Source organism: Micrococcus flavus (genome assembly GCF_014204815.1).
Classification (GTDB): domain Bacteria; phylum Actinomycetota; class Actinomycetes; order Actinomycetales; family Micrococcaceae; genus Micrococcus; species Micrococcus flavus.
Window position 1 is genome coordinate 1,643,646 of sequence record NZ_JACHMC010000001.1, and the last position, 55,785, is coordinate 1,699,430.

General features: G+C 71.8%; 56 protein-coding genes, 2 tRNA genes and 3 pseudogenes (1 of these 61 cut by a window edge). 19 read left to right on the forward strand and 42 right to left on the reverse strand.

From position 1 onward, the window contains the following. The 5 genes in view from BJ976_RS07630 to BJ976_RS07650 are tightly spaced (at most 8 nt apart) and all read right to left on the reverse strand, a layout consistent with a single transcriptional unit that may run on beyond the window. A protein-coding gene (locus BJ976_RS07630; RefSeq protein ID WP_135028431.1) for an HpcH/HpaI aldolase/citrate lyase family protein crosses the window boundary here: on the reverse strand, window positions 1-821 show its 5' portion. Its footprint begins 55 nt before the window's first position; the window shows 821 of its 876 coding nt (coding positions 1-821); it begins with the start codon at window positions 819-821; its stop codon lies off the left edge, out of view. Continuing rightward, window positions 818-1,306 (reverse strand): MaoC family dehydratase, encoded by a 489-nt coding sequence (locus BJ976_RS07635; RefSeq protein WP_135028433.1) that lies wholly within the window; start codon window positions 1,304-1,306, stop codon window positions 818-820. The genes BJ976_RS07630 and BJ976_RS07635 overlap by 4 nt, the downstream gene beginning before the upstream one ends. A 4-nt stretch (window positions 1,307-1,310) precedes the next feature. Next, window positions 1,311-2,498, reverse strand: coding sequence for an acyl-CoA dehydrogenase family protein (locus BJ976_RS07640; RefSeq protein WP_135028435.1), 1,188 nt, complete (start codon window positions 2,496-2,498; stop codon window positions 1,311-1,313). Then, complete coding sequence (locus BJ976_RS07645; RefSeq protein WP_229667136.1) at window positions 2,495-4,612, reverse strand: acetyl/propionyl/methylcrotonyl-CoA carboxylase subunit alpha; 2,118 nt, start codon at window positions 4,610-4,612, stop codon at window positions 2,495-2,497. The genes BJ976_RS07640 and BJ976_RS07645 overlap by 4 nt, the downstream gene beginning before the upstream one ends. Before the next feature lie 8 nt (window positions 4,613-4,620). Next, entirely contained in the window at window positions 4,621-6,243 is a 1,623-nt protein-coding gene (locus tag BJ976_RS07650) for a carboxyl transferase domain-containing protein (protein ID WP_135028437.1), read from the reverse strand. Window positions 6,244-6,363: 120 nt separating this feature from the next. Here BJ976_RS07650 and BJ976_RS07655 point away from each other — a divergent pair, with 120 nt between their 5' ends. Together BJ976_RS07655 and BJ976_RS07660 are read left to right on the forward strand one after the other, a co-directional pair. Next, window positions 6,364-7,020, forward strand: coding sequence for a TetR/AcrR family transcriptional regulator (locus tag BJ976_RS07655; RefSeq protein WP_135028439.1), 657 nt, complete (start codon window positions 6,364-6,366; stop codon window positions 7,018-7,020). Between the two features lie 60 nt (window positions 7,021-7,080). Then, window positions 7,081-7,551: a GNAT family N-acetyltransferase gene (locus tag BJ976_RS07660; protein ID WP_135028441.1), complete on the forward strand. Its 471-nt coding sequence runs from the start codon at window positions 7,081-7,083 to the stop codon at window positions 7,549-7,551. Window positions 7,552-7,630: 79 nt separating this feature from the next. Here BJ976_RS07660 and BJ976_RS07665 read toward each other — a convergent pair whose 3' ends face one another. The 9 genes from BJ976_RS07665 to rpsB form a co-directional block, all read right to left on the reverse strand. Next, window positions 7,631-9,046 carry a dihydrolipoamide acetyltransferase family protein gene (locus BJ976_RS07665; protein ID WP_135028443.1) on the reverse strand — a complete coding sequence of 472 codons (1,416 nt, stop codon included), beginning with the start codon at window positions 9,044-9,046 and terminating at the stop codon, window positions 7,631-7,633. Then, entirely contained in the window at window positions 9,046-10,101 is a 1,056-nt protein-coding gene (locus tag BJ976_RS07670) for an alpha-ketoacid dehydrogenase subunit beta (RefSeq protein ID WP_167736896.1), read from the reverse strand. Before BJ976_RS07670 ends, BJ976_RS07665 begins: the two co-directional genes overlap by 1 nt. Before the next feature lie 8 nt (window positions 10,102-10,109). Further along, window positions 10,110-11,237 carry a pyruvate dehydrogenase (acetyl-transferring) E1 component subunit alpha gene (gene pdhA / locus BJ976_RS07675; protein WP_135028447.1) on the reverse strand — a complete coding sequence of 376 codons (1,128 nt, stop codon included), beginning with the start codon at window positions 11,235-11,237 and terminating at the stop codon, window positions 10,110-10,112. Between the two features lie 159 nt (window positions 11,238-11,396). Further along, window positions 11,397-11,951 carry a DivIVA domain-containing protein gene (locus BJ976_RS07680; RefSeq protein WP_135028449.1) on the reverse strand — a complete coding sequence of 185 codons (555 nt, stop codon included), beginning with the start codon at window positions 11,949-11,951 and terminating at the stop codon, window positions 11,397-11,399. Between the two features lie 50 nt (window positions 11,952-12,001). Then, a complete protein-coding gene (locus BJ976_RS07685) occupies window positions 12,002-12,835 on the reverse strand; it encodes a phosphatidate cytidylyltransferase (RefSeq protein ID WP_135028451.1) in 834 nt (277 codons plus the stop codon). A gap of 28 nt (window positions 12,836-12,863) precedes the next feature. Then, window positions 12,864-13,421: a ribosome recycling factor gene (frr, locus tag BJ976_RS07690; protein ID WP_135028454.1), complete on the reverse strand. Its 558-nt coding sequence runs from the start codon at window positions 13,419-13,421 to the stop codon at window positions 12,864-12,866. A gap of 85 nt (window positions 13,422-13,506) precedes the next feature. Next, complete coding sequence (pyrH, locus tag BJ976_RS07695; protein WP_135028456.1) at window positions 13,507-14,259, reverse strand: UMP kinase; 753 nt, start codon at window positions 14,257-14,259, stop codon at window positions 13,507-13,509. 179 nt (window positions 14,260-14,438) lie between these two features. Next, a complete protein-coding gene (gene tsf / locus BJ976_RS07700; RefSeq protein WP_135028458.1) occupies window positions 14,439-15,275 on the reverse strand; it encodes a translation elongation factor Ts in 837 nt (278 codons plus the stop codon). 80 nt (window positions 15,276-15,355) lie between these two features. Beyond that, window positions 15,356-16,273, reverse strand: a complete 918-nt coding sequence (gene rpsB / locus BJ976_RS07705) for a 30S ribosomal protein S2 (protein WP_135028460.1) — start codon at window positions 16,271-16,273, stop codon at window positions 15,356-15,358. Window positions 16,274-16,882: 609 nt separating this feature from the next. On the opposite strand from rpsB, the gene BJ976_RS07710 reads away from it, so the two are divergent. After that, on the forward strand, window positions 16,883-17,377 hold the full coding sequence (locus BJ976_RS07710) for a M23 family metallopeptidase (protein ID WP_239286755.1): 495 nt from the start codon (window positions 16,883-16,885) through the stop codon (window positions 17,375-17,377). Here BJ976_RS07710 and BJ976_RS07715 read toward each other — a convergent pair. Then, entirely contained in the window at window positions 17,374-18,495 is a 1,122-nt protein-coding gene (locus BJ976_RS07715) for a glycosyltransferase (RefSeq protein ID WP_135028562.1), read from the reverse strand. The two genes, BJ976_RS07710 and BJ976_RS07715, sit on opposite strands and share 4 nt — an antisense overlap. A gap of 350 nt (window positions 18,496-18,845) precedes the next feature. Between BJ976_RS07715 and BJ976_RS07720 the strand changes: the two genes are divergently transcribed. Next, window positions 18,846-19,715, forward strand: a complete 870-nt coding sequence (locus tag BJ976_RS07720; RefSeq protein ID WP_229667138.1) for a C40 family peptidase — start codon at window positions 18,846-18,848, stop codon at window positions 19,713-19,715. Between the two features lie 263 nt (window positions 19,716-19,978). On the opposite strand, the gene BJ976_RS07725 is transcribed toward BJ976_RS07720, so the two are convergent. Next, the gene (locus tag BJ976_RS07725; protein ID WP_135028464.1) at window positions 19,979-20,389 is read right to left on the reverse strand and encodes a hypothetical protein; all 411 of its coding nucleotides are present in this window, start codon (window positions 20,387-20,389) and stop codon (window positions 19,979-19,981) included. 535 nt (window positions 20,390-20,924) lie between these two features. Between BJ976_RS07725 and BJ976_RS07730 the strand changes: the two genes are divergently transcribed. From BJ976_RS07730 to BJ976_RS07745, 4 genes and pseudogenes are all read left to right on the forward strand, one after another. Next, a complete protein-coding gene (locus tag BJ976_RS07730) occupies window positions 20,925-21,380 on the forward strand; it encodes a DUF488 domain-containing protein (RefSeq protein ID WP_135028466.1) in 456 nt (151 codons plus the stop codon). Window positions 21,381-21,484: 104 nt separating this feature from the next. After that, entirely contained in the window at window positions 21,485-22,480 is a 996-nt protein-coding gene (locus BJ976_RS07735) for an IS481 family transposase (protein WP_184231838.1), read from the forward strand. 106 nt (window positions 22,481-22,586) lie between these two features. After that, window positions 22,587-23,561 (forward strand): annotated as a pseudogene (locus BJ976_RS07740) (IS481 family transposase). Window positions 23,562-23,622: 61 nt separating this feature from the next. Continuing rightward, window positions 23,623-24,518: pseudogene (locus tag BJ976_RS07745) on the forward strand (IS5 family transposase). Between the two features lie 319 nt (window positions 24,519-24,837). Here the strand turns inward: BJ976_RS07745 and BJ976_RS07750 are convergent. From BJ976_RS07750 to glsA, 13 genes are all read right to left on the reverse strand, one after another. Then, a complete protein-coding gene (locus BJ976_RS07750; RefSeq protein WP_135029197.1) occupies window positions 24,838-25,311 on the reverse strand; it encodes a hypothetical protein in 474 nt (157 codons plus the stop codon). Continuing rightward, a complete protein-coding gene (locus tag BJ976_RS07755) occupies window positions 25,277-25,624 on the reverse strand; it encodes a hypothetical protein (protein WP_135029195.1) in 348 nt (115 codons plus the stop codon). The genes BJ976_RS07750 and BJ976_RS07755 overlap by 35 nt, the downstream gene beginning before the upstream one ends. A gap of 86 nt (window positions 25,625-25,710) precedes the next feature. Next, window positions 25,711-25,911 (reverse strand): DUF8758 domain-containing protein, encoded by a 201-nt coding sequence (locus BJ976_RS07760; RefSeq protein WP_135029193.1) that lies wholly within the window; start codon window positions 25,909-25,911, stop codon window positions 25,711-25,713. Continuing rightward, window positions 25,908-27,365 (reverse strand): HIRAN domain-containing protein, encoded by a 1,458-nt coding sequence (locus BJ976_RS07765; RefSeq protein WP_135029191.1) that lies wholly within the window; start codon window positions 27,363-27,365, stop codon window positions 25,908-25,910. Before BJ976_RS07765 ends, BJ976_RS07760 begins: the two co-directional genes overlap by 4 nt. 183 nt (window positions 27,366-27,548) lie before the next feature. After that, the gene (locus tag BJ976_RS07770) at window positions 27,549-27,701 is read right to left on the reverse strand and encodes a hypothetical protein (RefSeq protein ID WP_167736918.1); all 153 of its coding nucleotides are present in this window, start codon (window positions 27,699-27,701) and stop codon (window positions 27,549-27,551) included. 15 nt (window positions 27,702-27,716) lie between these two features. Then, on the reverse strand, window positions 27,717-28,340 hold the full coding sequence (locus tag BJ976_RS07775) for a phage minor head protein (RefSeq protein ID WP_135029189.1): 624 nt from the start codon (window positions 28,338-28,340) through the stop codon (window positions 27,717-27,719). 544 nt (window positions 28,341-28,884) lie between these two features. Further along, window positions 28,885-28,958: transfer RNA gene (locus BJ976_RS07780), tRNA-Ile, on the reverse strand. 60 nt (window positions 28,959-29,018) lie between these two features. Beyond that, entirely contained in the window at window positions 29,019-30,194 is a 1,176-nt protein-coding gene (locus tag BJ976_RS07785) for a glycosyltransferase (protein WP_135029224.1), read from the reverse strand. Window positions 30,195-30,235: 41 nt separating this feature from the next. Further along, window positions 30,236-31,135, reverse strand: a complete 900-nt coding sequence (locus tag BJ976_RS07790) for a DMT family transporter (RefSeq protein WP_135029187.1) — start codon at window positions 31,133-31,135, stop codon at window positions 30,236-30,238. Between the two features lie 185 nt (window positions 31,136-31,320). After that, on the reverse strand, window positions 31,321-32,304 hold the full coding sequence (locus BJ976_RS07795; RefSeq protein WP_135029185.1) for a phage holin family protein: 984 nt from the start codon (window positions 32,302-32,304) through the stop codon (window positions 31,321-31,323). 126 nt (window positions 32,305-32,430) lie between these two features. Further along, window positions 32,431-33,267: an aldo/keto reductase gene (locus BJ976_RS07800; RefSeq protein WP_135029183.1), complete on the reverse strand. Its 837-nt coding sequence runs from the start codon at window positions 33,265-33,267 to the stop codon at window positions 32,431-32,433. 88 nt (window positions 33,268-33,355) lie between these two features. After that, complete coding sequence (locus tag BJ976_RS07805) at window positions 33,356-34,306, reverse strand: SDR family oxidoreductase (RefSeq protein WP_135029181.1); 951 nt, start codon at window positions 34,304-34,306, stop codon at window positions 33,356-33,358. Window positions 34,307-34,365: 59 nt separating this feature from the next. Next, entirely contained in the window at window positions 34,366-35,364 is a 999-nt protein-coding gene (glsA, locus tag BJ976_RS07810; RefSeq protein ID WP_135029179.1) for a glutaminase A, read from the reverse strand. A 124-nt stretch (window positions 35,365-35,488) separates the two neighbouring features. On the opposite strand from glsA, the gene BJ976_RS07815 reads away from it, so the two are divergent. The 3 genes from BJ976_RS07815 (at window position 35,489) to BJ976_RS07825 (ending at window position 38,465) form a co-directional block, all read left to right on the forward strand. Next, window positions 35,489-36,178, forward strand: coding sequence for a CueP family metal-binding protein (locus BJ976_RS07815; RefSeq protein ID WP_167736917.1), 690 nt, complete (start codon window positions 35,489-35,491; stop codon window positions 36,176-36,178). Window positions 36,179-36,255: 77 nt separating this feature from the next. Next, window positions 36,256-37,617 (forward strand): GmrSD restriction endonuclease domain-containing protein, encoded by a 1,362-nt coding sequence (locus BJ976_RS07820; RefSeq protein ID WP_135029177.1) that lies wholly within the window; start codon window positions 36,256-36,258, stop codon window positions 37,615-37,617. Window positions 37,618-37,691: 74 nt separating this feature from the next. Then, the gene (locus BJ976_RS07825; RefSeq protein WP_135029175.1) at window positions 37,692-38,465 is read left to right on the forward strand and encodes a queuosine precursor transporter; all 774 of its coding nucleotides are present in this window, start codon (window positions 37,692-37,694) and stop codon (window positions 38,463-38,465) included. On the opposite strand, the gene BJ976_RS07830 is transcribed toward BJ976_RS07825, so the two are convergent. The 7 genes from BJ976_RS07830 to BJ976_RS07860 all read right to left on the reverse strand — a co-directional run bounded on the left by BJ976_RS07830 (window position 38,411) and on the right by BJ976_RS07860 (window position 43,612). Then, the gene (locus BJ976_RS07830) at window positions 38,411-39,487 is read right to left on the reverse strand and encodes a nucleoside hydrolase (RefSeq protein ID WP_135029173.1); all 1,077 of its coding nucleotides are present in this window, start codon (window positions 39,485-39,487) and stop codon (window positions 38,411-38,413) included. The two genes, BJ976_RS07825 and BJ976_RS07830, sit on opposite strands and share 55 nt — an antisense overlap. A gap of 210 nt (window positions 39,488-39,697) precedes the next feature. After that, window positions 39,698-40,636, reverse strand: coding sequence for a DUF1963 domain-containing protein (locus tag BJ976_RS07835; RefSeq protein ID WP_135029171.1), 939 nt, complete (start codon window positions 40,634-40,636; stop codon window positions 39,698-39,700). Between the two features lie 221 nt (window positions 40,637-40,857). Continuing rightward, window positions 40,858-41,043 carry a hypothetical protein gene (locus BJ976_RS07840; protein ID WP_221419411.1) on the reverse strand — a complete coding sequence of 62 codons (186 nt, stop codon included), beginning with the start codon at window positions 41,041-41,043 and terminating at the stop codon, window positions 40,858-40,860. Between the two features lie 71 nt (window positions 41,044-41,114). Further along, window positions 41,115-41,345 carry a hypothetical protein gene (locus BJ976_RS07845; RefSeq protein ID WP_167736916.1) on the reverse strand — a complete coding sequence of 77 codons (231 nt, stop codon included), beginning with the start codon at window positions 41,343-41,345 and terminating at the stop codon, window positions 41,115-41,117. Further along, window positions 41,342-41,668: a GNAT family N-acetyltransferase gene (locus BJ976_RS07850; protein ID WP_135029169.1), complete on the reverse strand. Its 327-nt coding sequence runs from the start codon at window positions 41,666-41,668 to the stop codon at window positions 41,342-41,344. The genes BJ976_RS07845 and BJ976_RS07850 overlap by 4 nt, the downstream gene beginning before the upstream one ends. A 2-nt stretch (window positions 41,669-41,670) precedes the next feature. Beyond that, window positions 41,671-42,327, reverse strand: a complete 657-nt coding sequence (locus BJ976_RS07855) for a hypothetical protein (RefSeq protein ID WP_135029167.1) — start codon at window positions 42,325-42,327, stop codon at window positions 41,671-41,673. A 64-nt stretch (window positions 42,328-42,391) separates the two neighbouring features. Next, window positions 42,392-43,612 (reverse strand): PucR family transcriptional regulator, encoded by a 1,221-nt coding sequence (locus BJ976_RS07860; protein ID WP_229667201.1) that lies wholly within the window; start codon window positions 43,610-43,612, stop codon window positions 42,392-42,394. A 144-nt stretch (window positions 43,613-43,756) separates the two neighbouring features. On the opposite strand from BJ976_RS07860, the gene BJ976_RS07865 reads away from it, so the two are divergent. From BJ976_RS07865 to BJ976_RS12290, 6 genes and pseudogenes are all read left to right on the forward strand, one after another. Then, window positions 43,757-45,271 carry a flavin-containing monooxygenase gene (locus tag BJ976_RS07865; protein ID WP_135029163.1) on the forward strand — a complete coding sequence of 505 codons (1,515 nt, stop codon included), beginning with the start codon at window positions 43,757-43,759 and terminating at the stop codon, window positions 45,269-45,271. After that, entirely contained in the window at window positions 45,268-46,269 is a 1,002-nt protein-coding gene (locus BJ976_RS07870) for an alpha/beta hydrolase (RefSeq protein ID WP_135029161.1), read from the forward strand. Before BJ976_RS07865 ends, BJ976_RS07870 begins: the two co-directional genes overlap by 4 nt. Before the next feature lie 67 nt (window positions 46,270-46,336). Next, window positions 46,337-47,050, forward strand: a pseudogene (locus BJ976_RS07875) (formate/nitrite transporter family protein); the annotation flags it as partial. Between the two features lie 229 nt (window positions 47,051-47,279). Then, on the forward strand, window positions 47,280-47,600 hold the full coding sequence (locus BJ976_RS12280) for a transposase (protein ID WP_415783629.1): 321 nt from the start codon (window positions 47,280-47,282) through the stop codon (window positions 47,598-47,600). A gap of 136 nt (window positions 47,601-47,736) precedes the next feature. Further along, the gene (locus BJ976_RS12285; RefSeq protein WP_415783626.1) at window positions 47,737-48,312 is read left to right on the forward strand and encodes an IS3 family transposase; all 576 of its coding nucleotides are present in this window, start codon (window positions 47,737-47,739) and stop codon (window positions 48,310-48,312) included. A gap of 4 nt (window positions 48,313-48,316) precedes the next feature. Beyond that, window positions 48,317-48,514, forward strand: a complete 198-nt coding sequence (locus BJ976_RS12290; protein WP_415783625.1) for an integrase core domain-containing protein — start codon at window positions 48,317-48,319, stop codon at window positions 48,512-48,514. 180 nt (window positions 48,515-48,694) lie between these two features. Here the strand turns inward: BJ976_RS12290 and BJ976_RS07885 are convergent, their stop codons facing one another. The 5 genes from BJ976_RS07885 to BJ976_RS07905 form a co-directional block, all read right to left on the reverse strand. Beyond that, the gene (locus tag BJ976_RS07885) at window positions 48,695-49,405 is read right to left on the reverse strand and encodes a DUF305 domain-containing protein (RefSeq protein ID WP_135029158.1); all 711 of its coding nucleotides are present in this window, start codon (window positions 49,403-49,405) and stop codon (window positions 48,695-48,697) included. Between the two features lie 47 nt (window positions 49,406-49,452). Then, the gene (locus BJ976_RS07890) at window positions 49,453-51,693 is read right to left on the reverse strand and encodes a copper-translocating P-type ATPase (protein WP_135029156.1); all 2,241 of its coding nucleotides are present in this window, start codon (window positions 51,691-51,693) and stop codon (window positions 49,453-49,455) included. 75 nt (window positions 51,694-51,768) lie between these two features. Next, window positions 51,769-52,092 (reverse strand): heavy-metal-associated domain-containing protein, encoded by a 324-nt coding sequence (locus BJ976_RS07895; protein ID WP_135029154.1) that lies wholly within the window; start codon window positions 52,090-52,092, stop codon window positions 51,769-51,771. Window positions 52,093-52,163: 71 nt separating this feature from the next. Further along, window positions 52,164-53,333 (reverse strand): HAMP domain-containing sensor histidine kinase, encoded by a 1,170-nt coding sequence (locus BJ976_RS07900; protein ID WP_135029152.1) that lies wholly within the window; start codon window positions 53,331-53,333, stop codon window positions 52,164-52,166. Beyond that, entirely contained in the window at window positions 53,330-54,049 is a 720-nt protein-coding gene (locus BJ976_RS07905; protein WP_135029150.1) for a response regulator, read from the reverse strand. The genes BJ976_RS07900 and BJ976_RS07905 overlap by 4 nt, the downstream gene beginning before the upstream one ends. Before the next feature lie 156 nt (window positions 54,050-54,205). Between BJ976_RS07905 and BJ976_RS07910 the strand changes: the two genes are divergently transcribed. Next, the gene (locus BJ976_RS07910; RefSeq protein ID WP_135029148.1) at window positions 54,206-55,072 is read left to right on the forward strand and encodes a F510_1955 family glycosylhydrolase; all 867 of its coding nucleotides are present in this window, start codon (window positions 54,206-54,208) and stop codon (window positions 55,070-55,072) included. Between the two features lie 301 nt (window positions 55,073-55,373). Beyond that, a complete protein-coding gene (locus tag BJ976_RS12250; protein WP_368856540.1) occupies window positions 55,374-55,694 on the forward strand; it encodes a helix-turn-helix transcriptional regulator in 321 nt (106 codons plus the stop codon). Here the strand turns inward: BJ976_RS12250 and BJ976_RS07920 are convergent. Further along, window positions 55,656-55,728: transfer RNA gene (locus BJ976_RS07920), tRNA-Asn, on the reverse strand. The two genes, BJ976_RS12250 and BJ976_RS07920, sit on opposite strands and share 39 nt — an antisense overlap. Between the last annotated feature and the right edge of the window lie 57 nt (window positions 55,729-55,785).

Sequence of the window (55,785 nt, forward strand, 5' to 3'; positions counted from 1 at the left end):
TGCGCGAGCACCACTTCATCCACCATCGCACCGTCCAGCGCGAAGGCGCCGTGCCGACCCCGCGCTGCCGCCAGGATCCGGCGGGCACGCGCGACCGTCTCCGGCGCCGGCATGTATGCAGACCGCACCACCGATACCTGCTGCGGATGCAGGCACACGGTGGCGGTGCACCCGAGGGCGGCGGCGTCCTCGGCCTCGGCCGCGAGGCCGTCGCGGTCCGCGAGATCCAGGAAGACCGCGTCCCAGGCGGCCACGCCGTGGGCCGCCGCGGCGAGCAGGACGGCCGAGCGCGCGTGGCGCACCGGTTCCCGATAGCCGCCGTCGGCGTGCCGCGAGGACGTCCCGCCCATCGAGGCGACGAGGTCCTCCGCCCCCCACATCAGCGCGCCGACGTGCGGGTGCGCCGCGAGCGCGGGCGCCGCGAGGACCCCCGCGGCGGTCTCGCACAGGGCGGCCACGCGCACGTCCTCCCCCAGGGCCGCGACGATCCCGTCCACCTGGGCGGGGTCCTCCGCCTTGGCGAGCATGAGGGTGCGCCAGCCGGTCTCGACGAGCGCGGCCAGGTCCGCCTCGTGGTCGGCGGTGCCCGCGGGGTTCACGCGCACGAGCACGCGTTCCGGGTCCAGCCCGGTGACCTCACGCGTGGCCCAGGCCTCGGCCACGGCGCGGCGGGCGGCCGGCCGCGCGTCGGGGGTGACGGCGTCCTCGAGGTCGAGGATGACGGCGTCGGCCTTCGCCAGCCCGCCGGCGAACCGCTCCGGCCGGTCCGCGGGCGTGAACATCACGGCCGGCCCGTGCGCCAGGCGCGCCCCGGCGCTCATGCGCCCGCCTCCCGGTGGGCGGCGGCGGTCCACATCAGGCACGTGCGCTGCGCGCGGGCCACCACCGTGCCGTCCTGGTTGGTCCCGGTGTGGGCGAACACCACGATCCGCTGACCCGGCCGCGAGGAGGACTCCCGGATCGAGACGACCTCGGTGGAGGTGGTGAGCGTGTCGCCGTGGAACACGGGCGCGGGGAAGGCGATCTCCCCCAGACCCAGCTGGGCCACGAGCGTGCCCTGGGTCAGCTGCCCCACGGACTGGCCCACCATGGTGGACAGGGTGAGCATGGAGTTCATCAACGGGCGCCCGAAGGTCTGCGTCGCGGCGAACGCGTGGTCCAGGTGGAGCGCCTGGGTGTTCATGGTGAGCGTGGTGAACGCGACGTTGTCCGCCTCGGTGAGCGTGCGCCCCGGGCGGTGGACGTACACCTGCCCGACCTCGAGCTCGTCGGCGTAGCGGCCGCGCTGGACGATCGGCTCTACCATCGGCTCAGAGCCCCAGCTCGCGCGCGATCAGCATGAGCTGCACCTCGGTGGTGCCCTCGCCGACCTCGAGGATCTTGGAGTCGCGGTAGTGGCGGGCCACGAGGGACTCGTTCACGAACCCGTAGCCGCCGAACACCTGCGTGGCGTCGCGGGCGTTGTCCATGGCGGCCTCGCCGGAGATGAGCTTGGCCAGGGCGGCCTCGGTCTTGAACGGCTTGCCGGCGAGCATCTTCTGCGCCGCCTCGTAGTAGGCCAGGCGCGCGGCGTGCGCGCGGGCCTGCATGCGGGCGATCTTGAAGGACACGGCCTGGAAGCTCGCGATCGGGGAGCCGAAGGAGGTGCGCTGCTTCGCGTAGGCGATGCACGCGTCCACGCAGCCCTGGGCGGCGCCGGTGGCCAGGGCCGCGATGGCGATGCGCCCCTCGTCCAGGATGGACAGGAAGTTCGCGTAGCCGAGGCCGCGGGTGCCGAGCAGGTTCTCCTCGGGGACCATCGCGTCCTTGAAGTGCAGCGGGTGGGTGTCCGACGAGTTCCAGCCGACCTTGTCGTAGGCCTTGCCCACCGTGAAACCGGGGGTGTCCGAGGGGACGATGATCGTGGAGATCTCCTTGGCGGGGCGGCCGTCCGGGCCGGTCTTCCCCTCCACCTGGCCGGTGACCGCGGTGACGGTGACGAACCGCGTGATGTCCGTGCCGGAGTTGGTGATGAACTCCTTGGCGCCGTTGACCCGCCAGGACCCGTCCTCGAGGCGCGCGGTGGTCTGGGTGCTGCCGGCGTCGGAGCCGGCGCCCGGCTCGGTGAGGCCGAAGCCGGCCAGGGCCTCCCCCGCGGCCAGGGAGGGCAGCCAGCGCTCCTTCTGCTCCTGGGTGCCGAACTTGAGGATCGGCATGGCGCCGAGGGAGACGCCGGCCTCGAGGGTGATGGCCACGGACTGGTTCACGCGGGCCAGCTGCTCGAGCGCGAGGGACAGGGCGAAGTAGTCCCCGCCCATGCCGCCGAACTCCTCCGGGAAGGGCAGGCCGAACAGGCCCATCTCCCCCATCTGGGCCACGATCTCGTACGGGAACTCGTGCTTCGCGTCCAGCTCGGCCGAGACGGGGGCGACGACCTCGTCGGCGAACTCGCGGACGGTGTCCGAGAGCAGCTGGTAGTCCTCCTCGAGGACGGGCAGGGTGCGGTGGGCGATGCTCATGCGAGGTCTCCTTCAGTGGCATGCTCGGGGGCGTCGTCGGGGTCGACGACGGCGATCAGGGAGCGGGCGGCGACGGCGTCGCCGACGCCCACGTGGACGGTGACGGTGCCGGCGACGCCAGCGGTGACGGGGTGCTCCATCTTCATGGCCTCGACGACGGCGAGCTCGGCGCCGGCCTCGACGTGCTCCCCGGTGGCCACGGACACGGCCACGACCGTGCCAGGCATGGGCGCGCGGGCCTCGGGGGAGCCGCCGCCGGCCGGGGCTCGACGCGCGGCGGCCGCGGCGCGGGACGCCGCCACGCGCTCGGCACGGGACAGGCGCTCGACGCGACAGGTGGCGCCGTCGTGGTGGATCCAGACGGCGTCCGGGTCCGAGGGGTGGCGGAGCCACCGGCCGCCCACGTCTGCGGGCTCCGCCTCGTCCAGCGTGGTCGGCGAGCCCTCCGGGCCCACCGACCCGGACCCGCGCCACAGCACGGAGAGGTCCTCCCAGCGCAGCGGCAGCGCGGGGGCGGGGGCGCCGGCGGCGCGCCAGGCGTCCTGGCGGTGCCACGCACCGGCGGGCCGCGCCTGGAGGCCGGCCGCGGCCGCAGCCGCCTCGTCGATCCCGTGGATCGTGAGCGAGGAGGTGAAGGGGCCCGGAGCGAAGGCGCGGCCGGCGGCGTCCCACACCTCCACGCCGGGGGCCGGGGCCTCCCACGCGGGCGCCTCGTCGATCAGGGAGGTCGTCAGGTGGCCGGCCCGGACGTCGTCGCGGGCGGCGAGGTGCCGCAGCCAGCCGAGGTTGGAGCGGACGCCGAACAGGACGGTCTCCGCGAGCGCGGCGTCGAGGCGGTCGAGGGCCTGCGCGCGATCCTCACCGCGGGCGATGACCTTGGCGATCATGGGGTCGTAGTGGCCGGTGACCGCGGGCTGGGCGGGGGCGTCGCCGTCGGGGGCGGGCGGGAACAGCAGGGTGTCCACCCGCACGCCCTCCCCCTGGGGCGGCTCCCACAGCAGCACGGGCCCGGCGTCGGGCAGGAAGCCGTTCGCCGGGTCCTCGGCGTACACGCGGGCCTCGACGGCGGCACCCTCCAGGGTCACGTCCTGCTGCGCGAAACCGAGCGCCTGGCCGGCGGCGATCCGCAGCTGCAGCTCGACGAAGTCCAGGTCCTCGCCGCGCACGCGCACGACCTCCTCGGAGACGGGGTGCTCCACCTGCAGGCGGGTGTTCATCTCTATGAAGAAGAACTCGTCCGGGTTCTCGTCCGAGACGAGGAACTCCACGGTGCCGGCACCCACGTAGCCCACGGACTCTGCGGCGTCCACCGCGGCCTTCCCGAGCCGCTCGCGCAGCTCCGCACCGTGCGCCAGTCCGGTGAGCAGGGGCGCGGGGGCCTCCTCGATCACCTTCTGGTGGCGGCGCTGCAGGGAGCACTCCCGCTCCCCCAGGTGCACGGTGTGCCCGTGGGTGTCCGCGAAGACCTGCACCTCGATGTGGCGCGGGGCCGTGATGAGCCGCTCGAGCAGGAGCGTGTCGTCCCCGAACGCGGAGCGGGCGGTGCGGCGGGCCGAGGCCAGCGCGGCCGGGAGCTCGTCCGCGGCGTGCACGGCCACCATGCCCTTGCCGCCGCCGCCCGCGGAGGGCTTGATCAGCAGCGGGAAGCCCACGCGCTCGGCCTCGGCCAGGATCTGCTCGTCGGTCAGCGTGGGATCGGCGATGCCCGGCACCACCGGCACGCCCCGGGCGGACACGGTCTCCTTCGCGCGGATCTTGTCCGCCATCGCGTCCAGGGACGCCACGGACGGGCCCACGAACACGACGCCGGCCGCCTCGAGAGCGCGCGCGAAGTCCGCGTTCTCGGAGAGGAACCCGTAGCCGGGGTGCACGGCCTGGGCGCCGGTGTCGACGGCGGCGCGCACCACCGCGTCGATGTCCAGGTAGGACTCGCGGGCGGGGGCGGGGCCGAGACGCACGGCGAGGTCGGCCTCGCGCACGTGGCGGGCGTCGTCGTCGGCGTCGGAGTACACGGCCACCGAGCGGATGCCGAGGCGGCGCAGGGTGCAGATGACCCGCACGGCGATCTCGCCGCGGTTGGCCACGAGGACGGTGTCGAAGAGGGGTGCGATCACGGCGGGGCTCACATCCGGAACAGGCCGAAGCGGGGCTCCGGCAGCGGGGCTCGGGAGACGACGTCGAGCGCGAGGGCGAGCACGCGGCGGGTGTCCCCCGGCGTGATGATCCCGTCGTCCCAGAGGCGGGCGGTGGAGTACAGGGGGTTGCCCTGGTCCTCGTACTGGGCGCGGATGGGCGCGGCGGCCTCCTCGACCTGCTCGGGGGTCAGGGGGGTGCCTCCGCCGGCGACGATCTGGTCCTGCTTGATCTGGGTGAGGACGGAGGCCGCCTGCGGGCCGCCCATGACGGAGATGCGGGCGTGCGGCCACATCCACAGGAAGCGCGGGGAGTACGCGCGGCCGCACATGGCGTAGTTGCCGGCGCCGAAGGAGCCGCCGACCACCACGGTCAGCTTGGGCACGCGCGTGGTGGCCACGGCGGTGACCATCTTGGCCCCGTCCCGGGCGATGCCGCCGGACTCGGCGTCCCGGCCCACCATGAACCCGGAGATGTTCTGCAGGAACAGCAGCGGGATCCCCCGCTGGTCGCACAGCTCGATGAAGTGGGCGCCCTTGCGTGCGGAGTCGCCGAACAGGATGCCGTTGTTCGCCAGGATCCCCACGGGGTGCCCGTCGACCCGCGCGAACGCGGTGACCAGCGTGGTCCCGTAGCGGGCCTTGAACTCGTGCACGGAGCCGCCGTCCACGATCCGGTCGATCACCTCGCGCACGTCGTACGGGGTGGCGACGTCGGCCGGCACCACCTCGGTCAGCGTCGCCGGGTCCACGGCGGGCTCCACGGCCGGCGCCACCGTCCAGGCCGGGCCCTGCGGGGCGGGCAGGGTCGCCACGATGTCCCGGAGGATCTGCATGGCGTGGACGTCGTCGTCGGCCAGGTGGTCCGCCACGCCCGACTGCTCGGTGTGCAGGACGCCGCCGCCGAGGTCCTCGGGGGTGACGTCCTCGCCGATCGCGGCCTTCACCAGGGGCGGGCCGCCGAGGAAGATGGTGCCCTGCTCGCGCACGATCACGGTCTCGTCGCACATGGCGGGCACGTAGGCGCCGCCCGCGGTGGAGGAGCCGCACACGGCGGCGATCTGCGGGATGCCGAGGGCGGAGAGCTGGGCCTGGTTGCGGAAGATCCGGCCGAAGTGCTCGCGGTCCGGGAAGACCTCGTCCTGCTTCGGCAGGAACGCGCCGCCGGAGTCCACGAGGTAGAGGCAGGGCAGGCGGTTCTCGAGGGCGATCTCCTGCGCACGCAGGTGCTTCTTGACGGTCATCGGGTAGTAGGTGCCGCCCTTGACGGTGGCGTCGTTGCCCACGACCATCACGTGCCGCCCGTGCACCAGGCCGATCCCGGCGACGACGCCGGCGGCGGGGCTGTCCCCGTCGTACAGGCCGTGTGCGGCCAGCGCCCCGACCTCGAGGAAGGGTGAGCCCTCGTCCAGGAGCGCGTCGATCCGGTCCCGCACGAGCAGCTTGCCGCGGGCGACGTGGCGCTCGCGGGAGCGCTCGGGGCCGCCCCGGGCCGTGCGGGCGAGGAGCTCGGCGAGCTCGGCCTCCAGACGGGCGTGCTCGGCGGCGTGACCGCCCGGACGGGCGTCGTCGGCCGCCGCCGCGGCGGCGCTGTCCTGCGATGCGAGCGTCACGCGGACCTCCCTTTCAGTGAATGGCGATTCACCGGAATCGTCAGGCGCCACAATAGGGGTCCACGTCACAGGTGTCCATGCGCGGGTCGGCTCCGCCGGTGGCTCACTACAGTGGGGCCCATGTCCGAGGCCCCCGTCACCTCCGCCGCGCCCGGCCGCGCGCCCGCGCGCACGGCCCGGGAGCGTGCCAAGGCCCGCCGCCGGGCGGACCTCCTGGCGGCCGCCGCCCGGCTGTTCGCCGCCGGGGGGTACGACGCGGCCCGACTCGAGGACATCGGGGCCGCCGCCGGAGTGAGCGGTCCGGCCGTGTACCGCCACTTCGCCGGCAAGGCCGCCGTGCTCGTGGAGATCCTGGAGACCGCCAGCACGGGCCTGCTCGAGGGCGGGCACGACGCCGTCCGGGACCTCGCTCCCGGCGCCGAGTCCCTGCGCGCATTGATCGCGTTCCACACGGACTTCGCGGTGGACAACCGGGACGTCATCCGCGTGCAGGACCGGGACATGTCCTCCCTGCCCGACGCCGACCGCACCGCCATCGCGCGGGTGCAGCGCCGGTACATCGAGCTGTGGGCGGCCCAGCTGCGCCACATGCACCCGCACGAGGACCACGCCACCGCCGTGTTCCGCGTGCAGGCCGTGCTGGGACTGCTCAACTCCACCCCGCACTCGGTCCGCCGCGCCCCGTCGGACCGCAGCGCGCGCCGTCAGACCCTGGTCTCGATGGCCTGGGCGGCGGCCTCCGCCCCGCTGCGGCCGGCGGCCCCGGTGGTAGCCTGACCGACACATCCGGGCGCCCCCACGGGAGCGCGCCCGCCCACCGACGAGAGGTCCATCGACGTGCCCCTCCGCGACGTCCGCAGCGCGGACCTGGACGAGTTCTTCCTGCACCAGCAGGACGAGCGCGCCAACCTCATGTCCGCGTTCGCGCCCCGCAACCCCGCCGACCGCGGCGTGTTCGACTACCACTGGGCGCACCTGCTGGGCGACCCGGACACCACCGTGCAGACCATCGAGCACGAGGGCCGGGCCGCCGGCGCGCTCGTGTGCTCGCGTGTGGACGGGGTGGACGAGCTCTCCTTCTGGACCGCCCGCGAGTTCTGGGGCCGCGGCCTGACCACCGCCGCCGTGGACGAGTTCCTGGCCTCCCACACCCGCCGGCCGATCCGCGCCCACGTCCCCGAGGACAACGCCGGGTCCATCAAGGTCCTCACCCGCCGCGGCTTCGAGAAGGTCGGCGAGGAGAAGGTGTTCTCCAACGCCCGCGCGGCGGTCGTCGTCGAGCACGTCCTCGAGCTCGACGGGGACTGACCCCTCCCCCGCACGACGACGGCGGCCCCTCACCCGGTCGGGGTGAGGGGCCGCCGTCGTCCTGCGCCGCGGGCGCCGGTCAGACCAGGGCGAGCGTCATGCCCGGCCGGCGCAGCAGCGCCCCGACGTCCGCGAGGAAGCGGGAGCCCTGCTCGCCGTCGACGAGCCGGTGGTCGAAGGACAGGGACAGCGTCACCATGTCCCGCAGGGCGATCTCACCGCGGTGCTCCCACGGCTGACGACGCACGGCGCCGAGGCAGAGGATGGCCGCCTCCCCCGGGTTGATGATCGGGGTGCCCGTGTCCACGCCGAACACGCCCACGTTGGTCAGCGTGAACGTGCCACCGGTGAGCTCGCCCGGGGTCAGGGCGCCCTCGCGGGCCCGGCCGGTGAGCGCGGCGATCTCCTGCGCGAGGGCGCGCAGGTCCATGCCCTGGGCGTCCTTGACGTTGGGCACCATGAGCCCGCGCGGCGTGGCCGCGGCGAACCCGAGGTTCACGAAGTTCTGCCGGTGGATGCTGCCGGAGGCCTCGTCCCAGCGGGCGTTGACCTCCGGGGTGCGCTCCATCGCCAGCACGCACGCGCGGGCCGCCAGCGTCATGGGGGTCAGCTTCAGGTCCCGGAACGCCCGGTCCCGCTTCAGCTCGTCGATGAGCTCGAGGGACTCCGTGACGTCCACCGTGAGGAACTCGGTGACGTGCGGCGCCGTGAACGCCGACTGCACCATGGCCGCCGCGGTGGCCTTCCGGACGCCGCGGACCGGCTCCACCTCGACGCGCGGGCGCCCGCCGAGCGTGCGCCCGCCTGCGGCTCCCGCGGCCTCGCCGGCGCCGGGGGCGTCATCCGGAGAGGTCCCGGCGACCACGGCGGGCGACGCCGCGGCTCCGCCCTGCGCGGCGCGCTCGACGTCCTCGCGCAGGATGACCCCGTGGGCGCCGGAGCCGGTGACCGTCTCCAGGTCCACGCCGAGCCGGCGGGCCAGCAGGCGCACCGGCGGGGTGGAGCGCGGACGCTCGCCGACGGGACTGTCCGAGGTCGGCGCGGCGGTGGGCGTCTCGACGGACGCGGCCTCCGGGGCCGCGGGGGCCGGCTCGCCGGCGGTCGACTCCGGGGCGGACGGGGCGGTCTCGCCCGTGGCGGGGGCGACCCCACGGCCGGCGCGTCGGCGCCGGGCGGGGGCGCCGGAGTCCGGCGCGGCGCCGTAGCCCACGAGGGTGGGCACGCGACCGGCGGCCTCGTCCTCCCCCTCGGCGGCGGCGACCTCGAAGGTCACCAGGGGCGCGCCGACGTCGAGCGTGGTGCCCTCGTCCGCGTGCAGTTCGGCGACCGTGCCCTCGAACGGGCTGGACACCTCGACGACGGCCTTGGCCGTCTCCACCTCCGCGAGGATCTGGTTCACCGCGACGGCGTCGCCCGCGCTCACGCGCCAGGCCACCACCTCGGACTCGGTGAGGCCCTCGCCCAGGTCGGGCAGTCGGAAGACCTTCGTGGCCATCAGCGGGCCCCCTTCCCTGCGGCGTGCTCGGCGAGGAACTGCTCGGCGGTCTGCGGCGCCGCGAAGGCGTCCACGGAGTCCAGCGCGTTCGGCCGGCCCATCACGCGGTCGATGCCGTCCAGGACGCGGTCCAGGTCCGGCAGGTGGACGTGCTCGAGCTTGGCGGGCGGGTACGGGATGTCCAGGCCGGTCACCCGGACGGGCGGGGCCTCGAGCCAGTGGAAGGCCCGTTCGGCCACCGTGGCCACGACCTCGGCGCCGAGGCCGCCGGTGCGGGAGGCCTCGTGGGCCACCACCAGGCGGCCCGTGCGGCGCACGGAGGACTCGACCAGGCCGATGTCCAGCGGGGAGAGGCTGCGCAGGTCGATCAGCTCGACCTCCACGCCCTCCTCCGCCGCCACCTCGGCCGCCTGCAGCGCCGTGCGGACCATCGGCCCGTAGGCGACGAGCGTCACGTGCGCCCCGGGGCGCAGCACCGCCGCGGTGGCCAGCGGCCGCGGGGCCGCCTCCAGGTCGACCTCGCCCTTGTCGTGGTAGCGGCGCTTGGGCTCGAGGTAGATCACGGGGTCGTCCGAGGCGATGGCGGCGCGGATCATGTCGTGGCCCTCCTGCGGGGAGGACGGGGAGACCACGCGCAGGCCCGGGGTGTGGAGGAAGTAGGCCTCCGGCGACTCCGAGTGGTGCTCCGGCGAGCCGATGCCGCCGCCGAACGGGATGCGGATCGTGACCGGCATGGCCACCCGGCCCTGGGTGCGGGCCCGCAGCTTGGCGAGGTTCGCCACGATCTGGTCGAAGGCCGGGTAGACGAAGCCGTCGAACTGGATCTCCACGACGGGCCGGTAGCCGCGCATGGCCAGGCCCACGGCCGTGCCCACGATCCCGGACTCCGCGAGCGGGGTGTCCACCACGCGCTCAGGGCCGAACTCCTCCTGCAGCCCGTCCGTGATGCGGAAGACGCCGCCCAGGGCGCCGATGTCCTCGCCCATGAGCAGGACCTTGGGGTCATCCGTCAGGGCCCGGTGCAGGCCGCGGTTGATCGCGCGGCCGAACGTCATGCGCTCGCTCACGCCTGATCACCGCCCTCGAACTGGGCCAGGTGCAGGGCCAGCTCGCGCCGCTGGCGCTCGAGCTCCTGGTGCGGCTCGGCGTACACGTGCTCGAAGAGCGAGTCCGGCGCCGCCTCGGTCAGCCGGGCCAGGGCCGCCCGGACGTCCGCGGCCAGGGCGTCGGCCGCCGTCGCCGACTCCGCGCGCACCGCCTCGACGTCCGCGCCGAGGGACGACAGATGCGCCTCCAGGCGGTCGATCGGGTCGCGGCGCCGCCAGGCCTCGAGCTCCTCGGGCGCCTGGTAGCGGGTGGGGTCGTCCGCCGTGGTGTGCGGACCCATGCGGTAGGTGACCGTCTCGATGAAGGTCGGCCCGCCACCGGCGGCCGCGCGCTCGACGGCGCGCCGGGTGGCGGCGAGCACGGCCAGGACGTCGTTGCCGTCCACGCGCAGCGACGGGATGCCGAAGCCCCACGGGCGGTCCGCGATGTGCCGACGGCTCTGCAGCCGCACCGGCTCGGAGATGGCCCAGTGGTTGTTCTGACAGAGGAAGACCACGGGCGCCTGATAGGAGGCCGCGAAGATCATGGCCTCGTTGACGTCTCCCTGGCTCGTGGCGCCGTCGCCGAAGTAGACGATCGTGGCGGCGTCGGAGCGGTCACGGGTGACGCCCATGGCGTACCCCACGGCATGCAGCGCCTGCGCGCCGATGATGATCTGCTGGGTGGCCACGCCGGTGGTGGCCGGGTCCCAGCCGGAGAACGTGGAGCCGCGCCACACGCGCAGCAGGTCCAGCGCCTCCACGCCGCGCAGCAGGGCCACGCCGTTCTCCCGGTACGAGGGGAACACGAAGTCATCCCCGCGCAGGGCCACCGCCGAGCCGACCTGGGAGGCCTCCTGGCCCAGCAGCGGGGGCCACAGGGCCAGCTCGCCCTGGCGCTGCAGGTGAGTGGCCTCGGTGTCCAGGCGACGGATCACCGTCATGTCCCGGTGCAGACGGGCCAGCATGGCCTCGTCCACGTCGTCCAGCCACGGGTCCAGCTCCGGCTCGGGCCGGCGGACGCCCTCGGCGTCCAGCACCTGGAGCTGGTCCGGCGGGGAGGTCGGCGGCGAGGCGGCCTCGGCGCTCAGGTCGACGTCGGTCATGCGACGGTCCTTCCGGTGATCGCCCCCGGGTGCGGGGCGAGGCGGTCGCGCACCGACGGGTTGGTGCCGGGCGCACTGGATGTGATTCTAATCACAGCGGAGGGGAGGGTGTGAGCCTGTGCACCCGGCCCGCCCGCCCCGGGCGGGCCGGGCAGGGGGTCAGCCGCGGCGCAGCAGGACGTCGACGGCGGCGTCCAGGTAGGCGTCCACCTGCGCCTCGTCGTAGCCCTCGCGCCCGTCGGCCGAGCCGAACGACGCCCGGCGCACGTCGTCCGCGGTGAGGTCGCCGTCGCCGTCGAGGGCGGCCCGCAGGCGGTCCAGGAGGGCGTCCACCTGGTCCACGTCGTAGCTCTGCGCATCGTCCGAGGAGGGCCGGCGGAACCGCTCGGCCGGGGCGCGGTCGGCCCGTGCCACCAGTTCGGCGCTGTCCTGCGCGAGGGCGGAGGACCAGGCCTCGTCGTCCTGGGAGGACTCGCGCTCACGCGAGGTGAGGGCCTCCTCGAGGCGGTCCAGCTCGTCGTCGACCTGGTCCGCGGCGTAGCCGCCGTTGACGGTGGCGAACCGGGCCTGGCGGACGTCCTCGGCCGTGAGGGAGCCCTCGCCCCGCTCGGCGCGCCGGGCGCGGTCGAGGAAGGCGTCCACATGGCTGGGCTCGTAGCCGATCTCGTCCGACTCGACGTGGTCGAAGCCGGGGGCGTCGTGGGAGGTGGTCATGGGCGTCTCCTGAGCGGATCGGGCCCCGAGCGGGGCGCGGGGTGGTGGGGTCAGAGCAGGGGCAGCGCGAGGACCGTGTAGGCCACGGGCGCCGCGAAGACCAGGGAGTCCAGTCGGTCCATGATGCCGCCGTGCCCGGGCAGGGCGGAGGACATGTCCTTGATGCCGAGCTCGCGCTTGACCATGGACTCGGAGAAGTCGCCGGCGGTGGCGGCGGCCACCGTGGCGGCCCCGAGCAGCGCGCCCGACCACCAGGGCTGGCCGATCAGCAGGGGGACCAGCACGGTGCCGACGGCGACCGAGCCGACGAGGGAGCCCAGGGCCCCCTCCCAGGACTTCTTGGGGCTGATTCGCGGGGCGATCGGGGTGCGCCCCCAGCGGTAGCCCACGATGTAGCCGAAGGTGTCGTTGGAGACGACCATCAGCAGCAGGCAGGCGACCATCAGGTTCCCGCGCGGCTGGTCCAGCAGGGCCACCGCGAAGGACAGCAGGAAGGGCGCCCACAGGAGGACGAACACCCCGGCCAGCATGAACTGGCCGGTGGGGCGCCGGCGCGTGGCCGCCGTCCACGCGCACATGAGCAGGATGGCGGCCATGAGGGCCAGGAAGAGGGCCGGGATGCCCCCCGTCCATGCGGCCAGGGGCATGACGGCCGCGCCGATCCACAGGGGCGGGCGGGGCACGTCCATGCCGATCTGGCGGACGGCCAGGGCGATCTCGCCGACCCCGCCGATCAGCAGGGCCACCACCAGCAGCACCAGCAGCCAGGGCAGCCAGACGAGGCCGACGAGGGCCGTCACCAGCAGACCGACCCCCACGAGGACGGCCGACTTGAGGTCTCGGCCGCCCCGTGGGGGCGCGGTGGTCTGCACGGAGGACGTCATCGTCGAGCGTCTCGGGCGAAGCGGGCGCTCACACCTCGAGGAGCTCGGCCTCCTTCTTCTTGGCCATCTCCTCGATCGTGTCGGTGTGCTTCTTGGTCATGGCGTCGAGCTCCTTCTCGCCGCGCGTGCCCTCGTCCTCGCCGACCTCGCCGTCCTTGACGGCCTTGTCGATGGCCTCCTTGGCCTTGCGTCGGGCGTTGCGCACCGAGACCTTGTGCTCCTCGGCCTTGTTCTTCACCAGCTTCACATACTCCTTGCGGCGCTCCTCGGTGAGCTCCGGCATGACCACGCGGATGACCTTGCCGTCGTTGGACGGGTTGGCGCCGACCTCGGACTCGGAGAGGGCCTTCTCGATGTTGCGCAGGGCGGACACGTCGAAGGGCGTGATGAGCAGGGTGCGGGCGTCCGTGGTGGTGAAGGACGCGAGCTGCTGCAGCGGGGTCATGGCGCCGTAGTAGTCCACCATCACCTTCGAGTACAGGCCCGGGTTCGCGCGACCGGTCCGCACGGACGCGAAGTCCTCACGGGTGGCGTCGATGGTGCGGTCCATCTGCTCCTGGGCGGACTTCAGGGTGTCCTGGATCACGATCTCTCCTCGGTGGGGGTTCAGGTCTGCGCCCATCCTACGTGGCCGGGCGGGCGGGTCCGGGGGCGGCGGCGCCACCCGGGGGTCAGGGGGTGACGGACGTGCCGATCGGCTCGCCGAGCAGGGCGCGGGTGACGTTCCCGGGCCCCTCCATGCCGAAGACGCGCATGCTCAGGCCGTTGTCCTTGCACATGGTCATGGCGGTCAGGTCCATGACGCGCAGGCCGCGGCGCAGGGCGTCGTCGTAGGTCAGGTGGTCGAGGCGCTCCGCCGTGGGGTCCTTCTTGGGGTCGGCGGTGTAGACGCCGTCCACGCCCGACTTGGCCATGAGGACCTCGTCCGCGCCCACCTCGAGGGCCCGCTGGGCCGCCACGGTGTCGGTGGAGAAGTACGGCAGGCCGGTGCCGGCGCCGAACACCACCACGCGCCCCTTCTGCATGTGACGGATGGCGCGCAGCGGGATGTAGGACTCGGCCACCTGCTCCATGTGGATCGCGGACTGCACGCGGGTGGAGACCCCGGCCTGGATGAGGAAGTCCTGCAGGGCCAGGCAGTTCATCACGGTGCCGAGCATGCCCATGTAGTCCGCGCGGCGGCGGTCCATGCCGTTCTCGGAGAGCTCGGCGCCGCGGAAGAAGTTGCCGCCGCCCACCACGATCGCGATCTCCACCTGGTCGGCGGCCGCCGCGATCTGCTCGGCGATGCCGCTGACCGTGTGCGGGTCGACGCCCACGGCGCCGCCGCCGAAGACCTCGCCGGAGAGCTTGAGCAGGACCCGCCGGCGGCCGGTGTCCTCGGAGTCGACGGACGGGGTCGCAGGGTGCGGGGTGACGCTCATGGGTGCTCGTGCTCCTCGGGCTCGCGGACGGCGCGCACCGGGAGGCCGGCGCCGCTGGGGTCGCCGTCGATCCTACCGGCCCCTCCCCCGGCCCACGACGACGCCCCGCCCCCTCCGCACGGGAGGGGACGGGGCATCGGGGTGCGGCCTCGGGGCGGGACCCCGCGGCCGCGGTGGGATCAGTTGCCCACGCGGAAGCGCGCGAAGCCGGTGACCTTGGTGCCGGCGTCGGAGGCGACCTTGCCCACGGTGGTCTTCGGGTCCTTCGCGAACGGCTGGTCCTCGAGGACGATCTCCTTGAAGAAGCCGGTCAGGCGGCCCTCAACGATCTTCGGCAGGGCCTGCTCCGGCTTGCCCTCGGCGCGCGCGGTCTCGTCGGCGATGCGACGCTCGTTCTCCACGGTCTCGGCCGGGACGTCCTCACGGGAGAGGTAGGTCGGCGAGTACGCGGCGGTGTGCACGGCGATGTCGTGCGCGGCGGTCTTGGCCTCGGCGGAGTCGGCGTCGACGGCGAGCAGCACGCCCACCTGGGCCGGCAGGTCCTTGGAGGTCTTGTGCAGGTAGGCGTCCACGGTGGCGCCCTCGACACGGGCCACGCGGCGCACGACCACCTTCTCGCCCAGCAGCGCGCCCTCCTCGGTCACGTGGTCGCCCAGGGTGCGGCCCTCATGCTCGGAGGCCAGCAGGGCGTCGACGTCGGCGGCGCCGGAGGCCACGGCGGCCTTCAGCACCACGTCGCCCAGGGTGATGAACTTCTCGGCCTTGGCCACGAAGTCGGTCTCGCAGTTCAGCTCGACCATCACGCCGACGCCGTTCTCCACGGTCGCGGCGATCAGGCCCTCGGCGGCGGAGCGGCCCTCGCGCTTGGTGGCGCCCTTGAGGCCCTTCACGCGGATGATCTCGATCGCCTTCTCGGCGTCGCCGTTGGCCTCGTCGAGGGCCTTCTTGACGTCCATCATGCCGGCGCCGGTGCGCTCGCGCAGGGCCTTGATGTCAGCAGCGGTGTAGTTCGCCATGCTCGTTCGGTCCTTCCCGATGTCTGGGGTCTAGCGGGGTCTGGGCGGGAGGGGCGGGGCGTGCCGCCCCTCCCGGGGGCTCACTCGGAGGCGGGGGCGGCCTCGTCGGCGGAGACCTCGGCCTGCTCGGCGACCGGGGCCTCGGCGGGCTCGGCGGCCATGGGGGCGGCCGTGGGCGACGCGGCCTCCTGGGCCGGGGTCACCTCCGGCTGCTCGGCCTTCTGGCCCTGCTCGGCCTCGTGCTGCTGCAGGAGCTCGCGCTCCCACTCGGCCATCGGCTCGGCGGCGGCGTCGCCGGACTTGCCGCCCTGGCGGGCGATGAGGCCCTCGGCCACGGCGTCGGCCACGATGCGGGTGAGGACGGCGACGGAGCGGATCGCGTCGTCGTTGCCCGGGATCGGGTAGGTGACCTCGTCCGGGTCGCAGTTGGTGTCGAGGATGGCCACCACGGGGATGCCCAGCTTCTGCGCCTCGTCGACGGCGAGGTGCTCCTTCTTGGTGTCCACGATCCACACGGCGGAGGGGGTCTTGGACATGTCGCGGATGCCGCCCAGGTTGCCCTGGAGCTTCTGCAGCTCGCGGTTCAGGAGCAGGAGCTCCTTCTTGGTGTGGTTCGAGCCCGCCACGTCCTCGAAGTCGATCGCCTCGAGCTCCTTCATGCGCTGCACGCGCTTGGAGACGGTCTGGAAGTTGGTGAGCATGCCGCCCAGCCAGCGGTGGTTCACGTAGGGCATGCCGACGCGGGAGGCCTGCTCGGCGATGGCCTCCTGGGCCTGCTTCTTGGTGCCGACGAACAGGATGGTGCCGCCGTGGGCGACCGTCTGCTTGACGAACTCGTAGGCGCGGTCGATGTGGGTCAGCGACTGCTGCAGGTCGATGATGTAGATGCCGTTGCGCTCGGTAAGGATGAAGCGCTTCATCTTCGGGTTCCAACGGCGGGTCTGGTGGCCGAAGTGGACACCGGAGTCGAGCAGATTGCGCATGGTCACGACGGACATGGCGTTCCCTTCTGTGGCAGCCGTGGGACCCCGCGCGGTGCGCGCGGGCGGTCTGCCGGTCGTTGCGTTTCACGGTTGGCGGCCGCCTCCATGGCGGCCCCTGGCATCACGACGGCGGCTGCCGGGCCCCACGATCACCCCGGCCGACCTTGCGGGCGGACGGGGACCGGACGTGGGGGCTGGACCCGCTCGGGCGGGACCATCGTGGTGCGCGGAGTCGGCGTCATGGCACGGCAGGGCGCCGGTGGCACGACACCGCTCCCGCGATCATACCCCACCGGCCCCCGCCTGCCCCGCCTCCCGGCCGGGTGGGGAGGCCGGGACCGCCGCCGCTCCTGCACAGGCTGCGCGGGGCCCTCGGCCCTCCACCGGCCCGTGCGGTCGGATGGCGGGTGAGGACCGCCGGACCCCACCGTGGAGGCCATGCCCCACCGTCTCGCGCACCGCCCGCACCCCCCGCACCCGTCCGGCCCGTCGGCGCCCCGGGGGACGCGTCCCCGCGGCTCCCGATGGGGGCCGCCGCTCGCGCTCACCGTCGGCCTCGCCCTGGTGGCCGGTGCGACGGGAGGGCCTGCCGGCCCGCCCGCGGCGGGGCCGGCGGAGGAGACCGTGCCGCGCGTCGTCGTCGCCCGCGCAGGGGCCTCGGGACCCGCCGCACCCCTGCTCCCGCCCGTGCCGGGAGCGGGCCCCGAGGACGTCCTCCGGGGCTTCGCCGCCCCCGCGAGGCCCTGGGGTCGGGGACACCGCGGCGTGGACGTGGCCGCCCCGGGCGGGCGGGTGACGGCGCCGGCGCCCGGCACGGTGCGGTTCGTCGGCACCGTGGTGGGACGGGGCGTGGTGACGCTCGAGCATCCGGACGGGACCCTGAGCTCGTTCGAGCCGGTCGACTCGTCCCTCGTGGTCGGCCAGGCCGTGGCCGCGGGGCAGGAGATCGGCACCGCCTCCGCCGCCGTCCACTGCCCCGTGCGGTGCGTGCACTGGGGACTGCGCCGGGAGGATGCGTGGCGGGTGGGTGCGGCGCGCTACGACCGCTACCTCGACCCGCTGATCGCCCTCGGATGGTCCGGCCCCTCGGTGCTGTGGCCACAAGATCCCCCGGCCTAGGCGCTCCGGCGCCGGGCCACCTGCTCCGCGAGGTCCAGCAGCGCGGCGGCCGAGGCGTCCCACGTGAACCGCGCGGCCTGGGCCACGGAGGCCCGCGAGGCCGCGGAGAAGACGTCCGGGTCCTCCAGCTCCCGGACGTGCCGTGCGAGGGCGGCGCCGCGGTCGCCCTGCAGGGGGACGCCACGCCATGCGGCGGTGCCGGCGCCGGCCACCTCGCAGAACACGGGCAGCTCGGAGCACACGACCGGGGTGCCGTGCGCCTGGGCCTCCGCCACGGGGAGGCCGAACCCCTCAGCCCGGGACAGGGTCACGGACGCGGTGGCGCGGCGCAGCAGCCGGACGTACTCCGCCTCCTCGACTCCGTCGTGGAAGACCACCTCCGCCCCGTGCGCGCCGCGCCGGCCACGGGCGGCGGTCAGGTGCGCCTCGAGGGCGCGACGCCGCTCGTCGTCGACCCGCGAGAGCAGGTGCAGCGTGTAGCCGGGCAGGAGAGGGGCGGCATCGAGCACGGACTCGACGTCCTTGTAGGGCATGAACGAGCCCATGTAGAGGATCTCCCGGGCCGGAGGCTGGAGCGGGTCGCGCGGTGCGGCCACCGGCTGCGGGGCGTTCGGCACCACCCGGACGGGGCGCCGAGTCAGGCGGTGCCGGGCGATCAGGTCCGCTGTGGTCTGCGAGACGGTGGCGACGGCGTCGGCGCGGTCCAGGAGCAGCCGCTGCGGCGTGTACGCCAGGTGGTACGCCCGCCACAGCCAGCGCAGCGGCTCGGGGAGGTCCCCGGGCGGGGTGGGGTGCTCGTGGTAGATGAGGTCGTGCAGCGTGAGGATGAGTCCGTGGCATCGGCCCCACGAGCCCATGGTCTGCAGGGGCGAGAACACCACGTCCGGGTCGATCCGGCGGATCTGCCGCGCCACCCACGGCTCGCGGGCGGAGGTCGGCGAGGAGATCCGGTGCCAGGGGACGCCGGCCGGCAGCAGCCGCAGCTGGCGCTCGTCCGAGATCAGCATCTCCACGCGCACGCGGCCCGGGTCCGCGGTGCGGTGGACGGCCTCGACCAGGCTGGCGCCGTAGCGGGAGATGCCGTCGTGGACGTCCACGCGGGTGTAGCGGGCGTCCATGAGCAGCAGCAGGGGGCGGGTCACACCCCCACGCTAACGGCCGCGCACGCCGCCGACGGAGCGAATCCTCCGCAGCGGCGGCCCGGTCCGGCGCATGCCGGAGGGGGCGCGGTTCTGCGCTTCGACATGCGATTTCCTCCGAACGGCGACCGTTCACATTGCGTTTCGGTAACGATCCGGTACGGTAGGTCACGGTTCGGTCACGTGACCGAGACCACTCTTCCCTTCGCCGGACGTCTCCGTCGCCCGGTCAGCCCCGATCACCTCTCGTCCCGGTGGGCCGGCATTCCGTCCCCGTGACCGCTCCCCGAGCGCCGCGTCCGCCCCCCCCCTCACCTCATGGAGCCACCTTGACCGAGCACGCCCTCGCCCCCGCCCGTCGCGTCCGCACCTCCTCGGCCACCCTGGCCTTCGCCTTGGGCGCGAGCGCCCTCGCCACCGCCGGCGCCGCCACCGCCGTGGTCGCCCCCGCCGCCCAGGCCGCGGAGACCACCTACACGGTCCAGGCCGGTGACGGCTGGTGGATCATCAGCCAGCGCACGGGCGTGTCCACGTCCCAGCTGAGGCTCCTCAACGGCATGACGTCCAGCGACCTGCTCCACCCGGGCATGGTCCTGAAGACCTCGGGCGCCGTCTCCTCGACCACGACGTCGGGCACGTACACGGTGCAGCCGGGTGACGGCTGGTGGATCATCAGCCAGCGCACCGGCACCTCGATGTCCACGCTGCAGCAGCGCAATGGCATGACGTCCTCCACCATGCTGCACCCCGGCATGGTCCTGAAGACCACCGGCACCACCACGGCCCCCGCTCCGGCCCCGGACCCGGTCATCCGCCAGTCCTCCGGCAAGCAGGCCGCGATCGACTTCGCGCTCGCCAAGGTCGCCGATCCGAACACCTACTACCTCTGGGGCGGCAACGGCCCGTACGGGTACGACTGCTCCGGGCTGACCAAGGCCGCCTTCGCGCAGGCGGGCATCACGATCCCGCGCACCTCGCACGACCAGTACATGGGCGCCCGCTCCTACCACTCGCTGTCCGACGCGCAGCCCGGTGACCTCGTGTTCTGGTCCAACCAGTCCACCGGCCGCATGTACCACGTGGCCATCTACCTCGGGAACGGCAAGATCGCCCACGCCCTGAACCCCACCGACGACCTCGTGGTCACGAGCATCGACATCATGACCTCCAACCGCATGGCGGTCGTCGGCCGCTACTGAGCCGCCCACCGCGACGATGTCGGCCCCCGCCCTGGACTGTCAGGGCGGGGGCCGACGTCGTGCCGGGGTAGGGCGTGCGGGGCTTGAACCCGCGACCCAGGGATTCAAGAGGCCTGGTGCGCGTCACCATCCGATGGTGTGCGTCAGCCGCACCAGCACGCCGATTCTGGGCCCTGCCCTGCCCTCTCCCCTGCCGTCATTTGCCGTCCCAACGCCTTGAAAGCGGTGGGTAAGCGGTGGGGATGTAGCGGGTCATGCAGTCGTCAGAGTTCCCACTCCCACTTGTTGCCGCTCATCGGCTCCTCGAGGAGCAGCACGCCCGACTCGGCGGGGACGTCCAGGAGGATGACCCCGCTGCTCTTCTCCCCCTCTCCGATGTCGGTCTTGAGCAGGTCCGCGATCGGGATGCAGCTGTAGGTGGCGAGCGTGGCGAGGTCACCGCTGAATGTCTCCCCGTCCTCGCCGATGAAGCGGAAGCGGCCACCGTTGAGGATCTCCCCGTCCACGTACTGATCGTCGGCGCCGGGGAACACCTCGAGCTCGGCCTCGAGAGCGACCAGCGAGCCGTTCTCGGGCGCGGTGGGGTCAGGCTCCGTGCAGGTGACCTCGGTAGAGATGTCGTTGATCGTGAACTCGATGAGGCTCTCACCGTCGGGGGTCGTCAGGCCTGCCATCTCTCCCGGCTGCTTCACGAGTGCACCTCGCGGGCTGATGGATCCCGTTGCGGCGCTAGCGGTGGTGGGCGACGCCGAGGCCGCGGAAGGCGCCGCCGGCTCTGCGGCTGGCGACATTGCCGCCCCCGGTGATGCCGTCACCGTCTGGGTAACCGTGACCGTGGGAGAAGATGTCCCACCGTCGGCGGCACAGCCGGTCAGGAGCGCGGCACCACTCCCGAAGAGGGTGAGTGCGAGGAGGGAGGGGGCTTCGAAGCGCGACATGAGCCCAGCCTAGGTGGTGCACCAACTGGGTGAGCAGTGTGCCGGTCTACGCCGTGCCCACGCTCCCCGGCTGGCCTCGCGCTCTTCCGGTAGCGGTGGAAGTCCGGGCCGGCTCACCTCGGGACGACGTGCGTTATCGCGCGCAGAGACCTCCACGGGTGGAACATGGGCGCACCGTAGCGGTGAGGTGCGACACGTTACGCGGCGCCCGCTTCGCAGATGTTGCCCCGCGTCCCGGGGCCGCCCAGGGGCGTGTGCGACGATGGAACGCATGCGTGAACAGATGTGGATCGTCGGCCACGGGTACGAGGGGCGCACGATCGCCCAGTACGTCGCCGACCTCTCCGCCTGGCGCGCGGACGTCGTCGTGGACGTCCGGCTCAACGCGATCTCCCGGAAGAAGGGCTTCTCCAAGACAGCTCTCCGGGCAGCGCTCACGGACGCCGGCATTCGCTACGAGCATCGCCCGGAGCTGGGCAACCCGAAGGACAACCGGGGCGGCTTCTGGGCCCCGGGCTCGGCCGACCACGCCCAGGCAGTGCATCGGTTCGGCGAGCTGCTCGGGGCGGACGCCGCACTGGAGGCTGTTCAGGAAGTGGCCGACATGGCCAGATCCGAACGCGTCGTGTTGCTGTGCTTCGAGGCCTCTGAGCGGTGCTGCCATCGGCAGGTGGTGCTCGAGCGGGTGAAGGCGGTCGGCGCCGCGCGTGAGCTCGTGACCGCCTAGGTGTGATGTCCAGGGACGTTGTTGCGTGAACAGCTGACAGGCGAAGGCCTCCTGTTGCGAGAGTGGAGTTGTCGAGAAACCGCTCACGCGAACAGAAGGCCTTCATGTCCCACGCTAACGCCGCCCTGACCCCTCGCGCCCGCCTACGCCTGGCCAAGCTCATCGTCGAGGAGCACTGGCCGGTCGCCACCGCGGCCAAGATGTTCATGGTCTCCCCACCCACCGCACGCAAATGGGCCACACGCTTCCGGGCCGAGGGACCTGCAGGGATGGCAGACCGGTCCAGCCGGCCGTCCACGATGCCGACCAGAACACCGCCGGCGGTGGTGAAACAGATCGTGGCCGCCCGATGGCGCCGACGCCTCGGGCCGGCACAGATCGCCGGAGAACTCAGGATGCCGGCCTCCACCGTCCATGCCGTGCTCGTGCGCTGCCGAATCAACCGCCTCGCCCGTCTGGACCGGGTCACCGGCGAGCCGATCCGCCGCTACGAGCACCCCCACCCCGGCTCGCTGATCCACGTCGACGTCACCAAGTTCGGGCGCATCCCCGACGGGGGCGGACACCGATTCGTCGGGCGCCGGCAGGGCCTGAAGCACCGCGCGGCGACCTCGGACCGCGAAGGAACCCGTGATGCCCGATACCAGCCCCGGCTCGGGGTGGGCTTTCTGCACACCGTGATCGATGATCACTCCCGCTTCGCCTATGTGGAGATGCACTCCGATGAACGCAGCCAGACGGCCATCGCGGTGTTGCGCCGCGCGGTCGCCCACTTCGCGCGCCTGGGCGTGGAGGTGGAGCGGGTGCTGACGGACAACGGCTCGGCCTACCGCTCGCATGCCTGGCGTGATGCCTGCACCGAGCTCGGGATCAAGCCCAAGCGGACTCGGCCCTACCGGCCGCAGACGAACGGGAAGATTGAGCGGTTCCATCGCACGCTCGCTGACGGGTGGGCCTACGCCCGGTTCTACAGCTCAGAGACGCAGCGCAGGGCCGCGTTGCCTGGATGGCTGCACTTCTACAATCATCATCGCGTCCACTCCGCGATCGGCGCCGCGCCTGTCACCAGGCTCAATAACCTCCCTGGACATCACACCTAGGTGTACCCGGTCAGGACGTTGGTGGCACGAGGGAGCTTGAACAAAGGAGAACCTCCGGGTGGGATGTGGCTTGTCTAAGGCCCACATCACAAACCCAGAGGTTCTCATGTCCCACGGTAGCGCCCGCCTAACCGTTCACGGTCGTCGACTCATCGTCCAACGCCACCAAGCCGGATGAACTCAAGCCCACATCGCCGCCGCGATGGGGGTCTCACGAAAATGCGTGAAGACCTGGATCGACCGGTACGCGTGCGAGGGCGATGCAGGCCTGGCCACGCGTTCCTCCCGCCCCCACACCAGCCCCACGAGAACTTCTACAGCCACGGAGCAGGCGGTGCTCACCGCTCGCGCCGAGCACCGGTACGGGCAGGACCGTCTTGCCCCGCTCACCGGGGTTCCAGCACGCACGATCGGCAGGATCCTGCATCGTCATCACGTGCCCCGCCTGGCCGCATGCGACCCGATCACCGGGGAGGTGATCCGTTCTTCGAAGACGACCACGCGCCGGTACGAACGAGACCGGCCCGGGGAGCTGGTCCACGTGGACGTGAAGAAGCTGGGCAAGATCCCCGAGGGCGGGGGCTGGAGAGCACGAGGACGCGCGGCGACCGAGGCTGAGAAAGGCCGGCGCCCCAAGATCGGATACGACTACGTGCACGCGATGGTCGATGACCATTCCCGCCTGGCCTACGCCGAGGTCCTGGCCGACGAGACCGGGCAGACGTGCGCGGGATTCCTGCAGCGGGCCGCGGCGTACTTCGCCTCTCGGGGGATCACGAGGATCGAGCGTGTCATCACGGACAACGCGTTCGCGTATCGCCATAGTGCAGCGTTCCGGGCCGCGGTGGCCGGGCTCAGGGCCAAGCAGAAGTTCATCCGCCCGCACTGCCCGTGGCAGAACGGCAAGATCGAGCGGTTCAACCGGACGCTGGCGATCGAGTGGGCCTACCGGCAGGTGTTCACCTCCAGTGCTCGCCGACAGGACGCGCTTGCCCCGTGGTTGGAGTACTACAACACTGAGCGGGGTCACGCCGCGCTCGGAGGACACCCGCCCATGAACCGGGTGCCACCAACCTCATGACCGGGTACACCTAGGGCGTGTCTGAGAATGAATCCAGGGGCCGGATGACACCCTGGAGGACGTGTCTCGTTTCCAGATGCTCTCCGATGCCCAGTGGGAGCTGATCGCCCCGATGCTCCCAGCCAGGACGGGCCGACAGGGGCGGCCGTTCGCCGATGCCCGCACGATGGTCGAGGCGATCATCTACCGGTACAGGTGCTTCGATCCCCTGGCGGGATCTGCCCGAGGTCTACGGGCCCTGGCAGACCGTGTGGACCTGGCATCGGCGCTTGGCCGAAAAAGGCACATGGGACACGGTGCTGGCCACGCTGACCGCCGCAGCTGACGCCGAAGGCCTGATCGATTGGTCGGTCTCGGTGGACTCCACGATCGCCCGCGCCCACCAGCACGCGACGAACATCACCCGCCACACAGGGGGATGGATCGAACTACAAGAATCCGCGTGAGGAGCCGGCCGATCACGGCATCGGGCGCTCCCGTGGCGGGCTGAGCACGAAGATCCATCAGCTCGTCGATGGGACCGGGCGGCCGCTGGTCAGCCTGATCACCCCCGGCCAGGCAGGGGACTCCCCGATGCTGCTTCCTCTTCTGGAGCAGCTGCGCGTGGCCCGGCCGGCAGGCCGGCCCCGGACCCGCCCCGAGGCGGTGCTGGGCGACAAGGCCTACTCCTCCCGGGCGATCCGCACCCACCTACGTGCCCGCGACATCAAGGCGGTCATCCCCGAACCGGCCGACCAGCAGGGCCACCGCAGACGCCGCGGCACCCGCGGCGGCCGACCCGTCGGCCTCGACGCGGACGCCTACCAGGGGCGCAATGTAATCGAGCGCCAGTACGCGCACCTGAAGCAGTGGCGGGGTCTGGCGACCCGGTACGACAAGTACGCGATCGTCTACCGGGCTGCCGTGATCCTGAACGCGGTGATCGCGTGGTCCAAACTATTGTCAGACACGCCCTAGTACTAGTTCCAGTACCGAGACTGATCCGGGTACCGGCCCCCCATCGGCAGCGTGTGCATCCTGTGACACCCCCGCCCCACACAGGCGCCCACCGGCGCCGCGAACGGCCCGCAGGCGGCCACGCAACCCCTCCATCCCCAGCCGGCCCCGACGGGCGGCGGGCCAGGGGGCGGGGCGGCAGCTCCCAGCTCCACACCCCCACGCGCCATAACTCACGCCACGCGTGATGCCATCCCTACGCCACACCCGCAGTCATATTCTTGATTTGCCACAGCATATCTTGGACAGATAAACAGAGATGCACATACCATTCATGCATTCACCTGAATAATGGGCACGCCTCACTTTTAAAAGTGCTTTCGTCAGAATTCTTCGGCACCGTAAAACACGCATTTGCCTTGTATGGTCGATCGTCAATCACGTCATTGTCATATTCGGCATGGATTCGAATACTTATACTATCTTCACCTACATCAACTACTTCCCAGGAGTAACCTGGATCAAATTCGAATGAGGCCCAATCGCCAATACTGAGCTTCTTTACCGAATGGTCGCCACTATCATCGTGAAGCTGGGCCACCAACCTGGGCATCAATTGACCCTCCGAATATGCTGCTACACGCTTGTCGTAATCAGTTTTGTGAAAATATTTGCAATATACAAATCCTAAGACCACGGCGCAGATTACTGCAACGCTATAAGCGACTGGCCTGTAAATAGGCTTTCTCTGCCCACCTAGACTAGTTTTCACGACCGGGTCAGAATGATTCTCCAGAGCCTGGAACCTTGGCACTATCTATCCTATCATTATTGACAATCTTCTGCGCTAATTTCTTCGACGTAACCCCCAAGGCTTTTCTCGTCATAAAGAACAGCGACTCGTCAGGAACCGCCAGGTCACCACCCCAGCTGATCTGCCCTTCCATTTCCCCTAGGATCTCATAAATCGATGCCACTTGAATGGGATCAAAGTTTCCCTTTACGCCATAAGGAAAGTAGTTCGGTGCGACATCAACGGCCGTTGCAGAAAGGCGGTTGGACCGCTCCCTAGAGAGGACCCTTCGATCTACCATATGCGCAACAGACGCACGTTCGTTAATATTCATCACCTCATAATGGAATCTACGTACAACACGCAGTAGAATTGCAGCCGTTTCGTCTCTTCGGAGAACTAGTTTGAGGCCGGTTCCATCTAGGTCGAATCGGGCCCCGTGTCCTCGCGCAAGCGGATCCCGGCGACGCAGACTGTGTCCCCGTACTTCTGGGACGGCTGCGGGGTCGCCTTCACCGTGATCAGCACGCGGGCCGCCTTGGGCCGACGGTCGGTCTCCTTGGGGTAGAGGGCCCGGCCGTCTCCGACCATGAAGAAGAGGGCGCCGCCGAACTCGCTCACGCGCCCTCTCCGTCGCCCGGGTCCTGGTTCTCTTCGCCGACGCCGCCCCACTCCCGGTCCTGCTGGTCACGAGGTGTGAGCGGACCCGCAACGGATCCGCCGCGGTCAGCCTCGAGCGCGGAAGCTTTCCGAAGCTGGTCCGGGCCAGCAACGAACACGATGACGAGGGCCGCGATGGTCAACAGCGGTCCGATCCCTGGGATGCCGGCCAGCAGCAGGCCCAGAAGTGTGATGCTGACCAGTGCGATCCAGGCGGTACGCCGAGGGTGCTTGCCCGCGTTCGAGCGTTCACGATCGTCAACGAACACCTGCTTACCCTTGACCGTGTAGAAAACCGGTCGCCGCGGACCGGAGCCTTCGCCGAGGCGTACGACGGTGTCGCTAAGGCGGACGGGCAGCGGGTTGACCGGAGGCTGGGGTGCGGTGCGCTTCTTCGGCGCAGCCGGCACCGCCGACGTGGCTCCGGGCCGAGAGGCAGGGGCACCCTGAACGCGGTCGGATCCGCCGTCCGCACGGAGACCGGCCACGTCCGCATAGCCCGCTCGTGCGATCGCGGAACTCCCAGAGCGCGGTCCCGTCTGGCGAGTGGTGTTCTCCTTGCCCTTGGGCTTCCCCTGGTAGGTGTTCGGGACGTCGTAGGTGTGGGCCTCGGGCACAAGCCGCGGGAAAAGCGGCATGTCCCGCAACCATTGATCTGTGAGCTCAGTGGACTTGGCGCCCTTGATCGTCAGCTCTGCAGCGAGGCCGGATCCGGTGATGGTGCCCCACACGCCCACGACGCGCCCCATACCGTCGGCGTGGTCGATCACGGGCAGGTAGTGGGCTGACGTTGCCGTGGTGAGTTCGCCGGCTTTCTGCCCGTCGAGGCGAACTTCAACGGTTCGACGCACGTTGCCATTGCGGAGCGTCGTGTCCGCTGAGTGCAGGGTCAGCAGCACTGGCCCCTTGCCCGACTTGGGCACGAAGTTGAACAGGTGCTCGAAGTGCTGGTCTTCCTTCGTCACCTGGTAGGTCTGTCGCCCGTACGGCAGGACGCTGGTCGTGGCCGGGTAGCCATCGTTCAGCGGCGCCATCCAGTCGGGCTCGGGCAACCCGACCCAGGCGCTGATCTCCAGCTCGCCCCGATAGTCCACGTACGCGTAGAGACGAGCGCTCGAGCGCAGCACGGCTCCCGACGCGACGATCCGCTTGATCGGCAAGTGGTAATCCGCAGCTAGCTCACGGGAGAGGTACCCGATGACCTGTCCCTCCGCTCGGACCGAAACTGCACGTCGGTCATAGGGGTTGTCCGGCTCGGGCACGATCTCCACAGGCACGGTTGCCTCTGCCGGAGCACCGTCTGCCGGAAGGCGTGGCAGCGCCCGCAGGAGGGCCTCCTTGTATGCGAACTCACCCACGAGTTCGACGCCGTTATACCCGCCATGGGGCAACTCGTAGTGCGTCGTCTCCGGCATGGCGGTCTCCCTCGTCGTACTGGCTCTCCTCGCCCGCTACGTCCAACTCCCTCCCGGCCGCCAGGTTTAGGCCCGGGTGCGCGGTGAGGTTGGCACGGCAAGAACCGGGCATGGTCGCGAGCATAACGCCCACTAAGAACGAACGATGAGGACGACGCGGGGCGGGCCCTTGTCCCGCTGCCGCTACTCGCCTTTGAGCTGCTTCACCGTGGTGACGCGCCACGAGTCCCGCCAGGCCGGCGTCTCGTGCTTGGTGGTCATGTCCTCCCAGGCCGCGGCGCCGTCCTGGTAGAGCTTGAACCGGTCGGGCCCCATGATCCTCCGCTGGGATTCCACGGTGAGGCCGTCGAATCATGCGCGGGCGTCAGGGATCGTGCTGGGCGGCTCCACGCTGCCGGGGAATCCGAGCTCGACGGCGGTCTTGGTGAGCGGCAGGCGGGTGCAGCGGCCGTTCTGGTGATCGTTCGGCCCGTACTCGTCGACGGGGTACTCGGTCCCGTGCTTGACGAGGCACGACACGCAGGTGCGCTTGTCGAACGTGGTGTACCACACCCAGCCCTTGAGGATCCCCCGGTTGCTCTGTTCGGCGGCGTGCTGGGCCACCCGGTGGGCGTCGAGCTGTTCTGTCCTGGCGATGCGTTCACCGCGGACGGCGCCGCCCATGAACGCGCCCTCGAGCTGAGTCATGATGCGTCGGGCCGTCTGCCGCGGGGTCGCCCCGACAACGATCCCGTTGCGGAGCTGGGCGCGCATGACGGGGACCATGGTGTCCGGCAGGGGGAGGGTCAGGGCGTGGATCGTCTGGGTGGTGCGGGCGACGATCGCGTCCGCGGCGGTGAGGTCGAGCGCCACCCAGGACGGCAGGGTCGGGAGGTGCTGGAGCTGGGCCAGGGCGGCGGAGCGGGAGGCGTCCTCGGCCATGGTGACGATCTCGAGGATGGTGGCCGCGGTGGACTCGTTGGCGGTCTGGGCCATGTGATCCCCAGGCAACCACCAAGGCGTTAGACCGCCGCCGGAATAGGGTGCGGCATCCCAGCCTCCGCTATGCGTCGTTGGTGATGCTGTGGGGGGCGCTGCTCTGTGGACCCAGCGTCCGCCCCCACTCATTCCTGCTCCAGGTTGGCGCTCTTGGCGGAAACGGCTTCCCGGTCTTCGCGATCCTTGATGTGCGAACCGAACCCGGTTAAGCCTTCGTGGGTTCCAGCGGCACGTCGGTGTTCTCAATGGGCCCAGCGAACACCTCACCGATGGTCAATTGTCGACGGTGTCAGCAACCTGAATTCTTAACGGCCAGCATGGGAGATGACGGGTCTGGTGGCCCTCCCGGTAGCCGCGACCATGAAATTCCCCTTGCGGTCCAAACAAGCATCCGACCGCCGAGGTCCAGATGCACTCGCAGGTCCAGAGCGAGTCATTGAACAGCCCGCACGAATGCGGCGGGTATCCGATGAATGGCCCTGATCAAGCCTGACAGGAGCGGCCCCTGACCCTGCACAGGGCAGGTCAGGGGCCGTTCTTGTAGGGCGTGCGGGGCTTGAACCCGCGACCCAGGGATTATGAGTCCCCTGCTCTGACCGACTGAGCTAACGCCCCCCGTCCCGCGCGGCGCGCACGCCGCCCGCGGGACCCGCCCATCCTAGCCAGCGGTGCGCGTCAGAGCTCGGCGCGGATGCGTGCGGCGGTCTCCCCGCGGTAGAGGCGCTCGAAGAGGTCCACGGTGCGGTGCGCCGAGTGCTGCGCCGCCTTGGCGTGGGAGGCCTCGCCCATGGCGGCGCGTTCGGTGTCGGGCAGGTCCAGGACACGGGCGATCCGGTCGGCGAGGGCCACGGGGTCCCCCGGCGGGAAGAGCCAGCCGTTGACGCCCTCGTCCACGAGGTGGGGCAGGGCCAGGGCGTCGGCGAGGACCACCGGCGTGGACGCGCTCATCGCCTCGAGGGACACCAGGGACTGCAGCTCCGCGATGCCGGGCTGGCAGAACACGTCCGCGCGCAGGTACGCCCGATGCAGCTCCTCCTCGGACACGTGGCCGCGGCGGTGCACACGGTCCACCACGCCCTCCTCGGCGATGACGCGGTCGATCGCGTCGCGCTGCTCGCCGTCGCCCACGATCTCCGCATGCACGTCCAGGTCCGGCCGCGTGCGCGCCAGGTGGGCCACGGCGCGGACGAGCACGTCCACGTGCTTCTCCACCGCCAGCCGGCCCACGAACAGGACGGTGGGGTTCGCAGGGCGCTCGACCACCTCGCCGGGCGCGGGCTCGTAGGCCGCGGCGTCGATCCCGTTCGAGATCGGCAGCACCCGGTCCAGCCCGGCCCGCTCCGCCATGGCGCGGGCGGCCAGCGCGGTGGGGGTGGTCACGGCGGCGCCCCTGCCCATGAGCCGGCCCATCTGCCACCACGAGTAGCGGGAGTAGCGGTCCAGGATCCACTGGGGGAACGGCAGGAACGGCTCGAGGTTCTCGGGCATGAAGTGGTTGGTGGACACCGTCCGGATGCGGCGCTGCTCGGCCACCCGGATGGCGGCCGCGCCGATCATGTAGTGGCACTGGGCATGCACCACGTCCGGCTCCACCTGGGCCATGATCCGGCGCATGGAGCGGCGGGCACGCGGGGGGAACACCAGCCGGTAGTACTCGTGGGTCGGCGCGTGCCAGGACTGCAGCCGGTGGACGGTGGCCTCGGGCCGGTGCTCCACGGTGTCCGGACCGTCCTCGGTGCGGGCGGCCACCACGTGCACCTCGTGCCCACGGGCGTGCAGCGCGGTGGCCAGGCGGAAGCAGAAGGTGGCGGCCCCGTTGACGTCCGGCGGATAGGTGTCCGCGGCGATCATCACGGTCAGCGGACGCGGTGCGCCGGGGAGCTCTCGTGGGCTCACGTGGGGGTGTCTCCTGAGGTCGGGGCGGGGGCGCGGCCGTCCTGCCTCCGGGCCAGCACGTCGGGATGGCTCCGGGCCAGCCGCACGATCCCCACGGTAGCAACCAGCGCCGCGGCCACGAGCCCCGGCCCCACCCAGCCCGGCACGTCCGGGCGCAGCTCACCCAGCACCAGGATGCCGATCAGGACGCCCACCATGGGGTCGATCACGGTGAGGCCCGCGACCACCAGGTCCGGGGGGCCGTGCCGGTACGCGGTCTGCACGAACCACACGCCCAGCAGGCCCGCCGCGGCGACGACGGCGATCACGTCCCCGTCCGGGACGCGCCCGTCGAGCAGCCGCACGGCGGTGAGCCGGACGGCCACGGCCACGAACCCGTACAGCACGCCCGCCGCCAGGATCGGCACGAGCGCGCTGACGTGCCGTCGCAGCCACAGTGCCGCCGGGACGGCCAGGAGGACGGCCGCCCAGGCGATCGCCACCGTGACGCGCTCCTGCGCCGGCGTGGGCACCGGGTTCTGCCGGGTGGCGGCCAGGGTGATGAGCACGAAGGCGGCGGACCCCACGGTGCACGCGGCGATGGCAGCCCACGTGCCGCGGTCGATGCGCAGGCCGGCGGTGCGGGCGTGCAGCACCGTGGTCACGGCCACGGCGATCGCCCCGAGGGGCTGGATCACGCTCAGCGGGGCCAGGGCCAGGGCGGTGACGTTGAGGACGATGCCCGCCACCATGAGCGCCCCGCCCATGAGCCAGACGGGGGAGCGCAGCAGGGCCAGCATCCCGGCCCCCGCGGGGGCCCGTCCCTCGAGGGCGCGCACGCCACGGGCCTGGCGCTCGCTGCCGAGCGCCAGGAACACCGCGCCCGCGAGGGCGCACAGGACCGGGATCAGCGGCACGGTACGGCAACGGGTCCGGCGGCGGTGGACATGGTCTCCTCAGGGGGCGGACGGAGCGTCGGGCGGGAGCGGGCGGAGGAGACGAGCGCCGCACGCACGGGCCTGCCCCCCTCCCCCAGCCTAACGACGACGACGCCCCGATCCGGAGCGGATCGGGGCGCCGTCGTCGGCGGCGGCCGCAGGGGTCAGTCGCGGCGGCCGCGCAGACGGGAGGCCAGGACGGCGAACGCGGTGCCGGAGGCGCCGAGCAGCGCGAGCGGCTGCCAGCGATCCTTGACGTAGTCCTCCGCGGAGGCCACCTGCTCGCCGGCTCGGGCGGCGCCGGTGTACGGGGCGGTCTGGTCGGTCGCGTGGGCGGTGTCCGGCGTGGCGCCGCGCAGCTTGCGCTGGGCGGTGAAGGCGGCCACGTTGCCCTTGACGCTGGTGCGCTCCTCGAGGCCGGAGCGGATGTCGCCGAGGTGGCGGCGGCGCAGCTCGGCGCGCCGGCGCACCTCGTCCTCGGAGGCGTCGTCCTGGTCCGGGTGGGGAGCGGCGAGGCCGTTCTTGCGGGCCTTCTTGTTCTCCTCCTCCTCGATCTTCTTGCGCTCGGCCGCGCGCTGCTTCTCGATGCGCTGCGCCTCCTTGCGCTCGGCCTTCAGGCGGTCGTACTCGGCCGGATCGAAGTCGTTGCCCTCCTTGAGGTAGCCGAGGTCGTACTCGAGGTTCCGGACGGTCTCCTGCGGCACGAGCGGCATGGCGCCCTTGATCTGCATCGCGCCGACGCCGGCGAGGACCAGGCCGAGCACGAGGAACACGAGGGCCACCATGAGCGCCGGGAACCAGAAGGTCGGATCCGCGAAGGCGCCGATCAGGGCGACCACCAGGGCCACCAGCATGAGCGCCAGCAGGCCCAGGCCGAGGACGGCGAGGGCCGCGCCGATGCCGACCTTCTTGCCCTTGGAGGCGAGGTGCCCCTTGGCCAGGGACAGCTCGTCCTTCAGCTGCAGCGGCAGCAGGCGCACGAGGGCGCCCAGGAGGTCGGACAGCGAGCTGGCGCGCGTCTGCGTGGTCACCGGGGTGGTGGGACGCGGCGCGCGCACGCCTGCGTGGGCGTGCGCGCCCGTCGGGTGCTGCTGATGAGCACCGGTGCTGGTCTGCGACGCGGTGCCCGTGGGAGCGGCGTGGGACATGGGACGTGCCTTCCGTGTGATCGTCGTCACGCAGCCGCTCGGGCCGCGCGCAGAGGTGATTTCCGGGCCACGCTATCACCGGCCACCCCGCGGGTCCGGGGCCGGCCGCCCGCGCTCCGGCGCGGCTCAGAAGGTGATCGTGGCCGGGTCCGGTCCGATGCGGCCGTCCTCGCGGTCCAGGCCGCGGATCTGCTCCAGCTCCTCCTCCGCGAGGGTGAGCTCGGCGGCGGCCAGGTTCGAGACGATCCGGTCGGCGGTGACCGACTTGGGGATGACCACGAAGCCCTCGGCGAGGTGCCACGCGATGACGACCTGGGCCGGCGTGGCTCCGTGGGCCTCGGCGATCGCCGTGATCACCGGGTCCTCGAGGACCTCGCCGCCCTGCCCGAGCGGGGACCAGGACTCGTGGACGATCCCGTGGCGCTCCTCCACCGCCCGCAGCTGCCGCTGCTGCCAGTACGGGTGGGTCTCCACCTGGTGGATCACCGGGGTGACGCCGGTGGCGTCAATGATCTCCTCCAGCTGCTCGGCCGGGAAGTTCGAGACGCCGATGGAGCGCACCTTGCCGGCCTCCTGCGCCTCGATCAGCGCCTTCCACGTGTCCACGTAGAGGCCCTGGGCGGGCTTGGCCCAGTGGATCAGGTAGAGGTCCACGTAGTCGGTGCCGAGCTTGGCGAGGGAGGTGTCGAGGGCGGCCAGGGCGGCGTCGTGCCCCTGGTCCGAGTTCCACACCTTGGTGGTGATGAACAGCTCCTCGCGGGGCACGCCGGCGGAGGCGATCGCGCGGCCCACGCCCTCCTCGTTGCCGTAGATCGCGGCGGTGTCGATGTGCCGGTAGCCCGCACGGATGGCCTGCCCGACGACGTCGGCGGCCACCTCGTCCTCGACCTGCCACACGCCGTAGCCGAGCTGCGGGATGGCATGGCCGTCCTGGAACGGGGTCTGCGGGACGGAGATGGTCATGGCGGGCGCGCTCCTGGTGCTCGGGGACGGTGCTGGTTCTTCGATGCGGGCCAACCGCGGTGTGAGCCCGCTCATTCCCGCTCCGCGGTCACGGGGTGGGCGTGCCGCCGTTGGCGTTGAGGGTCTCGCCGACCACGTAGCTGGACTCGGGCGAGGCCAGGAACACGTAGGCCGGGGCCATCTCCACGGGCTGGCCGGGCCGACCGGTGGGGGTGTCCTCGCCGAACGTCGGCAGCTTCTCCTTCGGCTGGCCGTCGGAGACCTGCAGGACGGTCCACACGGGGCCGGGCGCCACGGCGTTGACGCGGATGCCCTTCGGGGCCAGCTGCTGGCCCAGGCCCTTGGTGAAGGAGTTGATGGCGGACTTGGTGGCCGCGTAGTCCAGCAGCATCGGGTTGGGGTTGTACGCCTGGATCGACGTGGTGTTCACGATCGTCGAGCCGGGGCCCATGTGCTTCAGCGCGGCACGGGAGAGCGTGTACATGGAGAGGATGTTCACCTGGAACGTCTCGAACACCTGCTGGTCGGTGAGCTCCTCGAGGGACTCGCTGACGACCTGCTTGCCGGCGTTGTTGACCAGGATGTCGAGGCCGCCGAGCTGCTCCGCGGCCCGGTCCACCACGCTGGTGCGGTAGTCCTCGTCCATGAGGTCGCCCGGCAGGGCCACGGCGGTGCGGCCGGCCTCGCGGATCGCCTCCAGGACGCGGTCGGCGTCGCGCTGCTCCTGCGGCAGGTACGCGATGGCCACGTCCGCGCCCTCCCGGGCGTACGCGATGGCGACGGCCGCGCCGATGCCCGAGTCGCCGCCGGTGATCAGGGCCTTGCGGCCCTGCAGGCGGCCGAGCCCCTTGTAGGAGTCCAGGCCGATGTCCGGTACCGGATCGGTCTCCACGTCCAGGCCCGGCTCGGGCTGGTCCTGGATCGGGGCGTCCTGCTCCGGGTGGCGGGTCGAGGGGTCGTCGTGCGCCAGCTGGGAGGTCTCCGCCGGGATCTCGGAGTCGGGGCGCGGCTGGTCCTTCTGCGTCGTCTGCTCAGTCATGGACTCGACCCTAGGAGGCGCCCGCCCCCACGTGACAAGGAGTGACGCGCGGGCGGCCCTCAGCCGCGCAGGCCGCGCAGCGCCGTGTGGTGCTGCAGGACGTGCAGGTCCCAACGGCGGGTGAGGTCCTCGAACACGGCGATGCCCCGCAGCGAGTTGCCGCGCTCGTCCAGGCGCGGGGACCACGTGGCGATCCCGAGGGCCCCGGGGACGGCGCCCAGGAGCGCGCCGGAGACCCCGGACTTCGCGGGGATGCCCACCTCGGCCACCCACTGGCCGGAGGCGTTGTACATGCCGCAGGTGAGCATCACGGACATGGCCTGCTGCGCCACGTCCTCGCGCAGCACGCGCTCCCCCGTGCGGGGGTTGACGCCGCCGGCGGCCAGGGTGGCGCCCATGACGGCCAGCTGCTCCGCCCCCACCGTCACGGAGCACTGGGCCAGGTAGCCCTCGACCGCCTCCCGCGCGGGGATCGGCAGCCGACCGCCGTCGGCCAGCAGGTGCGCCAGTCCGAGGTTGCGGTCGGCGCGCTCCTGCTCCGCGTCCACGACGTCCTGGTCCACCTCCAGCTCCTCGCCCGCGAGCGCCGAGTAGCGCTCCAGGAGGAACCGCACCCGGGCCTCGGGGTCGTCACCGGGGACGAGGGCGTGCGCCATGATGGCGCCGGCGTTGATGAGCGGGTTGTAGGGGCGGCCGTCGTCGTGGAGGGAGAGGTGGTTGAACGCCTCGCCGGAGGGCTCGACGCCCACGTGCTCGAGGGTCTCGTCCAGGCCGACCTCCTCGAGGACCACGGCGTAGGTGAGCGCCTTGGAGACGGACTGCAGGGCGAAGCGGGCGTCGGCGTCGCCGGCCACGGCGACCTCGCCGTCCGTGGTGCACACGGCCGCGGCCAGGCCGTCCACACCGTGGTGCTGCACGTCCTCGAGGTAGTCCGAGGGCTCGCCGTCGCGCTCGGACCGGGCGGCCTCGAGGGCCTCCTCGAGGTCGGAGCGGAGGTGGTCGGCGTCGACCTCGGGCAGGGCGGGGGCGGGCTCGGAGGAGCGGGCGGTGCGATTCACCCGTGGGAGCCTACGCGGGCGGGGACGTCACGCCGCGCCATGCCTGCCCGACGGCGAGGCGGTGCGGCCAGACTGGCGGGAAACCGTGCGCCCGGACCCCGTCCGGGCAGGAGAGGAGCTTCCCGTGACCCGTCGCCCGTCCATGCCCGCCGTGTCCGCCCCCGCCCCACACGGCGGCGAGTCGGCCCGCCGCCGTGTGCTCCTGGGGGCGCTCGGCGCGGCCGGCGCGGCCGTCCTGAGCGCGTGCGGCCCCGGCCGCGGGGGCGCCGGCAGCGATCCGGCCCGGAGCGTAACGGCCCCGGCGTCGGGCTCCGGCTCCGCCGCCGCGCTGCCCGAGGGGGCGCGCGCGCTCCTGGCCCGGCATGGGGTGGAGGCCGCCACGGCCGAGGAGGCCGTGGCCGCGGTGGACCGGGTGCCTCAGGCCCGCCCGTTGGCGTTCCAGGGCCAGGTGCGCGCCGACGAGGTCCGCTTCGCGGACGCCGAGGGCGAGGCCGCCGCGCCTCTGACTGCGGGGCTGTTCTACCTCTCCCTGGCCCCGTACCGCACCGTGACCCACGACTGCGTGCTCCACGCGCTCGGTGGCTGCCAGGGGGAGCTCGCGGACACGGACGTGCGCGTACGGGTGACCGCCGCGGACGGGCGGGTCCTCGTGGACGAGGAGGCCCGCACCGGGGCCAACGGGTTCACCGGCCACTGGGTGCCTCGCGGCCTGACCGGCACGGTGGAGGTGCGGGCAGACGGGCGGACGGCCACGTGCCCGTTCGACTCGGGCCCCTCGGGGGCCACCTGCCTCACCGAGCTGCGCCTGGCCTGAGGTCGGCGACGGGGGGCGGTCGACGGGTCCGGCCCGGCCTCCCGGGCTCGGGACCCGCCCCTGACTACAGTGGATGGATGCCCTCACCCCGATCGTCCCGCCCGCGCCCCGCCGAGTCCTCAGCGGAGGAGGCCACGGGCGGGCGCGGGACGGGCACGGCGGGGTGCGGCGGGTGCCTCGGGGTCGTCGTGGTCGGGCTCCTCCTGCTGGCGCTGCTGATCGGCGGCTTCGGGCGCGACGCCGGGGACCCGGCCCCCGCCGCCGGCTCCGCCTCGTCCTCTGCCGGCGGCGGGCCGGCGGCCACGGCCTCGGTCGACGAGCCCCTCCCTCCGGCCGGGACCGGCGCTTCCCCGTCCGGCCCGCGTGCCGCCGCGTCCCCGACGACGACGTCCCCCTCCCCCGCGCCGGCCTCCCCTTCTGATGCTCAGAGCCCTGCCGGCCCTGCGGGCGGCGCCGCCGGAGAGGCGTCCGAGGCGCGCACGACCACCCCCGCGGCGGCCGCGGTGAGCCCCGAGCGCGAGGCGGCGCCGTCGTCGTCCGCTCCGGCCGTTCCCACGGCACCGGCGACGGCCCCCGCGCGGGCCGGCACCGCCCTGGCCCTGCTGGACACCCTGGAGGTGAAGGGGCGGGCGCCGAAGACGGGCTACGAGCGGGAGCGGTTCGGGCAGAGCTGGGCGGACGTAGACCGCAACGGCTGCGACACCCGCAACGACATCCTGCGCCGGGACCTCGTGGACGTGGTCCTCAAGGCCGGCACGGGCGGGTGCAAGGTCCTGCGCGGCACCCTGCACGGGCCATACACGGGGACCACCATCGCGTTCGTCTCCGGGCCGGACACCTCCGCGGACGTGCAGATCGACCACGTGGTGGCCCTGTCCGACGCCTGGCAGAAGGGCGCCCAGTCGCTCAGCGCGGACGAGCGCGCCGCGTTCGCCAACGACCCCCTGAACCTGCTGGCGGTGGACGGGCCCACGAACCAGTCCAAGTCCGACGGCGACGCCGCCACCTGGCTGCCCCCGAACAAGGCCTACCGCTGCCCGTTCGTGGCCCGGCAGGTGGCCGTGAAGGCGGAGTACGGACTGTGGGTGACCGCCGCCGAGCGCGACGCGATCGCCCGGGTGCTCGCCGCCTGCCCGGACCAGGAGGTCCCCACGCGGGGGCGGGCCGGGAGCCTGCCCGGCGGCGGGGCTGCCGAACCGGTGGTCGAGGCGGAGCCGGCGGCCGAGTCGACCCCGCAGGCCCCCGTCGAGATCGAGGCGCCCCCGGCGCCGGAGCCCGCCGCGCCCGCTCCGGCGGAGGAGCCGCAGGCCCCCGCCGCGGACGTGTACTACAAGAACTGCGACGCGGCCCGCGCGGCCGGGGCCGCCCCGCTGCTGCGCGGCGAGCCCGGCTACCGGCCGCGGATGGACGGCGACGACGACGGGGTCGCCTGCGAGTGACCCCGCCGTCCGTCCCCTCCCCGCGCGGGCGGGGCCGAGGGCACCGGACGGACGTCGGATGATTGGATGTCCCGGTGAACACCACCACTGCACCCCAGTCCCCCGAGTCGCCCACGTCTGGGCCGGGCACCCCGGCCCACGCCCGGGTGCCCGCGAGCCACTACGACATCTTCGTGGGCGTCTTCGTCGCCCTCCTCATCCTCTCCGGCGTCACCGCCGCCAAGCTCTTCTACGGGCCGACCGTCCCCGTGCTCTCCGACGTCTTCTACGGCGGCGGGCCCCTCATCTTCGACGGCGGCGCCTTCCTCTTCCCGTTCGTCTACATCATCGGCGACATCCTGGCCGAGGTGTACGGCTGGCGCCGGGCCCGCCGCGCAATCGTCCTCGGCTTCGCGATGCTCGTCCTCGCCGCGCTCACCTACACGGTCGTCTCGTGGACCACGCCCGTCGAGGGCTTCGAGGTCTGGGACCAGGCGCTGTCGCCGATGCTCCGCATCACGGTGGCCGGCTTCGTCGCGTTCCTCGTGGGCTCGCTCGTGAACGCGACCATCGTGGTGCGCCTCAAAGAGCGCATGCGGGAGCGCCATGTGGCGTTCCGCCTGATCCTCTCCACGGTGGTCGGCCAGTTCATCGACACGCTGATCTTCTGCACCATCGCGTTCGCCGGCGAGATCTCACTGCTGGAACTGGCGAACTACACGATCACCGGGTTCCTCTACAAGACCGCGGTCGAGATCCTGATCGTGCCCGTCACCCTCGCCGTGATCCGCGTGCTCAAGCGGCATGAGCCCACCTACCGAGCGCCGGGGTTCGAGGTCGAGCGTCCCGCCACCGCGGCCACCGCCTGAGCGAAGGCCGCGAACACTCCCCTGGGGTCGTTGCCCGTGACGCGCCGCGCGTTCGGGCGACGGCCCCAGATGTCCCTGTCGTCGTGCACGGTGGTGCCGCGCAGCAGCTCGGAGTCGGCCTCCACGTCCACCACGGTGGTCTGCGTGCTCAGCCGCGCCTGGCCGGTGGCCGCCTGCGCGGCGACCAGGTCGTGCAGATGCGCGATGTACCCCTGGTCGTAGTCGTGGTGGAACTCGAAGTAGAACCGCAGGGCGTCGGCGAGGGCGTCCGTGACCGCCTTCCCCGTGTCCGCGGCGGGCCCGGTGACGCGCGGGGCGGCGACGTCCCAGCGAACGGGGCGGGCGCCGGCGTCGTGCAGGAGCGCGTCCAGCAGAGCCGGGGTGTACTCGATCCGTTCGGTGGTCTCGAGCGCGCAGACGAGGGGCAGCTGATGCTCGGGGCGGCCCTCGAAGGCCGCGAAGACCTCCTTGGCCGCGTCCGGGTCCACCCAGGTGTTCCACTCCGCGGTGGGCGTGGTGTTGCCCGGGTGGTAGTAGGCGCCGCCCATGATCACGACGCCGGCCGCCAGCTCCGGCAGGTCCGGCTCGGCCCGCAGGGCCAGGGCGAGGTTCGTCAGCGGCGCGGTGCACAGGATCGTGGTCTGCCCCGGATGCGTGTGCAGCTCCTCGAGCCAGACCTCCAGCGCCGGGCGGGCGCTGATCCGCTCGGGACGGCGGGCGAGGCGGGCGTGGCCGAGGCCGTGCTCGCCGTGGGTCTCCGGCGTGGTGACCGCGGGGCGGCGCAACGGGGCCTCGGCGCCGACGGCCACCTCCACGTCCGGGCGGCCGGCCAGGTCCAGGACGGCGGCGGTGTTGAGGGCGCAGTCCCGCGCGGAGGCGTTGCCGCCGGTGACGGTGACGGCCGCGATCTCCGCCAGGCCGAGCTGTTCGGCGCCGGCGAGGTGCAGCAGCGCGCAGGCGTCGTCGATGCCGGTGTCCACGTCCGCGAGGATGCGGCGGGGCCGGGAGGGGGCGGAGTGCATGCGGGCGAGCGTAGCCGGGGGCGCGGGTCGCCGTCGGCGTCGGCGGACACGCATGGCACGGACATCGCACCGGATGCGCCGGACGAGGGGCGTCTCCGGGACACCGCTCCAGCGAGGGCACGCGCAGCTGGGAGGCGATGATCACCTCCACCCCCGACGATGAGTCCGACCGACGGAGAGGGGACGTGGTGACCAGCGGAGAGCCGGCGATCAGTCAGTCCGAATGAGACACCACGCCTGGTCGAAGGCCCTGCCCCTCAGGTCACTCAGGCGCATCCACACCTCCAGGCTCGACGCGTCTCCGAACCAACCGTTCAACGTGGTCCACGACTCGATCTCCAGGAGAAGGATGTACGCGTCCCCATGGTCTGACATCGGGAGGACATGCGGCAGGATTTCGTTCTTCGCCAGCGCATCACCGGAGGAGCTGTAGCCCAGCATCCGTGTGGACGGGATGGCGTGCTGATGCCTCTCATCGGGCCGGCGCTGACGCATCCATGCCAGATCCAGCGTGGCAGTCGCCTCATCCGCGGCAGTGAACCGCGGCTGCGTGAGCCCTGGGACATCCAAGGGCGACGGGATGCACCACCCCGGCAGGAAGAGACCCACCTGGGTGATGGCATGGGGGACGTCGAGGTCCTCGGGACTCTCCATGAGTGCCGGTCGATCGCTCGGGCGATCATCGGGTGTAAAGGTGACACACCACGGGAGGCCTCCGGGGTCTGCAGCGTCATACCCGTAGGACTGCAGGTCATGGAACACCTGCAGGTAGCCCGAACTCGGCAGGAGAGCACGAGCACGCGCCGGCCACGTCCGCTCCTGGGGCTCACCCAGGGCAGCATGGACGTCGGCCAAGTGGAACGTTGCCACATGGGCGAGTGGCCTGCCGGAGGCATCCCTCGGCCACGCCTCGTGAAGGGCGGCAGGGCCTCCCAGCCAACTGACGTGCGCACCCGAATCCCACCACTCCGCCAGTTCGGCCTCGCCGGGTTCAAACGACCGCTCACTGAAGACAGAAGTCTGCTTCGGGGTGAAGGAGCCGAGGTCGACACCCCGGTGACCCAACCATTCGAGAGCGATGTCCTCACTCCCGTGAATGGGAACTGAACCAGGCATCAAGGTCGTCCTCTCCTCAAGGCCCAGCCTCACTCGTGCGAGTCAGAGCGGGCGGCCTGACTGCCGCTCTCCCTCAGATCTTCACTCCACAGTGGCGCAGAAGTGACACGCCACCCTGACACCTCTTCGTCCAGCTCTGCCGATCCACCCAGGCGCGCGTGGTCTCATGCGAGGCGGCGGCGGGGCCGGGGTGGCGTGGCGGCGGGGACGGGGACGGTCACGGGAGGCGAGTGTAGGCGGGCCTGCGAGCCGGATCAGGCGGAGGACGGCTCCACCGCCACGGCGCGGAAGAGGAAGCCGTCCTGCTCCTGTCCCACGGCGAGCGTCTCGAAGGTGAACGAGACCCGCGCACCGACGGCCGCGCCGCGGAACCCGCCGGCGTCGGGCAGGTGGGAGAAGTGCGCCCAGCACCCGCCCGGGGTGTCCGGGGAGTCGAGCACGCCCCACCCCTGATCGTCATGCCACACGGCGACGACACCCTCCGAGCGCTGAGGGCCGGTGGACGAGCCACTCAGAACAGACCACCGCCCCGGGAGATCTCGTGCCGACTGCCCGAGCCGGAGCCGGAGACCCGGTCCCACTTGTCCTGGAACAGGCGTCCGAACAGCACGAGGGCGCCCACGCCGATGAGCACGAGGCCGAGCACGGAGAGCACGTCCCCCGCGCCTCCCCGGAGGACGACCGCCAGGACGAACGCGACGGCACCGACCGCCATGGCGATGACCGGTAGCGCGGCCCTCACGCCGACGCTCCCGTGCCGGTGGTGGCATGCGTGAGCACGTGCTCGGCCACGGCCCGCAGCACCCCGCGTCCCCGGGCGCTCTCGGCGGGCGAGGTGAGCAGCACCCCGGCAGGGCGGCCGTCCACCTCGGCGACGACGCTGCCGGGACCGTCCAGCCGGGCGCGCAGGGCCTGCGCGCTCATCCGGCCCTGGACGAAGCCGTGCTCGGCGCGCTGCTCCGGGGTGAGCGCGTCCCGGCTGTTGGCGGCGTAGAGGGGCTGGACCCAGGCCGCGTCCTCGGCGCGGAGCGGGCGGACGTGGACGGATTCGTCGGTGGTGCTCATGGTCATGAGGGTAGCCCCGCGCCGCCGGCGGCGCCGCGGATGGTGGTGACCACGCGGGTGAGCGCGGGCCGGCGGGGCGTGGACGAGAAACCGAAGCGCGTGGGCGGGTCCACCGGAGCCAGCGCCCCGAGATCCTGCCCCTCCCAGCGGGCCCCGATGCCGACGACGTCCCGCACGTCCGTGGCTCCGTAGAACTCGCGCCGGCCCTGCCCCGCGGTGCCGCGCGTGCGGACCCCGGGCATCACCACGCGGGCGATCGGGTCCGAGAGTGCGCAGAACGCGGGATGGGAGGCCACGGACGCCGGGACCAGGCGCAGCGCCCAGCCCAGCGGCCGGCGTCGGCCCAGGTGCGCTGTCAGGGTGAGCGACGGCGTCGTGACGGTGAGGGCGCCGGCGGTGAGGTCCGCGGTGACGGGCGCGATGCGCACCTCGTCGAAGCGGTAGGTGGCGGTCACGAAGTCGGCGACCTGAGGGGTGGGCGCGAGGAGGAGCCGGTGGCCGTCCGAGCGCTCGACCATGACGTCGCTGAAGGCCCCCAGCGGCGAGTCCGGCCAGGTCCCGACGACGACCCGCGTGCCCTCCGCTGTGCCCACCCCGAGGATGTGGCCGCGGAAGCGCCAGACGACCGGGGACGGCGACGGAGTGGAGGCGGCGGTCATGCCCCCGAGCGTAGCCGCAGCGGCGGGAGCCCCCGTCGGGCCACGGGCACCGGACCGAGACGGCTCAGCGTGCCCCGCGCCACTGCAGGACCTGCAGGGCGGCGGCGACGTCGACGGGGTTCTCGGCCAGCGGCCGCGGGAGCAGGTCGTCCGCGCGGGCGAGGCGCCGGATGACGGTGTTGCGGTGGGTGTAGAGGCGTTCGGCGGTGCGGGAGGTGTTGAACCTCTCCTGGACGCACGTCAGGACGGCGTCGTGGATCTCGGGCGGCGCGGCGGCGAGGTCCCCCAGGACGTCGGCGACGTACCCGTCCGCGCGCGCGGGATCGGCGGTGAGCAGGTCGACCAGACGGACGTCCTCGTACCGGGCGATGCGCCGGGACGAGGCCACGCGGGTCATCATCCGCTGGACGGCGGTGGCCTCGAGATGGCTGGTGCGGAAGCCCTCGAGGTCCCGGCCCGGCCGTCCGAGGGCGATGCTCACCTCGGGGTGTCCGGCCAGCCGCCCGGCGAGGTCGGCCACGGCGGGCACGTCGGCCATGGGCAGCCACAGCCAGCGGGACGCGGAGCTGGCGACGACGACGAGCCGACGGTCGGCTCCGCCCGCCCGGGCCAGCGCGTCGGCGGCCGCCTCCAGTGCGAGAGGGTCCGCCCCCAGAGCGGTCCACACGACGGCGGCGACGTGCGGGCCGGTGAGGGGATGGCCGAGCCGGACCTCGGCCCGCGCCCGGCTGACGGGCTGCCCCTCGAGGATGCGGGCGACGAGGGCCCGACGCTCGGCGTGGCTGCCGCCGTGGAGCTGTTCCCGCTCCTCCTCGAGGGCGGCGGAGACGGCGTCGATGGTGTCGTCGATGAAGGTGGCGATGGACAGCAGTGACACGTCGAGCAGCTCCTGGAGGAGGGCCGGATCCTGGGTGAGCTCGAAGCAGATGGCCATCCACCGTCGTGTGGCCAGGCCCTGGCCGGTGCGGTAGCTGTCCAGTGCGGTGCGTCCCAGGCCGCGGCGGTCGAGGTCGCGTGCGGTCTCGAGGCTGCTCGCCTCGAGGTGGGGGGCGACGCGGCGGCCGGGCGACCTCACGTTCGCGGCGGCCCAGTGCAGCAGGTTGGCCGTGGTGGTGCGGCGCACGCCCTCCGCGAGGACCGGGTCGGCGGCGATGGCCTCCATGCGGGTGCCGGCCAGGGCGGCGGCGTCGAGCGTCCACTCCGGACGGGGATGGAGCGCGAGCTCGGCCCCACGGCGCAGGAGGCGGCGCGCCTCGGGCGAGGGGGTGGGCCACGGTTCGTCCATGGAGACAGTGTGCATCATGGGAGGTATCTGTCAGGTGCAGATCGCCCTATCAACGGGCGTGACGCCCCGGGAGACTGTGGGACCGAGCACATCCGAACCGCCTCGGGGCCCGCCGGGCCCCGCACCGCACCGCCAGGAGAGACCATGCCGCACCGTTCCGCCACCGAGGCCGCGAGCCCCGTGCCCGACGCCGTCGAGCACGTCGACGTCCTGATCGTCGGGGCCGGACTCTCCGGCATCGGCGTGGGCGCCTCGCTCACGCGGACGCTGCCCCACAAGAGCTTCGTCATCCTGGAGGGCCGCGGCTCCTCCGGGGGCACCTGGGACCTGTTCCGCTACCCCGGCATCCGCTCGGACTCCGACCTGACGACGTTCGGCTACGACTTCAAGCCCTGGCGGCAGCGGGAGGCGATCGCGGACGGCGCGCAGATCCTGGAGTACCTCCGCGAGACCGTCCAGGAGAACGACCTCGAGGGGCGCATCCGCTATCACCACCGGGTCGTGGGCGCGGCATGGTCCTCGGAGACCGCCCGCTGGACGGTGACGGTCGAGCGGACGGACACCGGGGAGGAGCTGCTCTTCAGCGCGGGATGGCTGTTCTCCGCGGGCGGCTACTACAACTACGCCCACGGCCACACCCCTCACTTCGAGGGACGGGACCGCTTCCAGGGGCGGATCGTGCACCCGCAGCACTGGCCGGAGGACCTGGACTGGACGGGCAAGAGGGTCGTGGTGATCGGCAGCGGCGCCACCGCCGTCACCCTGGTGCCCTCGATGGCCGACGAGGCCGCCCACGTCACCATGCTGCAGCGGACCCCCACTTACGTCATGCCCATCCCCCGGGAGGACAGGCTGGCCCTGCGCCTGCGCCGCCGGTTCGGTGACGAGCGGGGCCACGCCCTGGCCCGGCGCAAGAACATCTTGAAGCAGCGGGCGATCTGGGGGTTCTGCCAGCGGTTCCCCGGTGCGGCCCGCAGGACCATCCGGCGGTTCAACGAGGAGCGCCTGCCCGCGGGCTTCCCCGTGGACGAGCACTTCAACCCGCCGTACGACCCGTGGGACCAACGGCTGTGCGCCGTCCCCGACGGCGACCTCTTCCGGGCCATCCGCACCGGCGACGCCTCCGTGGTCACCGACCGGATCGTCACGTTCACCGAGACCGGCATCCTGCTGGAGTCGGGTCGGGAGCTGGAGGCGGACGTGATCGTCACGGCCACCGGGCTGACCATCCAGCTTCTCGGCGGCCTTGACCTGACCGTCGACGGGCGCCCCGTGGACGTCACCGACAGCGTGGCGTACCGCGGCATGATGCTCAGCGGCGTCCCGAACTTCGCCATGGCGATCGGCTACACGAACTCGTCCTGGACGTTGAAGATCGGCCTGGTGTGCGAGTACTTCTGCCGGCTCCTGACCCACATGGACGAGCACGGCCAGGACGCCGTGCGGGCAGTGGCCGACCCCGGCATGGAGACGCGGCCACTGCTGGACTTCGGTGCCGGGTACGTGCAGCGCGCCCTGGAATCGATGCCCCGGCAGGGCACCGCCGCCCCGTGGCTGATGTCGATGGACTACTTCCAGGACGTGCGGACCCTGCGCCGCGGCCCCGTCGTGGACGAGCACCTGGAGTTCGCGGTCGCCGGATCGGGGGCCCGCGCATGAGCGCCGCAGTCGAGTGGCAGCCGGACATCCTCGGCGAGGGCTACGAGCAGACGATCTTCGAGCTCGGCCCCGACCCGGACGGTCAGGGCGAGGTGCGCGCGGTGCTGGTGCGGCGCGTCCCCCGGGCGGGCGAGGAGGTGCAGGGAGCCGTGCTGTACGTGCACGGCTTCGCCGACTACTTCTTCCAGACCGAGCTGGCAGACTTCTTCGCCGCCCGGGGCTTCGCCTTCTACGCCCTGGACCTGCGCAAGAGCGGCCGGGCCCGCGTGGCCGAGCAGCACGGCCACTACGCCTCGAACCTGCGCCAGTACGACCTCGAACTTGACCGTGCCGTCAAGGTCATCACCCTGGAGAACCCCAAGAAGCCGCTCCTCGTGGTGGCGCACTCCACCGGCGGGCTCATCACCCCCCTCTGGCTCGACCGGCGCCGCCGCGAACGGCGCACCGGCCGGATCGCCGGCCTGGTGCTCAACAGCCCCTGGCTGGACCTGCAGGGCCGCCCCGCCATGCGCAGCGCCGCCTTCACGGTCGGCCTGCGGGCCCTCGCCCGGGTGAAGCCGTTCCGTCCCGTCACGACGACCGCCACCGTGTACGGGCAGTCCCTGCACGTCGGCGACGGCGGGGAGTGGGACTACGACCTGGAGCTGAAGCCCCACGCCGCCTTCCCGGTGACCGCCGGCTGGCTGAGCGCGATCCGCCGCGGCCATGCCCGCGTCCACCGCGGCGTCGAGGTCGGGGTCCCCACGCTCGTCCTGCACTCCGACCGCAGCCACTTCTCCCGCACCCGCTCGGAGGACTCGGACGTCTCCGACGTCGTCCTGGACGTCACACAGATCGCCGCGCGGGCGCCGTCGCTGGGGAAGGACGTCGAGGTCGTCGAGGTCCCCGGGGCGCGTCACGACGTGTTCCTCTCCCGGGAGGGCGCCCGCCGGGACGCCTACGCGAAGGTCGCCGACTGGCTCGGGCGGCACCCGATGACCGCCGCGGACCGGGTGTGAGGGCCGGACGGAGCACGAGCGGGCCGACGACGACGTCGAGGAGCCGGACGAGAAGACCTACGGGGAGGCCTCCGAGGAGGGTGCCGACCGGCTGCACCGATCGTGGCCGGCCCTGCCGGCCACCGGATTCCTCGGCGGGGTGGAGATGACCGTCGGACTGCTGGCGTACCCGCTCGCCCTGCACGAGACCGGCAGCCACCTGCTGGCGGGCGTGGCGCTCTCAGTGGAGTTCATCGCCCTGTTCCTGGCGCACGCCGAGCTGTTCACCGAGGGGTTCTTCTACCCGATCATGGCCATCGTCGACGGCCGGGGCACCTGGCTCGAGCTGCTGCGGCTGTGGGGCGTCACCCTCGCCACGAACCTGCTCGGCGGCTGGGTCACGGTCGGGCTGATCGCTCTGGTGTTCCCCCAACTCCACCCGGACCTGGCCGAGACAACCCACCATTTCCTCGAGATCGGCCTGAGCTGGCAGGGCGCCGCGTTTGCCCTGCTGGCGGGGACGGCCATCACCCTGATGACCCGGATGCAGGCCGGCGCCGAGGACGCACCCACGAGGGTGGCGGCCGCCGTGGCCGGCGCCGTGGTGCTCGGCGGCGGCTCGCTGTTCCACTCGGTGCTGGACTCGGTAATCATGTTCGGCGCCATCCACTCCGGGGCCGCGGGCATCGACTACCTCGACTGGTTGGGGTGGATCTGGTGGGTCATCCCCCTGAACATCCTCGGCGGGCTGCTCCTGACCACGGGGCCGCGCGTGCTGCGCTCGGTGGAGGCGAGGGACTGAGCCGCTCCCCCGACGACGACGAAGCCCCGCGGGGATCACGCGGCAGGGTCCTCCTGCGGCGTGTTCGGCGCCACCGCCCGACGCCTGTCCAACACCACCGGACCCCGATCATCGAAACCACCCGTATGCCCGGCCCGCTCCCACGCCCGGTGATGCAGCACCTTGAACAACCCCGACCTGAAGCGCCCTGGGTTTCGTTCCGACCTACTTCCTCAAGGAGGATCGGAACATGCCCCAGAAGTACACCCCCGAGTTCAAGGCCCGTGCCCTGAAGCTCATCGAAGAACGCGTCCGTGCCGAGCAGTGCTCGGGCTGGGTCGCCTGCACTGTCGTGGGCGAAGCCCTCGGCGGGATCTCACCGCACACCCTGCGGAACTGGTGGAAGCAGGACCGCATCGATCAGGGCGAGGCTCCAGGGCTGAGCACCGCTGAAGCCGAGGAGATCACCAAGCTGCGCAGAGAGAACCTCGAGCTGCGCCGCGCGAACGAGATCCTGCGCAAGGCCTCGGCTTTTTTCGCAGCGGAGCCAGGCCGCCCCACGACGAGATGATCGCGTTCATCGACGAACACCGCGATCAGTTCGGGGTCGAGGCCATCTGCCGCACGCTGAGTGCGACGCAGTGTGGGTTCATCATCTCGACGTAAGCTACCGTGCCGCGAAGAGGCGGCCGCCCTCTGACAGGGCCGTGGAGGACGAGCTCCTCGTTCCCGAGGTCCGTCGGATCCACGCCGAGAACTACGGGGTCTACGGGGTACGGAAGATGCATCAGGCGGTCGTGCGTGCTGGCTGGGAGATTGGCCGTGACCACGTCGGGCGGCTGATGAAACTCGCCGGTGTGGAAGGCGTACGCCGTGGCCGCAAGCCGATCACCACGAGGCCGGCAGGTGAGCCGGATACCCGCCCTGACCTGGTCGAACGCAGGTTCACCGCGGAAGGCCCGCACCAGTTGTGGGTCGCTGACATCACCTACGTGAGGATCCTGAGCCGGTTCTGCTACGTCGCGTTCATCACTGACGTGTTCACCCGTCGCATCGTGGGATGGGCGGTCTCGGGCAGCCTTGATACCGCGGGGCTGCCGTTGCTCGCCCTGGAGCACGCCCTCGTGGGCACCGGTGCAAGCCGTGGCCGCCAAGGCCTGGTGCACCACTCGGATCGCGGCAGCCAGTACGTCAGCTTGGCCTACTCGGATGCGCTCATCACGGCGGGGGTGAGCGCTTCGGTGGGCACCGTGGGCGACTCTTACGACAACGCCCTGGCTTAAGACCGTGAACGGGCTCTACAAGGCCGAGCTCATCCACTCCAAGCGGATCTGGGAGTCCGTGCAGGCGGTCGAGCTGGCCACCATGGGGTGGGTGCACTGGTGGAACACCACTCGCCTCCACGAGACCCTCGGCTACCGCACTCCCGCAGAAGTTGAGACGGCCTACACTCACGATCAGGATTCAGCGCCCGTTGCGTCCTGACCTCGGAATGAAACCCAGGGCGCTTCACGTCGAACCAGCCCTAAGGGATGGCCCTCCTGCCGTCGAAGCAGGGGCTGGCCTCACCCAGGGCGGCCCATCATCCGCTGACGGCACCACACCTCCAAGGACGGCCCGTCCACCGAACGGGCCCTCCTTGGGATTGTGGTGCGGCGATGCCGGTCAGGTCGCGGGCAGCTCCTGAAGCATCTGTTCCATCTCGGTGATCTCGGCCTCCTGGTCGGCGATGACCTGCTCGGCGAGCTGCACGGCCTGCGGGTTCTGGCCGTCCTTGGCCTCGTCCTTGGCCATGTCCACGGCGCCCTTGTGGTGGGCGGTCATCTGCTCCAGGTACAACCGGGCGGCCTCGGTGCCCTGGGCCTGCTCCAGGGCGGCCATGTCCTCCTCGGACATCATCCCGGACATCCCGCCGTGGTCCATGCCCTCCATATCGCCCATGTCTCCCATGTCCACGGGGTCTTCACCCCAGGCGGTGAGCATGGCGTTCATGCGCTCGATCTCCGGGCCCTGGGCGTCGATGACCTTCTGGGCGAACTCGGCCACCTCGGCCGGGATCTCATCCTTGGCCAGCAGCATCTCGCTCATCTCCACCGCCTGCTGGTGATGCGGGATCATCATCTGAGCGAACATCACGTCCGCGTCATTGTGCTCGGCGGAGACCTCCTCGGCCGAACCGGTGGCCGAGCTAGTAGCCGATTCCGTGGCGGACGGTGTCGCGGTGTCCGTAGCCGCGGGGGTGGCGGCGGGGGCGGAGCCGGTCGCGGTGGCCGAGGCCTCAGCGCCGGCGTTCTCGTCCTGGGCCCCGGTGCCGCAGGCGGTCAAGGTCAGGGCGGAGGCCAGGGTCAGGGCGGTCAGCGTCATGGTGCGTTTCATGGTGGGTCCTTTCATGGTGGGTTGAGGGTTCACGCCAAGGGGCGAGATCAGGAAACTGCAGCCGGCTGAAGGGCAGCCTGCGACCGGGGGCGCTCGAGAGGAGCCAGGTGCTCCGGGTCCAGGTCGGTGCGGCGCAGCAGCTGGGCGTTGAGGGCCACCACGATGGTGGAGACGGACATCAGGATCGCGCCCACCGCGGGGGAGAGCACGAAGCCGATCGGGGCCAGCACGCCGGCGGCCAGCGGGACGGCGAACACGTTGTATCCGGTGGCCCAGACCAGGTTCTGGATCATCTTAGTGTAACTGGCCTTGGACAGGTGGATCATGGATAGCACGGCACGGGGGTCATTGCCGGCCAGCACCACGCCGGCCGATTCCATGGCCACGTCGGTGCCGGCGCCGATGGCGATGCCGACCTCGGCCCGGGCCAGGGCCGGGGCGTCGTTCACGCCGTCCCCGACCATGGCCACGGACAGGCCCCGGGCCTGCAGTTCGGTGACCTTGGTGTCCTTGTCCTGGGGAAGGACCTCGGCGAAGACCTCGTCGATGCCCAGATCCCGCGCCACGGCCTCGGCGACCTGGCGGGCGTCGCCGGTGATCATCGCGACCTTGACCCCCCGGGCGTGCAGGGCGGCCACGGCGGCCCGGGACTCGGGGCGGATCTTGTCCTCCACGGCGACCGCGCCGATAACGGACCCGTCGCGGACCACATGCAGCACCCCGGCCCCCCGATCCGTCCAGGCCCGGACATCGGCGGCCAGTGCCTCGGGGGTGTCCAGGGTGAGCTCGCGCAGCATGTTCGGCCCGCCGACGAGGACCTCGGCCCCGGCCACGGTGGCCGTGACCCCGCGGCCGGTGGCGGCCTGGAATCCGGTGCCGCGCAGGCCCAACCGGGCGGCCTCGGCATGACTGGTGGCGGCGGTGACGATGGCCCGGGCCACCGGGTGCTCGCTGTCGGCCTCGGCCGCGGCGGCGTAGGCCAACAGCTCGGCCTCGGAAATGCCGGGCGCCGCGGCGACACCGGTGACGGCATGGGCGCCCTCGGTCAGGGTGCCGGTCTTGTCAAAGAGCACCACGTCGATGGTCCGCATCTTCTCCAGGGCCATCCGGTCCTTGATCAGCAGCCCGGCCTTGGCGGCGCGTTCGGTGGAGATCGCGATCACCAGCGGGATGGCCAGGCCCAGGGCGTGCGGGCAGGCGATCACCAGCACGGTCACGGTGCGGGTGACCGCATCGGTGGGCTGACCGATCACGGTCCACACGATCGCGGTGATGATCGCCGCCCCCAGGGCGAACCAGAACAGCAACGCGGCGGCCCGGTCCGCCAACGCCTGGGCCCGGGAGGAGGACTCCTGGGCGTCGGCGACCATCCGCTGGATCCCGGCCAGAGCGGTGTCGGCGCCGACGGCCTCGATGCGCACCCGCACGGTGTTGTCGGTGGCCACGGTCCCGGCCACCACCCGCTCCCCGACGGTGCGGGCCACGGCCCGGGATTCGCCGGTGATCATCGACTCGTCGAACTCCGCGGCGCCTTCCAGGATGGTCCCGTCGGCCGGCACGCGGGCCCCGGAGCGCACCAACACGGTGTCCCCGACCGCCAGCTCGCCGACGGGCACGGTCACGGTGTCTCCGTCCACGATCTTCTCGGCCTTCTCCGGCAGCAGCGCGGCCAGGGCGTCCAGGGCGGAGGATGCCGCGCCGAGGGCGCGCATCTCCATCCAGTGCCCGAGCAGCATGATGGTCACTAGCAGGGCCAGTTCCCACCAGAAGTCCAGCATCAGGTCCCCGATGCCCAGGGAGGTGATCCAGGAGGCGACGAAGGCCACGGTGATGGCCATCGCGATCAGCAGCATCATCCCCGGCTGGCGGGAGCGCACCTCGGTGAGTCCGCCCTTGAGGAAGGGGGCGCCGCCGTAGAGGTAGATCACGGTGCCCAGCACCGGGGCGATCCACGCCGAACCGGGGAACTCAGGGACGTGGTAGCCCAGCAGTTGTCCGACCATGTGGCTGAAGAACACCACCGGGAGTGACAGCACCAGCGAGACCCAGAACCGGTTCTTGAACATCGCGGTGGAATGCCCGGCGTGCTTGCCGTGGTCATGGACCTGGTGCTCCTCGTCCAGGGCCGAGTGGGCGTGGCCCTGGGGCATGGCCTGCCCGTGGGTGGCCGCGTCCGCGGGGTGGTGGGCGGCATGGTCGGTGTGGTTGGCGTGGCCGGCGTGGGAGTTCGGGTCTGGGTGTTCGGCGGTCTGGTCGGTGGGGTGATCGTGGTGGTGCGGGGTGCTCATGGTGTTCCTTCTGCTCGGCGGTCTGTTCGGCGACCGGCTCGGCGGTGGGGCGCCGACCTCGAGGGGATGGGTCGGTTAGATCCGGACGCGGTAGCCGGCCGCTTCGATGGCCGTCCGCACGGAGTCCGCGGAGGCGGGCCCGGTCACGGTGACGGGGGAGGCCCCGCCGGCGACCAGTTCGACCCGGACATCGTCCACCCCGTCCAGGGCGCTCACGGCCTCGGTGACGGAGCCCACGCAGTGTCCGCAGGTCATGCCCTCCACCTGGTAGGTCGCGTCGCCGGCGCTCGTCCCGGTTGGGTCGGCACTCTGGCGCCCTGCGGTGGCGTCGGCGGCTGGGGCGCAGCACGAGCAGCCGTTGGTGGCCCCCGGCAGCGGGGTGCGGGCGGATTCGGTCATGACGGTCTCCTTCGGGTCTGAGGGCGGCGCCGGACGGCGCCTCTCCTCTTGGTATATACCCACCGGGGGTATCATTCAAGGGGTGGAGCGCCGGTGTTCACGGTGGATAAATGGGTGCGCCGGTAGGTGGGCTGGTCGGGGGGCTGCTTGGTGGGCAGGTCGATGGTGAACGTCGCCCCGGCCGTGGTGGAGGTGGCGCTCAAGGTGCCGCCGTGGGTCTGGATGAGAGCTCGGGAGATGGCCAGGCCGACCCCGGAGCCGCCGTGGTCACGGTCGCGGGCGGTGTCCCCGCGGTAGAAGCGTTCGAAGACGTGCGGCAGGTGCTCGGGAGAGATCCCCTCCCCGGTGTCGGTGACGCTGAGCGTAACCCCGGACGGGCTTTGTCGGGCCTCGAGGGTGACCCGGCCCCCGGCCGGGGTGTGGCGCAGGGCGTTGGTGAGCAGGTTGCCCAGGACCTGGCCCATGCGCTGGCGGTCCACGTCCACGGCCAGGCCCGGATCGGCGTCCATGGTCAGGGCCACGCCCTTGGTGGCGTAGGCCTCCTTGTGGGCCTCGGTCGCGGCATGCAGCAGCCCGCTGACCCCTTGGGGGCTGCGGTCCAGTTCGATCCGGCCCTCCTCGGCGCGGGAGACGTCGTTGATGTCCTCCACCAGCCGGGTCAACCGGGCCAGCTGCTCGCCCATCAGCTCACCGGTGGGCTCGTCCCAGTGGGACACCCCGTCTTGCAGGGCCTCGTGGTAGACGGTCAGCACGGAGACGGGGGTGCGCAGCTCGTGGGCCAGGTCCGAGAGCATCCGTCGACGGGTGTCCTCGGTGCGCTGAAGCCGTGCGGCCATGGTGTTGAAAGACCCTGCCAGCTCCTCCACCTCGGTGCCGGCGCCCATGGCCGGCACGCGGGTGTCGTACCGTCCACCGGCCATGGCCTTGGCCGCCTGGGTCAGGGCGTTGATCGGACTCTGGATCCGGCGGGCGACATGCCAGGTCAATGCCAGACAACAGATCAAGGCCGTGGCCAGGGCCACGCCCAGGGTCCAGAAACTGGCGTCCCGGTAGGCCTGCTCCACGTGCAGCATCTGGGCTGCATCGTGTCCGGCCCCGGCCTGTTCCAGGTGCTCGTGGAACAGTGGTGGGCCGGCCAGGGAGGCCACCACCACCGCGGCCAGCACGCTGGCCCCCACCACCAGCAGCTGGGCGAGGAAGAACCGGGCCGCTAATCCTTGGTAGCGCCGCCGGCCGGTCATTGCTCCGCCATCCGGTAGCCGACCCCGCGGACGGTGTCGATATAGCGGGCCGGGTCCGCGTCGAGCTTGCGGCGCAGGTTCTTGATGTGCACGTCCACGAGCCGTTCATCGCCCACCCAGGCCGGGTCCCAGACGATATCGATCAGCTGGCGCCGGGAGAAGGCCTGGTGCGGGCGCCCCGACAAGGCGGCCAGCAGGTCGAACTCCGTGCGCGTTAGTTGCACCACCTGGCCCGACACGCGGGCCTCGTGGGCGGCCAGGTCGATGACCAGGTCACCGCAGACCCGTTCCGGTTCGGGGGCTGACACCGTTGTGCGCGGCCGGCGCATGACCGCCCCCACCCGGGCGACCAGCTCCCGGACGCTGAAGGGTTTGGTGATGTAGTCATCTGCCCCCACCGCCAATCCCTCCAACCGGTGGTGCTCATCGCCGCGGGCGGTGAGCATCAGCACATAGCACTCGGAGAAGGCCCGCACCCGCCGGCACACCTCGATCCCGTCCAGCCCGGGCAGGCCCAGGTCCAGGACCATCACGTCGGGCTCGTGAACCCGGGCGGCCTGCACTGCGGCCGGGCCGGTGCGGGTGAGAGCCACCTCGTAGCCGGCCCGCTCCAGGTAGGTGGCCACCATGCGCGCCAGCGGCTTCTCGTCATCGACCACCAACACCCGGCCGGCCGCCAGACCAGTCCCAGTGTCAGTCCCAGTGCCAGAGTTCATGGGTCCAGTCTCGCTCTGTCTCGCGCCCCGGCGGCTCAGAACGGTGCCGGGGCGGGGAATCTTCATCGAATCTTCAAGGCAAACCGCCCCATCCCGGCGCGTCACCGGCCGACAATGGTAGAAGCCCCGCCTTTTGGCCCGGGGCGGAAAGGCTCCATGACCCCCCTGACCCGCAGAACCCTGATCGCCGGCGGGCTGACCCTGCTCGGCGCTGGCACCCTCACCGCCTGCGCCGCGCCGAACCCCGCGACATCCCCGGCGGCCGGCACCGGCACGCAGGGCACCGGCACGGCCATCACCCACGTCCACGCCCTCACCCGGGACCCCGAGTCCGGTGAGGTGCTGCTGGCCACCCACCAGGGCCTGTTCCGGCTCCAGGACGGGGAGCTGACCCAGGTCGGTCCGGTCGTGGACTTCATGGGCTTCACCCTGACTCCCGAGGGCCGTTATCTGGCCTCCGGTCACCCCGCGCCGGGCACCGACCTGCCCGAGCCGCTGGGCCTGGCCGAGTCCACCGACCGGGGCCAGAGCTGGACGGTGCTCTCCCGCGGCGGCGCATCCGATTTCCACGCCCTGGCCGCCGGCCCGAACGGGGTCCTCGGCTTCGATGGGCAACTGCGCGCCAGCACCGACGGCCTCACCTGGCAGAGCCTTGAGATCCCCGTCGCCCCGGCATCGCTGGCGATCTCCCCCCAAACCGGGACCGTGCTGGCCACCACCGAAACCGGCATGTTGCGCTCGACCGACCACGGCGCGACCTGGACCACCCTGGACACCCCCCAGCTGATGCACCTGGTCGCCTGGGCCGATGACACCACCGCCGTGGGCGCCGGCACCGAGGGACACCTGCTGACCAGCACCGACGCCGGCGACACCTGGACCGCCAGCGACCGCCTGGTCGGCACGGCCACCGCCCTGGGAGCGGGCATCACCGACGACGGGCAGACCGAAGCACTGCTGGTCGTCGGCTCGACCGTGCTGTCCACCACGGACGGCGGGAACACCACCGAATCGCTGCTGTGAAGCGCCCTGGGTTTCGTTCCGATCCAGCTGAAGGAGAATCGGAACATGCCCAAGAAGTACAGCCCTTCAGCTGCGTGAACGCGCCGTGCGGATGGTCTTCGAACGCCAAGCCACCCAGGGAGGGCCTCGCTCACACTCGATCCGGGCCATCGCCCCGCAAGTCGGCGTTGGCGAGGAGACCCTGCGGATGTGGTGCAACCGCCACGGCCACCAGGCAGCACCAGTGCCTGCCGGCGAGAGCATGCAGGAGGAAAACAAGCGCCTCAAGCGTGAGCTCGCCGAGGCCCGCCGGGCCAACGAGATGGCGGACGAGCGATCAGAGCTCATCGCCAGCGAGATTCGCGCATGGCTCGCGCGACGCAAACTGACCCAGGGTGACCTGGCCCGGCATCTCGGGATCGCACGCAGTGCCGTAAGTGTTCGCATGAGCGGGGCTCGGGACTTCACGCTGGTCGAGCTGATGGAGATTGCGGAGTGGCTCGACGTCACCCTCGCCGACCTCTTGGGACCGGAGATTCTGCGGACACGACGAAGCCCCCGCACCGAACTGGTCGGCGCAGGGGCTTCTGAAGCTTCTGAGAAGCTCCTCCGGTTGGACTCGAACCAACAACCCTTCGATTAACAGTCGAATGCTCTGCCAATTGAGCTACGGAGGAATACGCGTTGCCCTGCGGCTTCCCGCGGGGCAACGGAGAAGAGGCTAGCAGAGGGGG

Coding starts and splice junctions, on each gene's coding strand:
- BJ976_RS07635 (WP_135028433.1), bottom strand. CDS start 1,306: ATGGTAGAGCCGATCGTCCAGCGCGGCCGCTACGCCGACGAGCTCGAG.
- BJ976_RS07640 (WP_135028435.1), bottom strand. CDS start 2,498: ATGAGCATCGCCCACCGCACCCTGCCCGTCCTCGAGGAGGACTACCAG.
- BJ976_RS07655 (WP_135028439.1), top strand. CDS start 6,364: ATGTCCGAGGCCCCCGTCACCTCCGCCGCGCCCGGCCGCGCGCCCGCG.
- BJ976_RS07665 (WP_135028443.1), bottom strand. CDS start 9,046: ATGGCCACGAAGGTCTTCCGACTGCCCGACCTGGGCGAGGGCCTCACC.
- BJ976_RS07670 (WP_167736896.1), bottom strand. CDS start 10,101: ATGACGTTCGGCCGCGCGATCAACCGCGGCCTGCACCGGGCCCTGACG.
- pdhA (WP_135028447.1), bottom strand. CDS start 11,237: ATGACCGACGTCGACCTGAGCGCCGAGGCCGCCTCGCCGCCGACCTCC.
- BJ976_RS07680 (WP_135028449.1), bottom strand. CDS start 11,951: ATGACCACCTCCCACGACGCCCCCGGCTTCGACCACGTCGAGTCGGAC.
- BJ976_RS07685 (WP_135028451.1), bottom strand. CDS start 12,835: ATGACGTCCTCCGTGCAGACCACCGCGCCCCCACGGGGCGGCCGAGAC.
- pyrH (WP_135028456.1), bottom strand. CDS start 14,259: ATGAGCGTCACCCCGCACCCTGCGACCCCGTCCGTCGACTCCGAGGAC.
- tsf (WP_135028458.1), bottom strand. CDS start 15,275: ATGGCGAACTACACCGCTGCTGACATCAAGGCCCTGCGCGAGCGCACC.
- rpsB (WP_135028460.1), bottom strand. CDS start 16,273: ATGTCCGTCGTGACCATGCGCAATCTGCTCGACTCCGGTGTCCACTTC.
- BJ976_RS07715 (WP_135028562.1), bottom strand. CDS start 18,495: ATGGACGCCCGCTACACCCGCGTGGACGTCCACGACGGCATCTCCCGC.
- BJ976_RS07725 (WP_135028464.1), bottom strand. CDS start 20,389: ATGGCAGGCCTGACGACCCCCGACGGTGAGAGCCTCATCGAGTTCACG.
- BJ976_RS07730 (WP_135028466.1), top strand. CDS start 20,925: ATGCGTGAACAGATGTGGATCGTCGGCCACGGGTACGAGGGGCGCACG.
- BJ976_RS07735 (WP_184231838.1), top strand. CDS start 21,485: ATGTCCCACGCTAACGCCGCCCTGACCCCTCGCGCCCGCCTACGCCTG.
- BJ976_RS07755 (WP_135029195.1), bottom strand. CDS start 25,624: ATGAATATTAACGAACGTGCGTCTGTTGCGCATATGGTAGATCGAAGG.
- BJ976_RS07765 (WP_135029191.1), bottom strand. CDS start 27,365: ATGCCGGAGACGACGCACTACGAGTTGCCCCATGGCGGGTATAACGGC.
- BJ976_RS07775 (WP_135029189.1), bottom strand. CDS start 28,340: ATGGCCCAGACCGCCAACGAGTCCACCGCGGCCACCATCCTCGAGATC.
- BJ976_RS07785 (WP_135029224.1), bottom strand. CDS start 30,194: ATGATCGCCGCGGACACCTATCCGCCGGACGTCAACGGGGCCGCCACC.
- BJ976_RS07795 (WP_135029185.1), bottom strand. CDS start 32,304: ATGTCCCACGCCGCTCCCACGGGCACCGCGTCGCAGACCAGCACCGGT.
- BJ976_RS07800 (WP_135029183.1), bottom strand. CDS start 33,267: ATGACCATCTCCGTCCCGCAGACCCCGTTCCAGGACGGCCATGCCATC.
- BJ976_RS07805 (WP_135029181.1), bottom strand. CDS start 34,306: ATGACTGAGCAGACGACGCAGAAGGACCAGCCGCGCCCCGACTCCGAG.
- BJ976_RS07820 (WP_135029177.1), top strand. CDS start 36,256: ATGCCCTCACCCCGATCGTCCCGCCCGCGCCCCGCCGAGTCCTCAGCG.
- BJ976_RS07830 (WP_135029173.1), bottom strand. CDS start 39,487: ATGCACTCCGCCCCCTCCCGGCCCCGCCGCATCCTCGCGGACGTGGAC.
- BJ976_RS07850 (WP_135029169.1), bottom strand. CDS start 41,668: ATGAGCACCACCGACGAATCCGTCCACGTCCGCCCGCTCCGCGCCGAG.
- BJ976_RS07855 (WP_135029167.1), bottom strand. CDS start 42,327: ATGACCGCCGCCTCCACTCCGTCGCCGTCCCCGGTCGTCTGGCGCTTC.
- BJ976_RS07860 (WP_229667201.1), bottom strand. CDS start 43,612: ATGGACGAACCGTGGCCCACCCCCTCGCCCGAGGCGCGCCGCCTCCTG.
- BJ976_RS07865 (WP_135029163.1), top strand. CDS start 43,757: ATGCCGCACCGTTCCGCCACCGAGGCCGCGAGCCCCGTGCCCGACGCC.
- BJ976_RS07870 (WP_135029161.1), top strand. CDS start 45,268: ATGAGCGCCGCAGTCGAGTGGCAGCCGGACATCCTCGGCGAGGGCTAC.
- BJ976_RS12280 (WP_415783629.1), top strand. CDS start 47,280: ATGCCCCAGAAGTACACCCCCGAGTTCAAGGCCCGTGCCCTGAAGCTC.
- BJ976_RS07885 (WP_135029158.1), bottom strand. CDS start 49,405: ATGAAACGCACCATGACGCTGACCGCCCTGACCCTGGCCTCCGCCCTG.
- BJ976_RS07890 (WP_135029156.1), bottom strand. CDS start 51,693: ATGAGCACCCCGCACCACCACGATCACCCCACCGACCAGACCGCCGAA.
- BJ976_RS07895 (WP_135029154.1), bottom strand. CDS start 52,092: ATGACCGAATCCGCCCGCACCCCGCTGCCGGGGGCCACCAACGGCTGC.
- BJ976_RS07900 (WP_135029152.1), bottom strand. CDS start 53,333: ATGACCGGCCGGCGGCGCTACCAAGGATTAGCGGCCCGGTTCTTCCTC.
- BJ976_RS07905 (WP_135029150.1), bottom strand. CDS start 54,049: ATGAACTCTGGCACTGGGACTGACACTGGGACTGGTCTGGCGGCCGGC.
- BJ976_RS07910 (WP_135029148.1), top strand. CDS start 54,206: ATGACCCCCCTGACCCGCAGAACCCTGATCGCCGGCGGGCTGACCCTG.
- BJ976_RS12250 (WP_368856540.1), top strand. CDS start 55,374: ATGGCGGACGAGCGATCAGAGCTCATCGCCAGCGAGATTCGCGCATGG.